Raw genomic sequence first — 42,921 nt, 5'->3', positions numbered from 1 at the left:
CCGCGAGCCGCGAGCCGCGAGCCGCGAGCCGCGAGCCGCGAGCCGCGAGCCGCGAGCCGCGAGCCGCGAGCCGCGAGCCGCGAGCCGCTGACGCCGGGAACGCGCGCTGCATGGGGTGCACGTGCGGTTCCTTCGGGTGGTTGCCGTGTTCCGTAGTGGCGACCGGCCGCTTCGTGTTCCGGTGGGCCCCGACGCCCACCGCTGGAGTACGTTCCAGGGCGAGCGGACTCTGGTCGTCGCCGCCCGTACGGTCACTTCGACCGTTCGCGCACTCGAAATCCTGCCCGCCCTCCTGCGGGACGACGACCGGGTCACCGTCGTCTTTGCCCACGACCCCACCTCTGCCTTCGGCGACGGTGTCCTGGACGTCCTACGCGAGGCCGGGTGCCGGGTCATGCCCTGGGAGCAGCTGGCGCACATCGAGCCCGATCTGATCCTCTCCGCCAGTGAGAACATCGATGTGCCGGAGGGCGACTGCCCGGTGCTAGTGCTGCCTCACGGCATAGGGTTCCAGAAGCTCGTGCCGGATTCGCGCAGTGCAGGCGTGCGGCTGTCCGGGGTCGTGTCGGACGCGCTGCTGGAGTCGGGACGTGCCTGGCTCGCCGTCTCCCATCCGGCTCAGGAGGAGCAGCTGCTCGCCACTCATCCGAAGACCTCCGGCCGCACCCTGCTGGTCGGTGACCCCTGCTTCGACGAGCTGATCGCCGCCCGGTCCTGGCAGAGGGAATACCGAGAAGCCCTCGGGGTCGCGGAGCACCAGAGGCTGGTCGTCGTCAGCTCCACCTGGGGCCCCACCTCACTTCTGGGCCGTCACCCGGATCTGCCTGCCCGGCTCCTGGCCCAATTGCCATGGGACGAGTACCGCATCGCCGCGATCGTCCATCCCAACGTCTGGTCGGCGCACGGTGCGTGGCAGCTTCGTACTGTGCTGGCCTCCGCCCTGGACGCGGGCCTCCTCCTGATGCCGTCCGTCCACGCCTGGCGAGCAGCCCTCGTCGCGGCCCAGGTCGTCATCGGCGACCACGGATCAGTCTCGCTGTACGGGGCGTCGGTCGGCACGCCTCTCCTGCTGGCCGCGTTCGGCACCGACGCGGTGCCGGGGACGGCGGTGCACGACCTGGAGGCCCTCGCACCCCGGCTCGATCTCCGGGGGGATCTGCTCCGGCAGGTCGAGGAGGTCGTACGGCACCACACACCCCAGCAGTACGCTCCGGTCACCGCGCGCGCCTTCGCCGACGCCGGGCACGCGCTCGCCCGCCTCCGCACCGCCCTTTACCGCCTGCTGGCGCTCCCGGAGCCGCCCTCGACTCCACCCGCCCCGTTGGCACTGCCGGTGCCGGACCGGCCGGTCGCGCCGGTCACCTCGTGGCAGGTGGTCACCCAGGTCGCCGACGTCGACGGACAGGTGACCGTCAGCGTGCGCCGCTTTCCCGCCGTGGCTCTCGCGCCGCGCGAGAGGGCGACCGCCTCGTCCAAGACCTACGCCCACCTCGCGTGCACGGACGACGAGCGGGACACCCGGCTGGCCGAGAGCGCCTCGGTACTCGTCCACCCCCATCCGGCATCCAATGCCACGACAGCGCTTGGCCGTGTCCGCGACGCCCTCGCCCGGCTCCCCGGCAGCCTCCTCGCGGCCTCCGGCGTCCGGGGCGGGGGCGTTCTGGTGGGGCTGCGGGACGGGCGGGTGGTGGAGGCGACCGTCACAGGAGACGCCGTCGACGCCGGTCTGCCCGCAGCGGTCGTGTACGGCTGTCTCAGAGCCGGACACCCACTGGACGACGCCTCCGTGACGTTGCAGGTCGGCCGCACTCGAGTGGAGGACGTCCTCCTGCGACTGCGCCCGGGACTGCGCTGAGGACGCCTCCTCACCCCATGCCGTCGAGCCGCCGCCGCAGTTCATCCGCCAGAGGGCTGCCCTCATGCTCGTAGATCGCGTGGGCACGCGTGAGACAGTCACGTACCAGGTCCGACCGGTCGCCGGCCGCTTCCGCGATGTCGGCCCTGTCCACCAGCGCCTGCGCCTCGTAGTGCAGCCCGTTGACCGCATGCAGGTCGTCCGCCGCCTTGCCCAGCACGCGCAGCGCCTCCTCCACCTCCCCCAGTTGGCCGTGGACGACGCCGATGGCGGCCATGGTCCTGGCCGCCATCCGCAGATCGGGTTTGCCGAGAGCGAGCAAGTCGCGGCGCGCCTCGCGCAGGGTCGTCAGGGCTACGGCGTGATCCTCCAGGGCATCCTGAGCGCAGCCGAGAAAGTAGGACGCGATGGCCGCGCCGCGCGCCTCCCCGGAACGCGTGTTGAGGTCCAAGGAACGCCTGTACGCATCCACGGCACTGCGCGGGTCGACGCGGTCCAGGTACCGTCCGAAGAACTCCTGGACCGACGCCTGAAGTCTGAGGTCACCGGTCGTGTCGGCACGAGCGACGGCTGTCTCCAGGTGCTGCAGCGCCAGATCGTTCTCGTCGAGGTCCAGCAGCGGACGGGACCGCAGGCTGAGCAGCCGCGCCTCGACCGCCGTGGCCTCGGCTACCGCACCGGCCGTTTCCGCCGATGCCGCCGCGGCGACGGCCGCATCGATGCCCAGTTGGAGGGACTCCTTCCACGCGGCCAGATAGCGGCGGTGCAGAAACAGAACGGTGAACGCCTCGGACAACTGGTACGTCCGGACGTGCAACCCGTGCCCGGCCGCCGCGCGCAGGACGGCCAGGATGGCAGGGTGTTCGGCGTCCAGCCAGGGAAGGGGGGCCGGACCGCCGACGGCGGAGAAGGGATCATCAGCGCCACTCAGCAAGGACGACAGATCGGCACAGCGCAGCCGATCCTCGCGGATCGCCCGGTCGGCGAGCGCGACGAGGGCGACATAGTGCGTGACCACCCGCTCGACGACGGCCTTCTCCTCACCCGCCGGCTCCTCCTGAGCCGCACACGCACGTGCGTGCAGACGGATCAGGTCGTGCATGCGATAACGGTCGTCCCCTGTCTTCTCCACCAGGCCCGCCCCGACCAGCGTACGCAGCAGCCGCTTGACGGTCCGGATGTCGAAGGACCCGGCTACCGCCGCCACCCCTGCGTCGAACAGGCCGTACGGTGCCCAGCCGAGCCGACGGTAGAGCCGGGCGGCATCCGGCGGCAGGAGCCGGTAGGAGGGTCCAAGGGCAGTCGACACGGAATACTCCTCACCCGGCACCAACGCCGGCAGGGACAGCTCCGCGAGCCGTCCTGCCTCGTCCTCCAGTTCCACGGCCAACGACGCCATGTCCAGCCCTTCGCCACCGAGCAGGCGCGCGACCACGATCTGCAGGGCCACCGGCAGACCACCACACAGCTGCACGAGCCGCTCAGCCGCCGCCCGCTCCCGCTCCACGGCCTGCGCGCCGCAGCGGTCCGCGAGCAGCTCCAGCCCACCGGCCATGTCCAGCGGCTTGACCGGGATCGGACGGGCCCCGTCCGCGACCAGTTCACCCAGATCGAGAGGGCTGATGACGAGCACCCCGGAGCCCGGCCCCTTGGGAAGGAACGGCCGAACCTGCGCGGCCTGCGTCACTCCATCGAGGACGACCAGCACCCGCCGCCCCGCGGACCGCGAGCGCAACAGAGCGCTCCGCTCCGCGACCGAGTCAGGAATGCACACGTCGGCGACGCCCAGCCCCCTCAGACAACTGGCCAGGCCCTCGGACACATCCGTGCCGGGCGAGATACCGATGACCGACCGGCCGCGCAATCCCCCGAGGTCCACGTACAGCTGTCCGCCCGGGAAGAGTGCCTTCGCCCCGGCCGCCCACTTACAGGCCAACGCCCTCTTGCCGACCCCTGAAACCCCCCACAACATCGCGACATCGGGTTCCTCCCCCTCACAGTGCCCCGCCGTCGACATGAACACCGAGTTCAGACGGGCGAGTTCGGCCACACGGTTACTGTAGCGGACAGGTGGTGCGGGAACCTGGTCCGGCTTGACCGTCGCGCCGGTCGGATACGCCGACGGGACAGTGAAGTTGACACCTCCATGGACATGCCCCACCTGGAACGACGGACCGTTGTTCACGCCGCCCGTTGTGATGTTGTACGTCGTCCCGGGTTCCAGGTCGGCGAGCAGCAGCCGCAGCTCCTCCGCCATGCCCGGATCCCTCATCAGGGCATCGAGCAGGCGCCCACGCGCCGCAGTCTCCGCTGCCGCCACACCGGCGTCGTTCCCGGCGGCCCGCGCCGCCAACAACCGCTCCCGGTCCGCCTCGAGCTCGTCCACGGCGTCCTCACCGGCGCCCCTTCGGTTGAAGAACCGTGCCAGCCGCTCCTTCGCCTGCACCCAGACATCCGAAACGAACAGCCCGACCACAGTCGTCGCAACGGACGCCGCGAGCGCGGTCAACTCGCCTTCCACCAAGCCCCCTTCCGTCTTCCCGCCATCTGCTTGGGCGGGCATGCCAACCGTAGATCGCTCCGCCGGGCATGGACAGCCGGACCCGCGATCCACCCTGCCCGAAGCCGCCACCAGCACCCCTGATGAGTACGGACACCGCCGGGGCCGACGGCAACAGCCGCGTGCCTGTTCACTGAGATACTCCCGCCGACGCACCCGCTTCCAGGTGATCTCGCGCGCACTGCGCGTTGAAGGAAGCTGCCCCGGGTGGGCATGTCGAAGAGATCAGCGACGACTGGACGAGGTCGGGCGGCAGCGGCGCCGGGTTCACCGGGGCGCCCGCGTTGAGCGGGCTGCTCGGCGCTCGCCGCGCCATACGCCACGGCGCTCCCCGTAGACGGCAGCGTGTCGCCTGACATCACTGCAACGACCGAACGCTTGGCCGGTGCGGCAGCCGAGGTCGAGCGGCTCTGAGATGTGGGGAGTCAGCTCGGTGAGGGCTCGGGTATGAGTTGTTCCCGGCCGATCCTGCTGCCATACCGGGTGATGATGACCTCGTCTCCGCTGATGGTGTAGCGGTAGGGGTCGTTCCGCGCGACGTAGCCGTCGTTCGTCTCCTCGGCCTTCATGGCGAGGCCTGTACTGGGGCGACCGATGAACTCTCCGTAGTAGTACAGCTGGCCGTCCTCCGTGCGGCACAGGGTGATCTGCTTGTTGCTCGTACGGTAGGCCTCGATCAGCGCCGCCTCACGGCCCGGCAGCTTCTTCGCGATGCGGGCGGGGCACGGCGACCCTGACGGGGTGCCCGTGGGCGTCGGGATGCCGTCGAGGGCGGAGTCGAGCGCGGACACGCAGCTGGTGACGAGCCTGGGCCCGAGGAACAGGACGACGGCCGCGATCAGACAGCCCCTGAGCCAGCCGCGCCCCTGTCGCCTGGCGGTAGGAGTGCGTGCCGGTGTCGTCCGGGGGCGGGGTACGGCGTACGGCGAAGGAGGGGTGGCTGTCTCCTTGGGTGTCGGCTCCGGGGCCGTCGGCGGAGGGAAGAACAGCGATGGCGGCTCAGCGGCCGTTTCCTTCCGTGCGGAGGAGGACGGGCCGGTCTTCGTGCGCGATGGCGTGCTCTCCGGGCGGGCAGTGCCGGAGCCCGGTCTCTTCCCGCCGACCGGGCGGGAAGACGAAGACGTAGTGGTGGAACGTGAGGGCCCGGCGTCGGTCGCGGACGCGGAGCGCTTCGGCCCCGTGGCGCCCCCTGCACTGGACGAACCGGACGACGAGCCCCCTGGCCGCCTCTCTCCACCCGCCTTGGACGAGCCGGATCGCGACTGCGACGGCGGCGGACCACTCGTCCGGCCCGCCCCGCGGCGTGTCGATGCTTTCCAGGACGCGTCGCAGACCACGCAGGTGAGGCTGTCCTGGGCGTTGTGAGTGCCGCACTTGTCGCAGTCCCATCCCCTGGTGGGTGCGGTGGTCTGCCGGGGTGCATTGCGACGGACGGGTTTGGCCTCGTCGCAGATCAGGCAGGTCCGCCTGGATCGCGAGTTGTGCGTTCCACAGGCCTCGCACTGCCATGTGGGATTCGCCGCCATGTTCTTCTCAGTCCTGCCCTGTCCGCGTCCGTTTCGGTTCTGGTCCGTGCGACTCAGCTGTGTCGGCTCCCGGCCGGCTGTCGCAGGACGGTGTCGTAGAGAGCCTGCGTCTCTTCAGCGGGGCGGGAGATGAGCCAGTCGGGGTCTGATCCGGGGATGAGCCGCAGCCGAGGGGGCGGTGGGGACGGCGGGGCGGGGTCTGCGGATCGGCCCTCCAGCTCGGGACGTTGCGGCTGTTTCGGTTCCCTGGGTAGCCCGAGCTCCCGGCGGAGGATCTCGGTGAACTCGTGGGCCTGGAAGGAGCCGTCGCGGTCCGTGTGCAGGCGGACGATGACCAGTGACGTGCCGTCGGCGAGGGCGGCCCTCGACTGCGGCGGAGTGAACCGTACGACGATCTGGGCGCCGTCGGGCGTGTGATCGGCCCTGATGTTCTGGCACGAGGAGACGGGCATGCTGAGGACTGAGCCATCGTTCCAGCCGATCGTCAGCTTGTCGCCCTGCCGGCAGAGGATGGCGTCGGAGCACAGAATCCGCGCTTCGCGGTGGGCGGCGGATCCCTCGACGGCCGGTGCACACACCGTGAGCGGAGCTGCGCCGGCCTCGCCCTCGCGGTGCGCTGATTCTCCCGGAGTCGGCATGGTCAGAGACTGTTCGCGATCGTGTCGATGATCTCGTCCATCTCGAACTCCTCCAGACCGTGGCCGGCCTTTGAGGGGAAGTGGAGTGTCATGTCCCAGTCCTCCTGCATCTCGTTCCAGGGCTCCTCGTCCGGGGCGAAGAGCACCAGCCGCTTGGCGGACTGCTCCATGACGGCCTCCTGGCTACCGGAGTAACCCCACCGCTCGTACAGTTCGTCAGCGCTGCGGGGGACGATGGCGGGGTACCGCTGGAGAGCGGAGTGCGGTCCGCCGAGCGGGTGGGCGGGGGCGTCGGTGAACACGACGATCACGTGGCGGCGTCGGTCGAGTCCGGTCTCCCAAGGGGAGTTGACAGCCAGGGCGAGAGCTTCGAGACCGGACTCGGGCCGGTCACCGCCGCCACGGGCCTGGATACCGTCGAGGAAGGCGCGGAACTCCTCGGCCTGATCCGGCAGGGTGAGGAATCCGGTCTGCTCGATAGCGTCGTCCTCGTTGTCTCCGAAGTCGCGGAAGGCGATGGTACGGACGCGGAGCTGGCTGATCGCCTTCCCCTTGTCGTGCATGACGGCTTCAAGCCGCTGCTGGAAGGTGAGGGCGCTTTCCTTGACCGAGCCCAGTACGGGGTTCATGCTGCCGGTCGCATCGACGCACAGCACGATGTCGACGGCGTACTGGAGGTTTCCCTGGTAGGGGGAGACGGACGAGCTCATGGGGTTTTCCTCTCCTCATCGGTTGCCGGGGGCGGGTTGTCCTTGGTCTCCGTGCGGGGAACGGCGTGCCGCCGGGTCCCGAGATTGATCCGGACGCGGGACACCCGCGGTCCGCTACTGGTAGCGGCACTCGTCTCGCCGGTGCCGGCGCCCTCCGGTTTGGCCGCCGACCGGCCTGAGGCCGCGCTGCCGGTCGTACGAGGACGGGAGGACGTTCCCGCGATGTTGGTGCGCAGGCGGCTGGTGCGACCTGAGCCGTCGGAGCCTTCCGTGCCACTGGCGGCGGGACGTTCCGCGGGGGTGGTTCCGGCTTTGGTACCGGGTCGGCGGTGCTGGAGTGCGCACACGCTCGGGTCCTTCAGGGCAGAGACGACGTGAGAGGCGCGGGGCCGGTTGGAGGGCACGCGGGAGAGCATCTTGCGCAGCAGGTTCCGCATCGGTTCCGTCAGCCGGGGATCCAACCGCAGTTCGGAACGTGCGTTGACGGCATCGGCGGGTGAGCCGAAGCGATCGTCGTGGTGCGGCAGGGAGCCGGCGACATAGTAGTGAGTCATCAGCCCGAGAGCGAAGATGTCGACGGCGGTAGTCAATTGCCGTGGCTGCACGGACTCGTCGCCCTGCACATACCTGCGCCACTCGGGAGCACCGTAGAGCGAGTCGCCGGCAATGTCCTCGCGGCCCGGCGGGCTGCCCGAGAGGTAGGAGTCGTCGAAGTCGATCAGTTTGGCGATGTGGAAGGCGTTGCCGCCGAACCGCTGAACCAGGACGTTGGCCGGCTTGAGGTCGCCGTGTACGACATCGATGCCGTGCAGCAGGTTCACGCTCACCGCAAGGGTCTTGAGCAGGACGGCCTTGTGCCGGGGTTCGAGGAGCTGAGGCTTCTCCAGGGTTGAGGTGTCGATGCGAGCCGTCACCTTGTAGTACGTGGTGCCGTGTGCGAAGAAGTCCGTGGCCAGCACCAGATGACCGCCACCGTGCATGTCCGGCCTGAGGCGGTCCATGATCGAACGGTGCCGGTCTTCGAACTCCTGGCACAGCCGCAGGCGCGCCTGTCGGCTGCGCTCGCTACCGCCCCCGTCGGGACGCGGGCGCTTGGGCGCGAGGAACTGCTTGATGAAGTACTCCTCGCCGTCCTTCTCGGCGAACGCCCACATACATTTCCCGCCACCCGCGTTGGTCGGCTGCGTGATGACGCGGTAGCCGCCCACGACCTCGCCCTGCTTCACTTGCCGCCTCCCTCCGCCTGCGGTGCCTCACTCGCCGTTCCACTCGCTCCTGGTGCCACGCCGGGAAGGGGCGGCATCCACGCCTCGTACTCCGGCCGGTAACGGTCCCAGCTCACCGCGCGCCAGCGACGCATGGCGTCGTCGTCCCGCGGATCCGGCATGCCCGACGCCCAGTGGTCGAGCTGGGCGAAGCGCGGTGCCATGTGCTGCCGTACCTGCTCGAAGCCCTGGTATCCGAGGGCCACCAGGGCCAGTGACGCGTCATCGCCCGTGTATGAGGCGACCGTCGCGGCCAGCGAACGGGCCCAGGCGGCCGCGGAATCGGCGCGGACCAGGGTGGACAGCAGGACGTGCTCGAAGTCACCCGGAGTCTGCACGTATCCGAAGAACCCGTCGGTCGCGCACAGCAGCACGCATGGCCCGCCGGTGAACGCCCGGACGTGGCTTTGCACATGGAAGGCCCGGTCCGCGCACACCGCGTTGGTCATCTGAGGGTCCTGGACGAGTTGAGCGAGAGCGTCCGTCTCGTCGGTGTGGTCGCGGGTGACGGCCCGCAGTCCCGCATCGGCGGTGAGGACGTACGCCCGTGAGTCACCCGCCCACAGTGCCTCGCAGTCCAGGCCGTCGTCCCGCACCGCGTAACGCAGCGCGGCCAGGGTCGTCGGCAGCTGTCTGCGCATCGATCCCACGACCTTGCTGCGCCGGGCCGATGGTTCGAAGGAGCCGAACAGCCACCGCAGGTGCCCGGTGAGCGTGGAGGTGCGCGGATCAGCTGCTTCGTGGGGCGTGTACAGGCCTGCGAACCATGATTCGGTGCCCAGCCGTGCCAGCCTTGAGGCGACCCAGGCACTGGACCGCGCACGGCCGAGGGGATCGTGCCAGGCCGTGGAGGAGCCGGAGCCCCCCAGCCCGTCGAAGACGCTGAGCAGTCCTGTTGCCGTGGGCCGGTGGTGGATGAGGAGTGGCTCGGCGTCTTCGCCCTGGCCGGGGCGGCGCTCGGTCCATACGCTCAGTGCCATCAGCCCCGGCTCGTCGTGCGCGTATGTGCCGTGGGCCAGGGCCCGTTCGGCGGGAAGTGTCACTGTGCGCCACCTCGTGGGCCGGCGGATCCCAGGCCCCGGACTCGGCTGGCCTTCGGGGGCGTGCCACCCGCATCATCGGCCGGAGCGGGGTGGGACTTCTCCGGGGCTCGGAGGGACCGGGGGCGCGGGTCGTAGCGGTGGGAGGAGGGCGTGCCTGCGGACACGTCCGATCCGATGGGTTCGTCTTCCGGCGGTCCGTCGGCGATGGGCGTGTGCGGTGACGGTGTTTCAGGCGACATGGACGCCATGCCGTAGTCATAACTCTCGGACGCGCGCTTCTCCTCCGCCGTGGAGTCCTCCGAGCCGAGGTACTCGTACGCGTGTGAAGGAACCTCTCGCGGTTCCTCGGGGGTCGGTGCCGGTGGCAGCGCGGAACCCCGTACCCGGCTGCCGCGCATCCCGCCGAAGGGGGCGGCCGAGCCGCCCAGAACCCGTCCCAGGACGGCCCGTTCCGCTTCGGCGATCTCGAAGGGCTCGCGGTCTTTGTCGCCCCGCTTGAGAATCATCTCCAGTGTGGCGCGCAGTTCGGCACGTTCGGCCTCCTCAGCCTTCTCTATGTAGGTCCAGGCGGCGGTCGGGCCCTCCTTTTCCAGGATCTCGGCGATCAGCCCCTCCACGCCGTCGGCACGGAGCATGTCCAGATGACGTTGGCGGCGCATGCCCTCGAGCCGGGTTTCCCGTACGACGTCACGGAAGTGCCGCCCACTTGAGGCGACTTCGTCTGCGTCGACGAGCAGTTCCACCTGCATGCCGGAGAGCCGGATCGCGTCGTCGCCCGGGAACTCGCGTACGGCGTCGTTGAGCGCCTCCTCGGCCTCGTGGAACTCGGCGATGTCGAAGTGGCGCGAGACCTGCCGCAGCATCTTGCGCAGCGGATCCGACAGCGCGGCGGACATGTCCCGGATACCCCGCCGGACCACGGCCTCCGGCCCGATGACCCGGCAGGTGAGCGCCAGCGAGCTCTGGAACGCGAACGTGGCATCCCGGCTGAGCAGTGGCAAGGTCAGGATCAGACGGTGATCCCCGGTATCGACCGTGAACGCCGTCTGCCATGCGCCGAAGCGTGCCGACGGGATCGTGTCACCGGGCCACACGGTGACGGCGGCCCCCTCGTACGGAACCAGCACCAGGGCGCGGCCCGGTACGGGCGGACGCAGCGGGTTGAGCAACCGGAGGGGCGAGAGGTCCTGCACCTCCAGAACGGGGTCGTACGTGGTCTGTTGCACGGTGTCGGTGTCCTCGTGGGCGTGCGGGCGGTCAGGGGAGTTCGCGTACGGTGTGCAGCAGCCGTGCCGCGGCAGGCGACGGTCTGGCCGGGTCGGCGGCCCACCGGGCCAGCCAGTACTCCAGCCGCTGACGGTGCTTGCCGGGCCGAAGGGCGATCCCGCGCACGAGCAGCCGAAGCGACTCGAACGCGGAGCGGTCCCGGCTCGCGTACTGGTCGATCCAGACCCGCAAGGCCTCCAGCGCACGGTCTTGCACCGGTTTGCGGGCCAGGGCGCGGGCCCACAACTCCTCCAGCTCCGGCTGGAGTTCGCGCGCACGGGACAACAGGCGCGGCTGCCGGCCCGCCGACGGACCAGGGGTGTCGTCACCGGCGTACGGCTGGAGGGCGGTAAACAGGAACGCCGACAGAGTCTTCGACACCATGGGGGACACATCCTGCGGGGCGGACCAGGTCAGGAAGGCGTCGAGCACCTCCCGTTCCTGCCCGTTGTCGATCAGATGGACAGCGCTCCAGGCGACCGGCGCCAGGTTGCCCCAGTCGTCCCGCCAGTCGAGCGCCGCGGCCAGCATGGCCAGTGCTCGGCGGGGATCCTGCCGGCCGAGCAGGCCGCGCACGGCAGTGGCGGCCGTCTTGGCCAGCCGCCGGTCCATCGCCGTGCCGCCTGTGCTCACCCACTGCTCCAGCATCTCCCACACCCACGCGGTGAGCTCGGCACGCTGCGCGACAACGGCGAGCGCGGTCGCCGCACCCTGCCGGATCGGCACCGATTTGCTGCCCGCCCACGCGCGCAGGAATCGATGCAACGCGTGCTCCGGGTCGTTCCAGGCGAGGATGCCCGCCGCCACGGCTGCCTTGGCGCGCACTTCTGGATCCGGGTCACGCCACAAGCTCACCCGCAGCCAGTCGATCAGCGGGGCACGGTAGCCGTCCAGCCGGGTCCAGGCATACGAGAGGACAGCCTGCTTCAGGAGCGGGCTGCGGAACCGGACCTGTGACGCGGCATCCGTGCTCCCCTTCGGCGGAGCGACGGTGAGCCACGGCTGCTCGTGTACCAGCCGCTCCGCGAACCGGATCGTGCCCGCCCCGGGCGCGGTACCCGCCACCGCCGTGTGCAACTTCAACGCGGCGTCCGCAACGGTGAGATAGCCCGTTTCCTCGTGCACGGCAGCGGCCAGTGCGAAGCAGGTGTCGACGGGATCCTCGTGCCGCAGAAACCACTGGTGCACCTGCTCGCTCGGGTCCCGCACGCGCCCCACCTCGGCCGCCAGATCCCGCCCGGCGCGCAGCGCCATGGCGATCCGCACGGCCACTTCCGGTCGCGGCTGCTCGTGCAACGCGTCCACGGCCCCGGAATCGGCCAGGGCGCGTCGCAGCCGGGTCTCGGCCGGGGCCTCCGGAGCGGGCCCGAGGACATGGCTCTCCACGACGGCAACCAGGTCGACATCGCCCAGCTCCACACACACATACGACGACTCGTCGGCGGCCCGGGCCAGGGCGCCTTGTGGCATCCCGGTGACGACGACCATGAAGGAACGGACTTCCTTGAGCGCGGACCCCGTGGCGGTCAGCCAGTTGAGATCCAGGGTCCGGGCCGCTTCCCCGGCCGTGTCCTCCAGGAGCAGGAGGTAGCCCGCGTTCTTGTGCGGCGGGCTCCAGCCGTGCCCGGTCACCGCCGCCGGGTCGGTGATCCGGTGGCAGCCGCCGGGCGGTGCGTCCGTCGCGTGGAGTGCCAGGGCCTCGGCGAGCAGGTTGACGGCCGTGGCCTCACGCCCCGATCCGGGGGCGACGGCCAGTACGACGAGATACCGCTCCCCCAGCGACTCCAGGATCTCCAGGTAGCGGGACGGTGGTACGAAGTTCTCGACGTGCGCGTCCTGAACGTCCTCGGCAATCGGCACCAGGCCTCCGCCGGCACCCTCGGCCCCCTTGCCACCGCCTCGGCTCCGTGCGCCGCCGACCGCGAGACCACCGCTGAACGACACCGAGTCGTTGAAGACAGTCAGGTTGCGGATGCTCAGCCCTGACGTCTGCTCACGCAGACGCGCTGCGATCAGATCCGCGATCGAGGCCGCGCGTTCCGCCTCGGCTCGTTCCTCTGCGTCCTGGCCGCCCGAGGCGAGCAGTAGCAGGGCATCGGACTCGTTGACCGGGCCATCTTCGTCGACCACGGCCTGCGCGTTGTCGGGCGCGGTTTCGCCGGCTTCAGGAGTGTCGGTCTCGGAGGGAGAGGTCGAATCCTCAGGACCACTGATGTCGGGCAAGGGAGTGGGGCCTTTCGGGAACCGCGGATGTCCGGGAGCGATTCAGCCGCACATGGCTGAAACGTGTCAGCGAGCAAATGGCGCGTACGCGTACACAACTACACGGGACATCAATTGATGTTCAGGTCGCCCTGGAACTCAACCTTCTCGTTGAACGTCGTCGCGTTCTTGATGACTGTTGCGTTCACCGTTCCACGGCTGCCCGCCCCACCCAACGCGTTCGCCTCCGTTACGAGGGCCTTGATGTCCGCCTCGAACTGCGGATCACGCAGCACGTAGGAGTGGATCAGCCGTCGCAGAGCCTCGACCGCGGCTTCGTCGTCCGGGGCCAGCTGCACCTGGTCGAGCACGGCCGTTGCTTCCGTATCATCGCCGAAGCGGGTCCGCACACGCTCCACAAGACGTGCAGCTCCCGCCCACGACGAGCGCCCCGCTTCGCTGCCCGCAGACTCCAGGGCCCCCTTGGCCACCAGAGCCGCGGCAGCCACGACAGTTGCAGTCACCGGATCCATGAACGTTTCATCCCCCGCCATCGCCAAACCGGCCTCTGATCCTACGTGAGGCCCCCCGACCGTGAGGGCACGGAACCGGAAAACTTGACTGGAAAACAACCGTTCATGAATGCGATGCCTGGTGCCGCCTTGCCAGGAGTACGAGGGGAGGAAGCCTCAGGCAACAACTCCTCCAGTAAGGTCGCAATCGCGAAGCCTTGGCCTGTTCCATACCCTGGTCCGGCAGATCCTCGGTCTGCCGGCCACCTCGACAACGCAAGTTCACCGCCTGATCCGGAGTCGGTCAGAGAGGTCACGAGGCATCGGCAGTGGGTGGCAGAGCGGTGTCCACCACAGCACGCTGGTGCGGCTGATCGTGTACGTGGAGCCGGAGCGGTTCCAGGGAAACGTCGGGGGCTCCGTCTGCGAGCCGGCGGCCGGTGGGCTCCCGTGCACGGTCGACGAGTTCGTCGGCGTGGGCGAAATCGGCAAGGGAAACCGCCAGCGCACACAGCGGCGGCACCACCAGTGGCCGGGCCGTACCGCGGTGGGCGATGAGGCCGGTGACCAGCAGCTGCCGCTGGATCAGCGCCAGGGCCTGCAGGGCTGGTGAAGCCGGCCCACGGGGCCGGTGTGGAGGTCCTCCCCGAGCCCGGCACCGTCCGGACCGGGTGGGACGGATCACTACGTATGCGGCGGGCTGCCCTGGCCTCGGTCCCGGAGCTCGAAGCCGTGTTGCGGCCGCTCGGCCGCCCCGGTGAGTACGTCGACCACCAGCCCGGGCCGTCGATCCCCCGCCGCCTGGCCACCGGACGGCCCGTGATCGCCAACCTGCCGGACGACGAGGAACTCGGCCGTGCCGTCCCCGACCCGCACCGGGTCACCCCGTTCCGGGCCGCGGGCATCCACTCGGCACTGGTCGTGTCGTTGACCGCCCGAGGGCACGGCGTGGGAACGGTCACCATGATCCGGGCCAGCGACTCCCCGGTCTTCAGCGAGGCAAAGATCGCATGTGATTGCCTCGGTGGAGCCCAGGGCTCCACCGAGCACTCGTCGAACCAACGCAACACCCCGAGCGCATCACGTCGTCGGTGACTCGGTCTTCTCGCCCACAACGGAGCCCGGCGAAAGCGGCACCAGCCACGCCCGCCCCTCAACCGCCACCGTGACACAAATGCGCAGGTCAACGCCCTGCGCACGACCAGCCATGTTTTGTGGCTCCTGCCGGGGGGCACGAACCTGCGGCCAAGCCCACTACGGCAAGTCATAAGTCGCCGCCACGGTGACCCGCCCCCCACAAAACCGCTGATCGCCCCCGTTCCCATCTGTTGGGTACCCCGCCGGGGGCACTTCAGAAAAGGCTCCTGACCTGCAGAAATACAAGTCGGAAGTTTTTGCGTACATGCCAAAACACACACGGTCTTTTGACCGTTGCTCTTTTCGAGCAGCGCATTGCTCCTTGCGTCGGGCCCTACCCCCTCCCCTTGACATATTTCTGCAGGTCAAAGCACGTTCACTCGGCGCCCATTGACCCTGATCGCCAGCAAAACAGGGGTCGCGCCGCGGACCGGGGACTACAGCCTCACCGCCTCACTAAAACTCCTTCTGACCTGCCTGAATGTGCCGATGCCACGCTGAAGCGCAAACGGTCTGGTGGGTCGTTGCCGATGCGGCCCGACTGTGAGCAGATCAAGTCGGGCCTGATGGCCGCATCACACTGCTGGGGTCGGGGAAGATCTGGTCGGTGATGGCGACCGAACCGTCCTGGGTGAAGACCTCGACCGAGGACCAGTCGACCAGCACCCGCAGGGTCACCTTGCCGTTGGCGCCGACCGATATCGGGGCCCGCTGCACCCCGGGGAAGTCGAGGCTGAAGCCGACATCGCCCGACTTGGTCCGGTCGACGAAGACCTCACCGGCTGACCAGTCGTAGCCGATCCGGATCTCCTGACCGTTGCCGGTGCGCACCTTCACACCGACGGTGCTGGCCGTGCCGGGGGGCGAACGTTGCCGTCGGCTCGTATGCCTCGCCCGTGGCCCGCAGCGGTGCGGAGCCGTTGGTCACCGGCAGGTTCTTGGCATTGAGCACGGTGTCCTCGCGCAGGCTCCGCAGCTCGGAGACGGGCTGCTGTACCAGGCGGACGCCTTCACCGGTGCTGCGCAGGCCCAGCTCGCGCGGCACGGTCATCGCGCTACGCCACGGATCGGTCGGGATGGAGCCGGAGTAGTCCCAGTTGTTCATCCAACCGATCATCACCCAGCGGCCCGCAGGAGCGTTGTTGAACGTGACACCCGCGTAGTTGTCCTTGCCGTAGTCGACCCAGTGCGCCCGCTGGAAGCCGGACGTCGCGGGCGTGCCCCACAGGCTGAACTGGTCGGCGAGCAGGTGGCCCCAGCCGCCGGTGTTGTTGTCTGCCAGCACGATCCGGGCTGTCTTGCCCTGAAGGCTGCGCACGTCCCAACTGGTCCAATCGAGCGCCTCGACGTCCGAGCCGGTGGCGGTCTGCGTGGCGCCGGGCACGTAGGGGTACTTCCCGCCGCCTACCTTGAAGTTCAGGACCCGGCATCGAGGGTGAACTCGGGCGAGGTCAGCGTGCCGGTGCCCGCGTCACGGCCGTTGAAGCTGTTGGCCAGCCCAGCGCCGACCCACTCGGAGACACCGCTCTGATCGGGCAGGTTACCGGTGGCGGGTGCCGTACCGAAGGCGGTGCCGTCGGGCGTCCATCCGTCGTACGTGCCGTCGTCGAAGCTGCCGAGGTCACGGCCGGGCGGTGCGACGTACGGCTTGTCGTCGGAGACGAAGCGCTTGCCGTCGTAGGTTCCGGTGAAGTACTGGTTGACCGACCCGCCGGTGATGCCGCCGGGGTTGAGGTTGACCAGCAGCACCCACTTGGTCTTCTTCTTGTTGCCGTCCACCGGGAGCGGGACCAGGTCCGGGCACTCCCAGACTCCGGTGGTGGCGCCGGCCGGACCGAAGTCGCTGAGGTGTTCCCACGTCTCAGGTCGCTGGACCGGTAGGGGAAACGTTTCGAGGTGGGGTCGGGCCGGCCGGGCAGGGAAGGCAGGCCGGTCGGCCGGGAGTTACGCCTGGGCGGACAGCGGGGCGCCGGCGCTGTCGCGCACGATCAGGGACGGCTCCAGCAGGAGCCGCTCGGGCGGGGAGTCAGGGGCCGCGATCCGGGCCAGCAGCAGTCGTACGCACTCTCGGCCGGCCTCCTCCAGCGGCTGGGCGACGGAGGACAGGCCGGGCGAGAGGAGTCCGGCGGTCGGCGAGTCGTCGAAGCCGACCACAGCCACGTCACGGCCGGGAGCGGCGCCCTGTTCGCGCAGCATCTGATAGCAGCCCAGTGCCAGCATGTCGCTGGCGGCGATCACCGCGGTCGCGCCGCCGTCCAGCAACGGTTTCGCTGCCGCACGGGCCGCCTCGATGTCGTTCACGATGCTCTGCCCGCGCCGGCCGCGGGTCGGGAGTCCGTGCCGCCGCATGGCCCGCAGCCAGCCCTCGGCGCGGTCGTCACCCGCGCCGGAGGCGCCGCGCTCCCAGCCGAGGAAGGCGATCTTGCGATGTCCGAGGGCTACCAGGTGCTCGACCGCTCCATCAGCGCCACAGGCGCCGTCGACGTCGACCCAGTCACCGAGGGGCCGTCCCGACCGCATCCGGCCGAACCCGATGAACGGCACGCCCCGCTTGGCCAGCCATGCCTGGCGGGGGTCGCCGCGCTCGGTGCCGCTGAGCACGAAGCCGTCGACCTCGTGCTGCGCCAGCAGTTCCTCGTAGCCCTCCAGGCTCGGGCCGTCGGGCGGGGAGGCGAACAGCAGGATCCGGTACCCGGCCTCGTCGGCGGCATCCGACAGGGCATGCAGGAAGCGGTCCATCACCGCGCCCGCGGTGACGGGCGGAGCGGGCTGGATGCCGTAGCCGATGAGCTTGCTCGAACCGCTGCGCAGCGTCTGCGCCGCCCGGCTGGGCCGGTAGCCCATCTCGTCGATCGCGCGGCGGACCGTTCCAGGGTCTCGGGCCGCAGCATGTCCGGCGAGTTGATCGCGTTGGACACGGTCTGCTTCGAGACCCCGGCTCGGGCGGCGACCATGGCGAGGGTCACCGGTCCGCCCTTGGGTGAGGGGTTCTTGCTGGAGCGGGGCATGCGGCTCTCCGACTTGCAGAGGAGTTGTGTGCGAGTACGTGCCGCCCCAGGCCGCGGACACCGACTCCATCGGCCTGTCCTGGAGCTGTGACGGCTTCACCGCCCAGTTGGGCGAAGGCCATGACGGTGCGCGGCATTTACATATTTCGCTGAACTGTCGATCCGGGGAGCGCCGGGACAGCTTGGCGCCGATCGTGAGTAGGCCGCCCGGCACTCCGGGTGCGTCAGGCGGGCACGGCGGCCGAAACAATCTGGGTGCTGCCATCGGCGAGCGCGGCGAGGTACCTCTCGGGGAGGAACCTTCTGTTGCTCAGCCTGAGTTGCTGAAATCCTCGCTGCTCAGGCTGAGCAAACTCGGCCGTTCATGCGGCGGTAGGACCGCCGTCGAGCCGCCGCCGGCCTTGTTGGACCGGTCGTGGCATCGGCTGCCCGGGGTGATCCTCAGGCCCGCAGCTCCGCGGATTCCTCGACGGTCAGTCCCGCGGGGGCTGTTACCGATTCGACGCGGCCGCCGGAGTTGATGGTGACGTCGAGCTGTTCTCCCGCGATGGTGAGCCCTGTGACGGTGACTGCGCCGACGGGGAGTGGGCCTGTCGGTCGGAGGTGGAGGCGGCCGGCGGGGACGTCGGGATCCAGTCCGGTCATCGCGGTCATGAGGGCGATGGCTGCTGCCGCGGACCAGGCTTGTGGCTGGCAGGCGGCCGGGTAGGGGACGGGTGCGGGGGTGTCCGTGCGGGCGTCGCCGCCCCACAGTTCGGGCAGCCGGTAGTCGAAGGCCGGTGCCGCGTCGAGGATGCCCTCGATGAGGCGGGCGGCGGCGTCGGTGTGGCCGGTGCGGGCGAGGCCGGTGACGGCGATGGCGGTGTCGTGGGGCCAGACGGTGCCGCAGTGGTAGCGCAGCGGGCCGTAGCCGCCTGACTGGGATGACATGGTGCGCAGTCCGTAGGCGTCGGACATGTCGGGGGCGGCGAGCCGTGCGGCGACGGTGGCGGTCTCGTCGGCGTTGAGTATGCCGGTGGCCAGGAGGTGACCCATGTTGCTGGTGACGGAGTCGACGGGGCGCCCCGAGCCGTCGAGTGCCATGGCCGGGTAGGGGCCGTGCTGGTCGGAGACCCAGAACCGGCCGCGGAACCGGTCGGCGAGGGAGGACGCGAAGGTCCGCCAGCGTTCGCCGTCGGGCAGTCCGAAGGCGTCGAGGAGTGCCGCCCCGGCGAGGGCGGCCTCGTAGGCGTAGCCCTGTACTTCGGCGAGAGCGAGGGGGGCTTCGGCGAGGCGGCCGTCGGCGAACCGGGCGGCGTCGCCGGAGTCCTTCCAGCCCTGGTTGGCCAGACCGGTGCCGCTGTGATCGATGTAGGAGAGGAACCCGCCACCGGCCTGGGCTGCGGTCTCGATCCAGCCGAGCGCGGCCTGGAGCGCGGGCAGCAGCGGTGCAATGTCGTCGGCGGGCAGGCCCCAGCGCCATGCGTCGTGGAGCAGGCAGATCCACAGGGGTGTCGCGTCGACCGTGCCGTAGTAGACCGGCGGCAGACGGAGACCCATGCCGTCGTCGAAGACCCCGCGCCGCACCTCGTGGAGGATCTTGCCCGGCTCTTCCTCCGTCGCGGGATCGGTGCGGGTGCCCTGCTGGGCGGCCAGGGTGCGCAGGGTGCCCAGGGCGAGGTCGGTGCCCAGCGGCAGGAGCATCCGTGCGGCCCACAGGCTGTCCCGGCCGAAGAGCGTGAAGAACCAGGGGACGCCCGCGGCGAGGAAGGTGTCACCGGGCGATGTGGCCATGGCCATACGCAGCGACTGGAGGTCGTCCAGGCTCTGCGCGACGAGGGCGGGCAGGCGCCGGTCGTCGGCGGTGACGTCCGGGCGCTGCCAGGTGGGCCGGGGGTCGGCGGCCGTGACGACGGCGTCGGGTTCCGTGATCTCGACGGCCAGGTGCAGGTCGACGTTCTCGCCGGGCTCGACCGTGAGGGTCCAGGTCAGCGCGGAGTGCTCGGCGTCGGGCGTCGCGCCCGGGGCGCTGACGGTGACGGCGACCGTGTCGTCGCCCCAGCGCAACTCGCCGGTGCCGGAAGAGAGTTCGCCCGCTGGCTGAAGAGGAGACCGGGGCGCGAGGCCGGCTTTCGCGTGCTCCAGTGGCATGAGGTCTCCAGCGACTTCGACCCGGACGGCGAGATGCACCGGCGTCGTCGCGGTGGAGCGGACGGTCAGCTGTTCGGTGAGCAGGCCGGGGTTGAGGATGCGCCTCCGGTCGACTCGGACGGTCGGGTCGGGAATGGCGTCGCCGAGCGCCTGGGCCAGGCCGACGAAACGGCTGCGACCGGGTCCGTCCGCAGCGTTCATGACCGCAACGACCGGCAGCCAGCCCTCGCCGCCGACTGCCGGAGGCGCCTTCCCGGCGTGCTCGCCGGACGGGGCCCCGAGGGGGCGCAGGGTCACGCGCAGCAGGCTCACCGCGCGTGCGTCGGCGTGGAAGAGCCCCTGCACGCCGGCCCCGGGAGCGGCGGCGTCGAGGTTGCCGTCCGGCTCGGACAGTACGACGGTCGGGGCGGCGAGGGTGACCGCGAGGTCGTGCAGGAGCGGCTGCCGCTGGGGTGAAGTCATGGAAGCTCCGTCCGGTGCCCTCGTGTCTCGTGGGCGGTTGTGAGGGCGATTTGTAACCGCGCCGACTCTTGACAGTGCGGGCGGCGATCGCCACAGTAACCGATCAGAACGCTAAATTTAACGCTCAAATCCAAGCGCGATGGCGTGACGATGCGGCACCGCGACGGCGATACGATGCGGCGCAGTGAACTTGTGGAGGTGGCTTCGCGATGGCGCGAGTAACACTCGAGAGCGTGGCGCGGCATGCCTCCGTGTCGATGCAGACCGTGTCCAACGTCATCAACGCGCCGCACCGGGTGCGCCCGGAGACCCTGGCCCGCGTGCAGGCCGCCATCAAGGAACTCAACTACCGCCCGAACCAGGCTTCACGGACGCTGCGGACCCGGCGTTCACGTCTGATCGGCGCCCGCATCGAGCCGCTACGCGACGGCGTCAACGGCGCCGTCCTCGCCCACTTCCTCCAGTCACTGACCGCCCGAACCCAGGAAGCCGGCTACCGGATCGTGGTGTTCACGGCCCACGACGACGACCACGAATGCTCCCTGTACGAGCAACTTCTCGACGACCACGACCTCGACGCCTTCGTCCTGCACGCCACACACGCCGGCGACAGCCGGACGGAATGGCTCACCAAGCGCCGGGTACCGTTCGTGACCTTCGGCCGACCCTGGGGAGCTGAACCCGAGGCCCCCGAGCCGCACGGCTGGGTCGACGTCGACGGCGCGCAAGGGACCCTTGCCGCGACCCGGCACCTCATCGAGTCCGGCCACCAAAGGATCGCCTTCATCGGCTGGCCGGAAGGTTCAGAGGTCGGTGAGGACCGGCGCAGCGGCTGGTCCGCCCTTATGGCCGTGTCCGGGCTCGACACCCCGGACGGCTACGACATGGGCGTCCCCGACGGGCTCGACACCGGCCGTAAGGCCGCCGCGGCGATGCTCGACCTGCCCACCCCGCCGACCGCGATCGTCTGCGCGAGCGACTCCCTGGCCCTCGGGGCCTGGACCGAGATCACCGCGCGTGGACTGCGCCCCGGGGTCGATGTCGCGGTGGTCGGCTTCGACGACTCCCCGACCGCAGGGGTCGTCGGCCTGAGCAGCGTGGCGCAGCCGTACGACGAGGCCGCCGCCGCCTGCCTGGGGATGCTCCAGGAACTGCTGGCGACTCCCAAGCCGCCGGCCGTCCCGCCCACCCCTGTCCTGCTGCCGCCCCGGCTCGTCATCCGCGCAAGCGGCTGAGTCCCTCAGCGGCACCCGCACCCACCCCGCAGCGGCACCGTAGTCCGTTCAGCGAACACCCGCGATCCCGCTCGTAGCTGCAGTGCAGCGGACGGGATGCGGTCCCCTCTACCACCGGCGCGTCAGGCCGGCCTGCGCAAGGAGATTTATCATGCGAAATCCGCGTATACACTGGGCTGTTGGTGGCATCGCGCTGCTGTCGCTCAGCCTGTCGGCCTGTGGCGGCAGCGGGTTCGACAGCGGCACCGACAGCAAGCAGTCGGCCGGCCCTGCCTCGATCAAGGTCCTCATCGCCTCCAGCGGCGACGCCGAGACGAAAGCCGTCACGGACGCCGCCAACGCATGGGGGGCGAAGTCAGGCAACAAGGCGACCGTCACCCAGGCCCAGAACATGGAGCAGCAGCTGGGCCAGGGCTTCGCCTCGAACAACCCGCCGGACGTCTTCTACGTCGACGCCGCCCGCTTCGCGACGTACGCGAGCGCGGGCAGTCTCGAACCGTACGGCGACAGCTTCCCGGGTAAGGACGACTTCTACCCCGCGCTGCGTCAGGCGTTCACCTACAAGAGCAAGCTCTACTGCATCCCCAAGGACTTCTCCACGCTCGGCCTGCAGATCAACACCACGGCGTGGGCGAAGGCGGGCCTCACCGCCGCCGATTACCCCACCACCTGGCAGCAGCTGGCGACCGTGGCCAAGAAGCTGACGACGAGCAAGCAGGTCGGTCTGGCCCTCGGCGACACGCGCGACCGGATCGGTGCCTTCATGGTCGAGGCCGGCGGATGGGTGACGAACAAGGACGCCACCAAGGTCACCGCGGACTCACCGCAGAACCTCGAGGCCCTGAAGTTCGTCCAGTCACTGCTCGCCAACGGCTCGGCCAAGTACCCCAAGCAGCTCGACGCCGGCTGGCCGGGCGAAGCCTTCGGCAAGCAGAAGGCCGCCATGACGATCGAGGGCAACTGGATCGCCGGCGCCATGAAGAGCGACTACCCGAACGTCAAGTACAAGACGGTCCCGCTGCCGGCCGGCCCTACGGGCAAGAAGGGCACGCTCGCCTTCACCCAGTGCTGGGGCATCGCGGCCAAGAGCAAGCACAAGGCCGCCGCCATCGACTTCGTCAAGGCGATGACCGCGAAGGACGCCGAGCTGACCTTCGCCAAGGCCATCGGCGTGATGCCGTCGCGACAGTCCGCCCAGGCCGAGTACGTCGCCCAGTTCCCGCAGGACAAGGCGTTCATCGACGGCGCCGCGTACGCCCAGGCGCCGGTGAACGTCGCGAAGATCGACCAGGTGCTCGCCGACTTCGACACCGGCCTTCAGGGGCTGCCCAACGCCGACCCGAAGCAGATCCTCGCGCGGCTTCAGAAGAACGCGCAGGCGGTCGTAGGCCAGTAACCCGGATATCGCGGATAGTGCCGACACGAACGGAACGAGAGTGAACCTGCGATGAGTGAACCGAACCCCGGGCCCGCACAGGGCCCGGGTAGCGGCCCGGCACCGGCCCGCCCGGCAGGCACCGCCAAGGCCGACGCCCCGTCATCCGCGCTGCGCGGACGCCGCAAGGACACCGGCCCGGACGGCACCAAGGCCGGTGGAGGCCGCCCCGCCCGAGGCCCCCGCGGCGGTATCCGGGGCCGGGAAGGTCTCGCCGGCTGGCTGTTCGTCTCACCCGTCCTCGTCGTGCTCGGACTCTTTCTGGTCGTGCCGATCGTCATGGCGCTCTGGGTGAGCCTGTCCGACTGGAACGGCCAGGGCAGCCCCTTCTCGGCCGGCGTGCACTTCGTCGGCGGAGAGAACTACGGGCAGCTCGTCACCAAGCCCGGCCTGGCGCAGAGCGACTTCATGACGAGCCTGCGCAACAACGCCTACTACGTGCTCTTCGTCGTCCCGCTGCAGACCGCGCTCGCCCTGGGCCTGGCGCTCCTGGTCAACGGGCGACGGCTGAAGGGCAAAGGGTTCTTCCGCACCGCGTACTACTTCCCGTCGGTGACGAGCTCGGTAGCGATCTCGGTCGTCTTCCTGTTCATCTTCTCCTCCAGCGGAGTGGTCAACGCCCTGCTGGCGAAGGTCGGAGTCGACGGACCGGCCTGGTTCGCCGATCCGCGCGGCATTGTCCATCTCGCCCTCGGCGCCTTCGGCGTGAACAACGACGCGCCACCGGCCGCACTCGCCGACACAACCATCGGCGGACTGTCCCTGTGGGACTGGATATCCGGCCCCAGCGTCGCCATGACCGCGATCATCGTGCTGGTCGTGTGGACGACGGCGGGCACGTTCATGCTCATGTTCCTCGCCGCACTGCAGGACATCCCCCTGGAAGTCGAGGAGGCCGCCGAGATCGACGGGACCGGGCGCTGGCAGCGGTTCCGTCACGTCACGCTGCCGATGCTCAAGCCGACCCTCTTCCTCGTCCTGACTCTCGGACTCATCGGCTCCTGGCAGGTCTTCGACCAGATCTACATCATGAGCCAGGGCAGTCCGGGGAAGACGACACTGACTCCCGCGTACCTCTCGTACCAGTCCTCGTTCATCAACAACGAGTGGGGGCAGGGCAGTGCCATCGCCTTCATCCTCTTCGCGCTCATCGTCGCGATGACGCTGGTGCAGCGGTTCGTGCTGCGGGACAAGGACGAGGCCCGTGCCAGGGCCGCCACCCGGCGCGCGGCGAAAGCGGCCCGCTCTGGGTCCGGCCCGACCACGGAGACCGCCTGATGCCCCGCACCCCCGCAACGGCCCCCTGGCCACCACCCCGAACCGACGCAGCCGCGCCCACCACCGCAGCTGCCCCGGCGGCCACCCCCGACGTCCACAGAGGCACGCGATGAGCACACATCCCCAGCTTGCCGACACAGACACCGCAGCCCCCGCGGACGGCCCGCACACGCCCCGTGGGAAAGGCAACCGCACCCGGCGCGGCGCCCTCACCCGCGCGCTCGGCTACACGGCCCTCGTCCTCGTCGCGATGGTCTACATCTACCCCTTCCTCATCCAGCTCGCGACCAGCTTCAAAACCGATGCGGACGCCACCAACAACCCGCTGTCACTGTGGCCGCACCACTTCACGACAGCCGCCTTCAGCCGGCTCGCCGAAGCGGACTACCCGCGCTGGTTCGCGAACTCCGTCGTCGTCTCGCTGCTCGTCACCGCGGGCCGCGTCTTCTTCGACTCCCTGGCCGGATACGCACTGGCCCGGCTGCGCTTCCCCGGCCGGGGCGCACTGTTCGCCGCCGTCATCGCCGTCATGGCCGTGCCCGGCGTCGTCCTGCTCATCCCGAAGTTCCTCGTCCTCAACCAGCTGGGGATGTACGACTCCTACTCGGGGATGATCGTCCCGCTCCTCGCCGACGCCGCGGGGGTGTTCATCATGAAGCAGTTCTTCGAGTCGATCCCCATCAGCGTCGAGGAAGCAGCCCGAATAGACGGCGCGAGCACCTTCCGAACCTTCTGGTCCATCGTGCTGCCGATGGCCCGGCCCGCACTGCTCACCCTCACCATCCTGTCGTTCCAGGGATCATGGAACGAACTGGGCCACTTCATCGTGTCCCGCCAGAGCCCGGAACTGAACACCCTCACCACCGGGGTCGCCTCACTCGTCTCCGGACAACTCGGCTCGGGCAACCAGTACCCGCTCAAACTCGCGGCGACCCTCATCATGACCATCCCCGTGGCCCTGGTGTTCTTCGCCTTCCAGCGGCACTTCGTCCGCGGCGGCACGGCAGGCGCGACCAAGGGGTAGCCGGGCGAGGCACCCGAAGTTCGTTGTGATCGATAAGCGGGCGGTGTGGACCACGCACCCCCTCCGACAGGACCGAGCCACATGAGCAACCCAACCCCCTCGAACGACGCCACGAACGAAGTCACGGACGACTCCTGGTGGCGCTCCGCGGCCATCTACCAGGTGTACATACGCAGCTTCGCCGACGGCGACGGTGACGGAACCGGCGACATCGCCGGCCTCCGCTCCCGCCTCCAGTACCTCGCCCACCTCGGCATCGACGCCATCTGGATCAACCCCTGGTACCCGTCCCCGCTGGCCGACGGCGGCTACGACGTCTCCGACTTCCGCAACATCCACCCCACATACGGCACCCTCGACGAGGCACGCAAGCTGATCACCGAGGCCCACGGACTGGGCCTGCGGGTGATCCTGGACATCGTCCCGAACCACGTCTCCGACCAACACACCTGGTTCCAGGAGGCGTTGGCGGCGGCGCCCGGCTCCCCGGAAAGGGAGCGGTTCATCTTCCGCGACGGGAGAGGACAGAACGGCAGCGAGCCCCCGAACGACTGGCACGCGGCCTTCGGCGGCCCCACCTGGACCCGCACTCCGGACGGCCAGTGGTACCTCCACCTCTTCGCCCCTGAACAACCCGACCTCAACTGGGACAACGACGAGGTCCGAGCCGAGTTCGAGTCGATCCTGCGCTTCTGGTTCGACCTCGGCGTGGACGGCTTCCGCATCGACGTCGCCCACGGCATGGTCAAGGACCCGGCCCTCCCGGACCTCGGCCTGACGGAGTTCTCCGTCATCGCCTACGAGGACGACCACCCACACTGGGACCGCGAGGGCGTCCACGACATCTTCCGCAGCTGGCGGGCCATCGCCGACAGCTACCCCGACCCCCGCGTCTTCGTCGCCGAGGCCCACGTCCGCCCCGGCCGCATGCCCGACTACCTCCGCCCCGATGAACTCCACACCGCCTTCAACTTCGACTTCCTCAAGTGCGCCTTGGAGGCAGACACGTTGCGTGAGGTGATCGACCGCACGATCACCGATCTGGCGAGCGTCGGCGCCCCGGCCACCTGGGTCCTCTCCAACCACGACGAGGCCCGTCACGTCACCCGCTACGGCCGCGCCCACACCGGCGTCACGACCCCGATGCGCGACCAGGGCCACCCAACCGACCTCGCCCTCGGCACCCGCCGAGCCCGAGCGGCGGCCCTGCTGATGCTGGCCCTGCCCGGAGGCGCGTACATCTACCAGGGCGAGGAACTCGGCCTGTACGAGGTCGAAGACCTCCCCGAGTCCGCGCTTCAGGACCCCACCTGGGAACGCTCCGGCCACACGGTCCGAGGCCGTGACGGCTGCCGCGTCCCCCTCCCCTGGACCGGCGACACCCCGCCCTTCGGCTTCAGTACGTCCGTGTCCGCCGCCCCCTGGCTCCCGCAGCCGGACGACTGGAAGTCCTACACCGCCGAAGCCAACCAGGCCGACCGCACCTCCACGCTCCAGCTCTACCGCTCCGCCCTGCGCCTGCGCCGCACCAACCCCCACCTGCGCACTGAGGAATTCCGCTGGCTGGACAGCCCGCCCGGCACGCTCCTCTTCGAACGCGGCAACGGCCTGCTGTGCGCGGTCAACCTCACCGACCAGCCGACCCCGCTCCCCGACGCAACGAGCCCCCTCATCACGTCAGCACCGCTGGGCAAGGACGGGCTGCTGCCCCCCGACACCACGGTCCTGCTGCACCGGGACTGACGGACGGCGACGGCAATCACCCGTCCGACGTCCCCCGCGCCCAGTCGCGCCCAAATCCGCCAGGGCCTGTCCGGTGTTCACTCCCCGCCGACCGGACAGGCCCTGGCCCATATCCAGGAACCAGATGGAGTCGCCGGAGACGGGGACAGCCCTCTCGCAGAATGATCGCCATCCGCTGAAGACAGGGGAAAACCACGATCACTGGTGATCGCGACGAACGACGTACTGCGGCAGATCTGGGCATGCCTGAGGCCACAGGTAGCCGAAAGATGACTTGGGCGACGATGCCTGTCGAGGTGACTGCTCGGATTGAGCAGTTGCTCGGCAGCCCGGTGGCCGACGCGATCAGTCAACCGGGTGGCTTCTCGGAAGGCGTAGCCGCACGAGTGCACCTGGCGAACGGCAGGCGGGTCTTCATCCTGTGGGCTACTACGGCAATTCGCCGGAGCCCCGCTTCTCGGTGGGGACCGGATACGCCCCCAACCAGGAAGAGTTCGACTTCTGCCGTCAGCATGCAGTCTGCCTCTCGGCGTAATCACCGATTCAAGAGTGCGGCGACCTTTTGCCGTCCACAGTTGTGATCGTGAGGAAGATGCGATGACTGCTGAGGGCCAACAACAACGCAAGCTGGTAGAGGTGCCCGATGCCCTTCGGGGCTTCGGGCGCTGGCAACATCAGGGCGAGGCGGGCAGCCGGTGGCTGGCGGCCCTGCCGGACACCGTCGTCGAATGGTGCGACCGGTGGAACCTGAAGGTCGACGGCCGCCCCATGCACGGCTACAACAGCCTCGTCGTGCCGGTCAGCCGGGGAAGCGAGCCCCTGGCGCTGAAGGTGACATGGCCCGACCGGCATATGGAGGAGCAGGTACTGGCGCTGCGCCTGTGGGACGGCCACGGCGCCGTCCGGCTCGTCGACGCCGACACCGCGGCGGGCGTCATGCTGATGCGACGGCTGGACCACACCCGTTCATTGCGGGACGTCCCGCTGGAGGAAGCGGTCCCCGTGATCGGCACGGTCCTGCGGCGCCTGGCAGTCGAACCACCCCACGGTCTGCGCACCACCGGCGCCATCGCCGCGCAGCACCGGCGGGAGCTCGCCGCGCAGTGGGAGGATCTCGGGCGCCCGATGCCGCGCCGCACACTCGACCGCGGACTGGAACTGGCCGGCGAACTCTCCCGCGACGACTACTCGGTCCTCGTCAACAACGACCTGCACTACGAGCAGGTGCTGCGCACCTGGGACGAGGACTGGGCAGTCGTCGACCCGCTGATCGTGAGCGGCGTCCTCGAATTCCAGGTGGCCCCCTTGCTGTGGAGCCGGTTCGACGAACTCGGCTCATCGCGCGTCGAGTGGTGCATCGACGCGCTGGCCGACGCCGCGGACCTCGACCGCGACCGGGCGCGCAGGTGGGCGCTGTTGCGAGCCGTCGAGTACTGGCTGTGGGGACTGAAGGCCAGCCTCACCGAGGACCCGGTGCGATGCCGACACATCACGGAGGCCCTCATGTGCCCCCGGGGTGTGCCGGTGGCAGTGAGCATAAGGTGGGCGCGTGGACCTCGACGAGCTGAAGAGGCAGGCGATACGGATCCATGACCTCTACGACGAGCTGAACCGCCGTGACCGCGGTCGGGTCTGGACGCGCGAAGAGTTCCTGCTCGGCTTCATGGGGGACGTCGGTGATCTGGCCAAGCTCATCATGGCCGAGGAAGGCGCACGCGAAGTCCCGGGAGGCCGGGCGGCGTTGGAGCATTAACTCGCCGACTGCCTGTGGTCGGTACTGATTCTCGCGCACCGCTACGAGGTGGATCTCGTGGACGCCTTCCGCCGCACCATGGCGGAACTCAATGAGTCCATCAGCGCCCAACTTGCCCGCGACGGGGAACTGCCGTAATTCCTTCGCTCTTTCAAGCGCTGGCGAGTCGAGTAGAGCAGGAGCAGCAACTCAGCGATCTTCGGGGACTTGCGGCACCAGAGCGGGAGGATCGCCGAAGAGAACCGCTTGCGCTTGCCGGTGGTTTCATCAACGCCCCACAGTTGCACTTCCCGCCGGAAAACCGATTGCCTGCGGCGCTCGCCGTGATCATCCTGGCCCGATGGACCTCAAAGTAGCGGCGCAGGCGTGGCGTGAAGACGGCTTCGTCATCCTCCCTGGTTTCATCCCGCCCGATGAGCTGGAGCCCGCAGTGGGCGAACTGGATCTGCTCTTCCCGTCCGCCGAGGGGTTCCACGACGCAACCGATGCACGACGCGAGCGATTCATCGGCGACCAGTTCGCCGGGATCGACTACTTCCCGTTCGCCAGCACGGAGATCAGCCTGCTGGCTGTGAACCACCGGATCCTGACACTCGCCGAGACGCTGCTGGAAGACGACGACATCCAGATCTCCGGGGCGGAAGCCTGGGCGAAGTACGCCGGTGCCAGCGACTACGACCAGGACCTGCACCGCGATTATCCGGGCCATACCCTTCTGGTGCCCAGCACCGCGCCCGGCTTCCGCCAGCTGGAGATGTTCGTGTACCTGGCGGACGTGCCCGAGGAGCTCGGCCCGGCGCACCTTGTCTCGCGGAGGCACACGGCCGACCTCCCCGCCGTGCCCGCCCGATATCTGCGGCCCGGCCTCGAAAGCAAGAGCCGCTTCCAGGACGGCAGCGGCAGCCCGCACCTGTACGAAGCGGAGGTGTCCGCAGCCGGTACTGCCGGCACAGTCGTCGCCTTCGAGATCGGCACCGTCCATCGCGGAACAGCCATGACCGCGCCGCGCGGTGCCCGGTTCACCATGCACTTGAACTTCCGTCCCTCCGGAGTCCAGTGGGGTCAGCGCCGGGGCTGGGCCTACTCCGCTGTCCAGGAGGACTGGTTCACGTTCGTCGAGCGGGCCACACCGCGCCAGCTCCAGGCATTCGGGTTTCCGCCGCCCGGACATCCCTACTGGACCCCGGAGACGATGGCCGGGATGGCGCTGCGGTATCCCGGGCTCGACCTCACGCCTTGGCGCCAGCCTGGCTGACACCCCGCCTCATCACGTGGCTTGATGATGGGGCCGGTGCGGAGGCGATCGCGGCCACCGTTGATCATCGGCGTGTGAAGACTGAAAACCATGCAGTGGCCGCAGGTCACAGCGTGGACCCCACTCGTTGGCAGGAGTCCTTCGAGGTCCTGATGGGCCGAATCGCGGGCCGCTTCGCCCGGGTGGAACCACGGCGCCGAGCCCGACGGCTGGTGCTCGGACTCCTGCCAGACCTGCCGCGAAAGAACTGCTGGACGATCGCCGAGTGGGCCGGGGAGTCCACCCCGGACGCCACGCAGCACCTGCTCAGCCGGGCCACGTGGGATGCCGACGCCGTCCGCGACGACCTATGGGGCTATGTGGTGGAGCACCTGCACGACGAGCAGGCGGTGCTGGTGGTCGACGAGACCGGCGACATCTACAGCTGGAGTACCGCCCAATCCCGATCAAGCCGGGCTTAGAAACAACTACTTACGCTGCTCGTCCCCGGCTTCAGCCGCTACGGTGCGGCGGGGCCCGTCCGCCGAAGGCACCCGCTTCGCCCGGCCGGCCGGAGCGGTCCCGGGGCCGCTGACCGACCGTGACCAGTACTCGACCCCAGACCAGTGATCGACCGTGACCGACACCTCCGCAGGAGATCCCGCCATGAGCGCCAGCCAGGACAGTTCCGTGCCCACCGCCGAGCGGCCGGTGCCCGACCTGGACCTCGCGCGCCGGCTCGTGCGCGAGCAGTTCCCCCAGTGGGCCGAGCTGGAGCTTCGCCCGGTCGAGCCGCAGGGCTGGGACAATCGCACGTTCCGCCTTGGCTCCGACCTCGCGGTGCGGATCCCCAGCGCGCGGGGTTACGACGCCCAGGTTGAGAAGGAGCACCGCTGGCTGCCGGTGCTCGCCGAGGTACTGCCTCTGCCGATCCCGAAGCCGGTCGCCAAGGGCGAGCCGGGCCCGCTGTTCGATGGTCCGTGGTCGGTGTATGCCTGGTACGCCGGGCAGACGCTGAACCGTGCCGGTGCCGGGGAAGCCGATCTGGCCGCTGTCGCGGTGGGCCTGGGCGAGTTCCTGACGGCCCTGCGCGCCGCGCCGACGCAGGACGCCCCGCCGCCGGGGACGCACAACTGCTTGCGTGGCGCCGAATTCACGGTCTACGCCGACGAGGCCATCCTGGCTCTCGCCGGGCTCGCGCCCGAGGTGCGGGAGGTGGGCGAGCGGTGCGTCCGCCGCGCCACGGAGTCTTCGTGGATCGAGGCACCGGTGTGGCTGCACGGCGACATCGCGCCCGGAAACCTGCTGCTGAGCGAGGGACGGCTCGCGGCGGTCATCGACTTCGGATGCTCCGCCGTCGGGGACCCCGCCTGCGACCTCGTGGCCGCGTGGACGATGTTCGACCGCGAGACGCGTCCGCTGTTCGTCCGCGCGGCCGGTCTGGACCAGGACACCTGGCACCGCGCCCAGGGTTGGGCGGCCTGGAAGGCGGCGATCACCCTCGCCGGGGTCGACAGCACGCCGGAGGTGCGGTCGCTGGCGGAGAGGACCCTCGCCGAGCTGGCCGAGGACGTCGCGCAGCAAGCCTGAATCGAGGGCGAGGGTAGTCGGTGCCGGACAGGTCGCGTTCCTGGAACACGGCGTGGTCGGCCTGCCACTGCGCGGTCAACCGGGTCACGGTGGCCGGCGAATCCGGCCGAGGAGCCGAGGAACTACTCCATCGCGGGCACGAAGTCCCCGGAGGACAGGCCATGCAGGTAGAGCAGGAGCAGCAACTCAGCCCTCGACAACTGCCGTATCTTGCCGGTCCTCGGGGAGTCCCAGGACGGAAAGCAGCAATAGCCAGCTCCCTCGTACGAGCCGCATGCTCACGTCGTGCAGGTTGAAGATCGAACCTAAGCCTGCAGGCGTAGGTCTCAAGCCTGTTACGTCCGGTCGTCGCGGTCGCTAGCGTCGGGGTCATGGACACCACCGGGACCCTCGACGAAGCCCTCCAGCGACTGCATGATTACGGCCCTGAACGCGACGGTTGGCTGTCCAACCACGGTCCGATGGCGGTGGAGGCGTTGGTCCGCAACGGTCACGCGGTCACTGTGCACCGCTGGCTCGATTACTACCGCGACAAGCTGGAGGACCTGCCCCGCGGCACCGATCCGATCACCGAGGACGGATGGCAGGACGCGTTGGGTGATCCCCGCAGGATCGGCGACTGGACGGTGTACTTCGTTCGCCAGATCGCCAGTCGGCCGTGGCGCGAGGTGCTGGTGCAGTGGTGGCCACGCCTGCTGCCGGGCATCGCCGCCGGTGCCACCCACCCGGTGATCCGTGTCGGCCATGCCGTCCGCACGCTCCTGGACGAGGACCACGGCAACGACGGGAGTGCCGGGTCGATCGCCGCCCCGCGTACCGCAGAACTGGCCCATGGCCTCGCCTACTGGGCGGCCCGCAGCCTGCCGACACCCGGCGTCGCTGCGCCGGGCGGCACCGCCGGCCCGAGTGAGGCGCTGGACGGCATCCCGTCGATCGCGGACCAGAATGGGGGCTTCCGTGAAAGCCTCGCGCGGCTGACCGGAACGCCCGGCTGGACGGCGGCGACCGCCGCACTCCGCCCGGCAGTGACACCTGAGGACTCCCGCGACGTGCTCGCCGAGCTCGTCCGGGCAGCCGCGAACCGCTACGCCACGCACGGCCACCTCAGCCCAATCATGCTGGTGCACGCCGCCACCGCGCCCAACGCCGTACTGCGCACCCTGCCCGCGCTGCCGCCCGCGCTGTGGGCACCGAGTCTGAACGCCGCCTGGACAGCGAGCGCCGCGGTGACCGCCCTGTACTCACCAGCCACCCCCGCGCCGGCGTCCGAACTACCGAAGGCCCCTACCGGATCGGTGGCGGACGCCGCACAGGAAGTCTTCGCACGCGCGGCCGAGCACGGCGACGAGCACGTGGTGAAGTTCGCCGATACCGCGCTGGACGTAGCCGCCACCACCGGTAGCACCGGCGCGCTGGTGGCCACAGCGCGGGCCTGCGAACTGATCGGCCCGGTTCTATAACGGAAGACGCCCCGTCGGCGAACACGCCTCGATCCTGCTCTCCAGCGGACCCGCGGAAGACGGCCTGCTGGCACCCGACCATGCGGCCTGGCTCGCGGTGTAGTACGCCGTTCAGGGGCGCGGCGACTTCTCGCCATGCACAGCTGTGTACTCGATGGCGAGCCAGAGGCCCAGGTCGTCGATGAGCGTGTTGAGTACTGCCGGATCAGCCGAGGGGATGCGGCCGATGGCCGCCGCGAAACGCATCTGCTCGGCGCGCTGAGGGTAGTAGTGGCCGAAGAGTTCGGCGGATTCGTCGAGGTCGCTGGTCCATCCGCCCCAGCGAGGCATGATCAAAGTGAATCCCGTGCGCACAATACGGCGGGCGACGACGCGGCTGAGGGCCCGGCGGTCGGCGTCCGTGCCGGCTTCGGCGGCTCGGGGACGCCATCGTTCCAGCACGTGCGCGAGATCTCCGTTCGTTTCGCGGGCGAGCAGCGGCGTGGGCCGGTAACGCGGCAGTTGTTCGGCGAGGTCGGGGCCGAGCAGCGGGGTGCACAAACAGGCGATGAAGAACCCGGCGTCGTGGCGTCCGAGTTCGCTCAGCAGTGCGCGCGTACTCGTCAGCAGGATGCCGACGCCATTGATCTGCGGGAACGCGTCGTCGAGCGCGGCCTCGACCGCTTCGGCGTCGGCACGGTCCGCTTCGATGGGCTCGTGGTGGAGAGCGAGTTGGATGTCGAGGTCGGAGACTCCGGGGGTCGCGGTGCCGCGCGGGATACTGCCGTAGAGGTAGGCGCTGTGAAGCCGCGTGCCGTCGAACATCTCAGTGATACGAGCGCGCCGAGGCCATGGACAAGGTCGGCAAGGAAGGCGTCATCACCGTCGAGGAGTCCCAGACCTTCCGCCCCGGCATTGAGGCATCCCTCGCGCCGTTCGTCATTCGCCCGCAGCAGGCTGACGACATCGACGCTGTCGTGGCCCCCTCACTCAGGGCCTGGCAGCCGGTTTTTGAGTCGATGGGCCACGTGCTCGGCCCCCGTCTCAACCGGATCGCCTATCCGGACTGGGCCGCGGGCCAGGCCCGTGCGGTCGAGGCAGTGTGCCGGGATGAGGGCATCAAGGTCTGGGTTGCCGAGATCGACACCCAGCCCGTCGGATTCGTCGCCGTGGCCTTCCACGACGATCCGCGCAGCGCCGAGATCGACATGATCGCCGTCGATCCGGACCAGCAGTGCCGGGGTATCGGCAGCGCACTGCTTGCCTCTGCGCTGAACCGCATCAGTGCCGCCGGCATCCACCTCGCCCACCTCGGTACGGGAGGCGATCCCGGCCACGCCGCGGCCCGGCACACCTACGAGAAGGCCGGATTCACGGCGCTGCCGCTCGTTCACTACTACAAGGAACTGCCTGCGGTCCGCGCCAACTGACCGACGCTGATCGGCGAGGGCGCCGCACCGTGGCAGCGTCCTCGCCGAACGCGACGATGCCTCAACCATCCGATCGTCGCATCAGGTCCACAGGATTTGACACTTACTCAAAGAACTGACCCTCGACGCCCCAGCCTCACCCTGACGAGCCGAAGTCAGTAACGCTCCGCCCGCAGCGGCCGGTCCCCCGACGGCCGTGACCACCACACGCCCTCGCCGCGCGTCAGCCCCGGCAGGCACAGCTCCATGTCCCGCACGTGGCGCGCCGGGAGTTCGCCGGTGACCAGCCACGCAGTACGGCCGCCCGTCGTCTCCCCGAACTCCGTTCCGTACGCGGCGAGCCGGGCCGTCACCGGCGCCAGCGCGTCCAGGGGGAGTTCGACCTCGAAGGCGTGGTACGGCTCGTACACCCGCGTGCCCGCCCTTTCCAGGGCCAGGAGCAGGACGTACGGGGTGAGCGCGCGGAAGTCGGCCGCCGTGCTGTGCTGCGAGGAAAAGCCGGACCGGACGAGCGTGACCCGGCAGTCGGTCACCGCCCAGCCGTGCGGGCCGGAGCGCAGCGTCGCGTGGACCGTGTCTTCGATGGCCTGGTGGAAGGCGCGGGGCAGGGCGCCGAGTTCGGTCTCGTACGCGAAGACTGTGCCTGAACCGCGGGCGCCCGGCTCGACGCGCAGGCCGATCGTGGCCATGTGGTGCGTCTGGTCGAGCCACGGCATCTCCTCGTACGCCTCTCCGGTGCCTGCGGGGCGCTCCAGGAACCGCACACGGCTCGGCTCGAAGTCCGCCTCGATCCCGTAGTCCTCGGCGAGCGTCGCCGCGATGACCTCCTTCTGCACCTCGCCGTACAGGAGCAGCGCGGTGGCGCCGGAGCCCGCGGGCCGGGCGTGCAGCAGCGGGTCCTGGTCGGCCAGGGAGAGCAGCGCCGACCGCAGGGGCGCCGCCTTCGCGGGGTGCCGTGCCCGCACCAGGGTCTCCAGGGTCGGCGCGGCGAACTGAGGCGCCCTGTCGGTGACCTCCCCGAGCCGGTCGCCGACGCGGATACCGGGGACACCGCGCAGCTCGGCGATGTTCCCCGCGGTGAGGGACGACGCCCCGGGCTGCCCGACCACGGTGAGCTCCAGCGCCCGGCCCGCCACCTCCGTCGTACGCCCGTCGGCCTCGCCCCGCAGGAAGGTCAGTCGCTGACGTTTCATCACCTCGCCTTCGTACAACCGGACATAGGCCCTCCGTTCGCCGCCGGGGCCGGGCCGTACGGCGAACACGGTGCCCCGGGGAGCCTCCGTGGTGCCGCGCCGCTCGGGCGTGGGCGCCGGCACGAATCGGACGATGCCCTCGACGAGTTCGGCGACGCACTGCCCGTCCAGCACGCAGCCGAAGAACAGCGGATGCGTGGAGCCGCCGGCGGTGTGCGCGGCGAGCGGGGCCCGCAGGTCGTCCTCGGTCGGGGCGGGGCCGTCCACGAGCGCGGCGAGGATCCCGGTGTCGACCTCGGCGAGCGTAGTGGCCACCCCCGGCGCGGTGAGCGGACGCGGTACGACGCGGGCGTGCGGCGTGCCGATGTCCTCGACTCCCGTGAGCGGTACGACGTACGGAGTGAGCAGGCGCCGGACGTCGTCGAGCAAACCCTCCTCGCGGGCACCCGCCCGGTCGATCTTGTTGACGAAGACGAGCGTGGGCAGGCCGAGCCGCCGCAGGGTCTTCAGCAGGACCCGCGTCCTGGCCTGGACGCCCTCCACGGCGGAGAGCAGCAGCACCGCACCGTCGAGGACCTCCAGGGCACGCTCGACCTCGGCGACGAAGTCGGAGTGACCTGATCTGGACGTCGCCGGAGGTGAAGGCGGCAACGGCCGAGCGGATCGTGATGCCGCGCCGACGCTCGATCTCCCCGTCGTCGGTGCGGGTGGGTGTCGCCAGCATCGACACTGCCGAGCCGGTCGATCGCGCCGCCGTCGAAGAGGAGCCGCTCGGTGAGGCTGGTCTTACCAGCGTCGACGTGCGCCAGAATGCCGATGTTCAGGCTGTGCATGCGTGGTCGAGTCCTCAAGAACCGTGAGCCAGTGGGGGCGCTGGATCGTTCCGAGGAGTCGGCGCATTCGGGGTCTCCCGAGGTTCGGCGGTGTGGTCACGCCCATCATGGCGTACCTTCGACGGGCCTCCACAATCGAATTACCGGAGCGGGTGGGGCGTCTGCGCGTGCAGTAGCGCGACACGCGAAGCCAGCGTCCGCACCGGCCCGTCCGTGCACAACAACGCGTCGCACAACTCGAACAGTGCGTCGCCCCGAGCGGTCAGGCACGAGTACAACTCCGTCCGGAAGCATGACACTTCTGTGAACGCATCCCGCAGGACACCCTGATACCCCAGACTCACGACCACGGCCTTCGTATCGGTTCCTCTGCCTCTGTGACGGAGCACAGGATCAGACGAAGGCCGTCTTCACGTCCGCTGAACTGCGGAAACGCTGGTCAAGTTCGAGCCGCGTTCCGTCGGACCTTAACGTCAAGCAAAGGAGTTGTGCATGCCGACAGAACGGCAGAGGCCGGACGTGGATGCGTACGAGGCCAGAGCACGTCGAGGGCCGTGCTTCGTATGCGCCTTTGTGTCGGGTCACCCTGACTATGCGCATCACACGGTCTTCGAGGACGACGATCACGTCGCGTTTCTCGACCGGTGGCCGACCCTGTCCGGCAAGGTCTTGGTCGCGCCCAGGAGGCATGTCGAGCACGTCGTTCGTGATCTCGATCAGGAGTCGTACGTCCGGCTCATACTGGTCGTTCGGGAGGTCGCCCTCGCGGTGGAAGACTGCGTGGGAGCCGAGCGGACGTATCTTTACTCACTGGGGAGCCAGCAGGGCAACGCGCATCTCCACTGGCACATCGCCGGTCTGCCGCCGGACGTGCCGTACGAGCAGCAGCAGTTCCACGCACTGATGACAGAGAACGGTGTGCTGGCCATGCGACCCGAGGAGTTCGTCGACATGGCCGCTCGTATCCGTGAGCGCATCGTGGCCCGAGGCGGGCTCCAGACGCTGTGACCAGATCCCAAGGCCCGGGCGCCCGTATGCCGAGTGATTTCACGAAAGCCGCTTTGGACTCGTTGCGGCTGGAGCGCCGTGCGTCCCCTTCACCACTCGAGTCCCGGTCCGGTGCCGGAATTCATGCCGTGCGCACGGTCGACGGCCAAGGCGCGTACCTCAAGGTCACTCCTGCCATGCTGGGCCCGGAGGCGATCGCGGCCGCTTGGCGAGAGCTGCGCTTCTATCAGGACCTCGCGCCACTCGCGCCGGTACGCACGCCAAGGCTCTTCGGCCACCTGGACACCGAGGACGGCGTGGCTGTGCTGCTTGAGGCGGCCGGCGAGGCTCAGGAGCCCGGCGCGTGGACGGCACGGATGTGGGCGGACTTGGGCCGGGAACTGGCCGGCCTGCACAACATGCCGTTGCCCACGGGGGTGGACTGGACCCGACCCGATGCGCTGCGTGAGGCTCTCGCCGATCCGGACATGGAGCAGATCCATGCCTTCTGGGCTCCCACGCTCCCGCGACTCCCCGAACTCCTGGCTCGCCGCGGCGAGCTGGAGGACCAGATGGACGCTCTCCCGCCGGTCTTCATCCACGGCGACTGCCACACGGACAACCTCGTGCACTCCGCCGGCACAGTGGTCTTCTGCGACTGGCAGGTCGCCGGCATCGGCCGCCCCGCCTCCGATCTGGCCTTCCTCAGCATCCGCTCCACACCTGTCGGCACGACGGTGCCGCAGGTGTTGATAGACGCCTACGTGGACAGCCGACCGTGTGAGCGCCGCACGCTGCAGCGCGCACTGCTGGCGGAGGAACTCGCGGTCTTCCTGTTGCTGTGGCCGTCCTTCGCCGCGTTCAACAGCCCACTGGGTATCGCCTGCGTACGTCGAAGGACTCTCGAACTCGCGAAGTGTTGGTTCGACGCATAAAGCAACCTCCTCCTTGAGGACGAGCGGGTCGGGAAATTCGTTTGCGGAGTGCCGGATGCTTTGAAACGGTGGGCCGGTCCTCTGCCCGGCATACAGCAGAAGCAGCGATCCCGTCTGTCCCCGCTACCAACGCGTCTCCCGTTTCGGACACGGAGCCTGCCAGGCTGGCTTCGTTCACTTCAAGCAGCAGCGTTTATCTGCCGGTTTGGGCAGCAGCTACCGATTTCGGGGCCCGTGGATGTTCACGAGAAATAGCAGCACGCCATGGGGACGGTCCGGAGGGCGGCGGGCCGTCGAGTAGGAACCCGCGGTCGTCAGCCGACTTTGGCGGGCCAACACGGGTCTGGTTCCGTGCAGCTCAGCTGTGGTTGACGCTGGATGCGACCTCGCGGGTCATACGTAGGTTGGGCAGCCTTCCTTGCCAAAGCTCTCGCTCGCCCGTGATCTCGAATCCGTGGCGTTGGTAGAAGCGGACCGCGCTGTCGTTGTAGTCAGTGACCCAAAGGCATATGGGTGCGGCTCCGGCCCAAGTGAGGAACTCGGTCATCATGCGGCCACCGAGTCCCTGGCCCTGAACGTGGTTCAGCAAATACATCGGTCCGAGGGTGACCACCTCGCCGCGGCGCCCGCAGAGAACGCCGACGATCTCGGCTTCGGAACGGACAACACGGCAGAACAGCAGGTCCGGTTGCTGGTTCGCTGCCTCGATGAACTCCCGCCACTGGGTGATGCCTTCCGCGGTGGCTGACGAGCCACGATGCTCACGGATCCAGTTCTCGTCCATCCCCATCTCCGGGTTGGGGTATGTCTGCAGCCAAGCTCTCAGCAGCAACGGCCCCAACCACGCGGAGTCGTCCCGACGGGCGGATTCGATCACGTAGGTCATGGCAACGATCCTCGTCGATCATCCACCGCCTCAGGTCGCTCGGACAGACATCAGCCGACTCTGGCGGGCTGCTCCGCTCGCGCCGTGGTGCTGGCGAGCCGGTAGGAGCCGGTGCCGGTCTCGATGATCGCGCCGTTGAAGGTAAGCCGGTCGACAAATCGCCGCGCAAAGACGGGGGGGGTCGGTGAACGTCTTCGTCCAGCCGCCGAACGACTCGTTGGAGGCGATGGCCACGCTGTTCTTCTCCTCACGCTCGGTCAGGGCCTGCAAGAGAAGTTCTGCGCCGTGCGAGTTCCATGTGTTGGGTCGGGACGGGACGCCGTGCGCCTTCCGGGCGTCGGTTTTCCCGTCCCCGCCCGCCGAACCGGACGTGCCCGTTGGCCGAGCATCCGGCTCTCCACGTGATCCTTGGATCAGGCGAGGTATTCGCTGACCCGGCCGACGAAGGCCACATCGTCGTGGTTCGTCCGGCGAAAGCGTGCTCCGTCGGGGGCTCTGGTCCACTTCTTGTGGTCGCCTACGCAGCGTAGCTGTCGGTCTTGGAGTAATGGGTTGAGGTCGCCCGAAAAATCGCCCGGCCGGAATGTGGTGTGGTCGACAGTGCTGCGCCGTGAACGAAGTACGGCCGCAAGTTCGTTGTGGTGTCGTGGAGTACGGCGGCTCGTCTGCGTCGACGGCGTCAGGCTCCCCACCTGACCAGCCACCCGCAACTACAACGAGAGGCTGACCGATGAATCAGCGCGTCCGCGCCGTCCTGATCACACCGAAGAACACCATGCTCGCAATTAAGCGGATCCGCCCCAGTATCCCGGAGTACTGGGTCCTGCCCGGCGGCGGAGTCGAGGCCGATGACGAGAGCCTGGAGTCTGCACTGCATCGCGAAGTGTGGGAAGAGATCGCAGGCCGCGCCGAGATCACCGGCCTCCTGCACACCCTGGAGTCCGACGACGCGCAGCAGTTCGTCTACCTCGCGCGCATCACGGAATGGAACTTCGATGAGCGCAGCGGGCCCGAGTTCAGCAGGAACGACCGCGGCGCATACCTGCTTGAGGAAGTGCCGCTCACCACCGATGGGCTCGATGCGATCGACCTCAAGCCTGAGGAAATCGCGGGAGAGATCCGCAAGGCCCTCGAAGACGGCCGCCTGACGGCCGCCGTACCTGCCCAGAGCTAGGGGCTGTTGCGAGAGTGGATCTTGGCCGTGGATGATCAGGCCCTGCGCGGCGCGGTGATCTGACGAACTGCCAGCGGGCTCGGCTGGAGCCGTCGTTACCGCAGGGCATCAAGCTGGCCGTCCGCCGGTGTGGACCCGGTCGTCCCTTGGTGAAACTGTTGCACGGTTGTGGGCCCAGCCCACGCAGAATCGTCGGATGGATGACTACCAGAATCCGCAGTCGTTGAGGTCGCCGCGTTTGCGGCCCGGAGATCGGGTGCGGATCGTTTCTCCTGCCTGTCCGCCGAGTCGGGAAGAAGTCTCCCGGGGCGTCGAACTGCTCACCTCCTGGGGCCTTCAGGTGGAGCTGGGTGAACACGTCTTCGACCAGTGGGGTTACATGGCCGGCCGCGATGAGGATCGCGTCTTCGACCTGAACGCGGCGTTCCGCGATCCGGGTGTCCGTGCCGTGATCGCCTCCCGGGGTGGCAAGGGCACCTACCGCATCGTCGACGACCTCGACACCGACGCCCTCAGACGTGACCCGAAGCCGGTCGTCGGCTTCAGCGACATCACCCACCTTCACCTCGCCCTGTGGTCACGATGCCGCCTGGCCACACTCCACGGCCCCTTCGCCAAGTGCAACGACACATACACCGGGCCCGCCTCCGCCGAGGCCCTGCGTCGCGCGCTGATGACCACGGACCCTGTCACCCTCCACCGCGACCCGTCCGAGGCCACTGCGGAACTCACCGTGGACGGCACAGCGACGGGCGTCCTGATGGGCGGCAACCTCGACGCGATCCGCACGGAGACCGGAGCCGGCCTGCCCAGCCTGCAGGGGGCAATCCTCTTCCTCGAACACCAGAGAGGAACCGGGCTGGGCGAGGTCGACCGCGCGCTGACCCAGCTCACCCGCTCCCGAGCGCTCGATGGTCTGCGCGGGGTCGCCCTCGGCCAGTTCCTCGGTTTCGACCGCGATGCCGGCGATCCAGAGCTGGGCGGATGGGGCATCCGCGACGTCCTGCGCGACCGACTGGCCGCCCTCGGTGTTCCAGTCCTGGGCGGAGTCCCCGCCGGGCACGGCAACCACCCCCCGACGATCCCCCTTGGCACCCAGGCGACGATCGACACAGCCACGGGAACGCTGACTGTCCTGCCAGCGGTCGTCTAAGATCTGTCGGTTGTGAGAGCGCTGGTCACAGCCACTCACTGAGGACTGCGACCAGCACGGTCGCCTCGTAGCGGACGGCGAGCATGTCATCTCGTGGCCACGGCCCGGTGGCGCCTGAGCCGGTTGATCCCGCATTCGACCGCGTGCCGCTGCTTGTAGTCGGTCTTGTCGAACGTCGGTGGCCGGCCGCCCCGGGAGCCGAGTTTCTGGTGGTTGCGGACGCGGTCCGCGGGGACCGGGATGGTTGCCTTGATGCCGCGTCTTCGCAGGTAGGCCCGGTTAGTGCGGGAGTCGTACGCCTTGTCGGCCCGCACCCGGTCCGGGCGCCTGCGGGGCAGGCCCCGACCGGGCCGGGGCACCCGGATCGCTTCCAGGACCGGTTCGAACTGTGGCGAGTCACCCCGCTGACCGGCTGTGATCACGACGGACAGTGGCTTCTGCCCCTGCTCGACAGCAAGATGGATCTTGGTGGTCAGCCCACCCCGGGAGCGTCCGAGACTGTGGTCGGCTGACTCGACGGCAATGCCGCCGGGCGGCTCCTTTTGAAGGTCCCCCTTTTCGCCGCCCCGGCGGCGTGCTGGTGGGCCCGGCAGACGGTGAAGTCGACGTTCACGTCCCAGGTGATCAGCCCCTTCGCGTCGGCCTCGGTCTGGAGCTGCGTGACGATCCTGGCCCAGGCGCCATCGCGCTTGATGCCCTGCGGCAACAACGGCTCCAGCCGGGCCCACTGGCCGTTCGTCAGATCACCACGTCCCACAGAGCGTGATCATCCACGGCCAAGATCCACTTTCGCAACAGGCCCTAAACCCGGCATGTCCGTTGGCATGGGGGCCGCGCCCGGCACTGCCCCCATGCGAGCGATCGGCCCCAGCCGGTGCGGGGCAGGCGAAAGTCCGGCAGCGCCACCGCGACCGCCTCCTCCGGACGCAGACCAGGGAGCAGGACACCGCCGTGGTTGGGGCTGTGGCCGCCGTCGCCCAGAACGAGGCTGCCTTGCGCTGGCTGTGGCGGTCGTACGCCGGCCGGGACTAGCCGGTCGGCTGGGGTGGGGCCACTGAGATGCGCGGGGCGTCGTAGCCGGCATCCAGCACCAGGACCCTCCCTGTCAGTCTGTGGTGAGACACCCGGTTTGCCGGGTTATCCTTCCTGGGCGAGACAGGAGCCCCACCCCAGATGACCAGCACGAACGTCCCGATAGCCGAGTCCGAGGACCCGGCACCGAGACCGACCCGCCGCCGCTTCTCCCCGGAGTACAAGCTGCGCATGGTCGCCGAGTACGACGCCG

The 42,921-nt window shown here is 69.2% G+C and carries 34 protein-coding genes and 7 pseudogenes; 20 read left to right on the top strand and 21 right to left on the bottom strand.

The features are described 5' to 3' along the window. Window positions 1-181 precede the first annotated feature (181 nt). Window positions 182-1,855, top strand: a complete 1,674-nt coding sequence (locus tag H8R17_RS32810) for a hypothetical protein (protein ID WP_187826855.1) — start codon at window positions 182-184, stop codon at window positions 1,853-1,855. Between the two features lie 10 nt (window positions 1,856-1,865). Here the strand turns inward: H8R17_RS32810 and H8R17_RS32805 are convergent, their stop codons facing one another. Next, on the bottom strand, window positions 1,866-4,376 hold the full coding sequence (locus tag H8R17_RS32805) for a hypothetical protein (RefSeq protein ID WP_316959598.1): 2,511 nt from the start codon (window positions 4,374-4,376) through the stop codon (window positions 1,866-1,868). Between the two features lie 464 nt (window positions 4,377-4,840). Further along, complete coding sequence (locus H8R17_RS45920) at window positions 4,841-5,206, bottom strand: hypothetical protein (protein ID WP_223125756.1); 366 nt, start codon at window positions 5,204-5,206, stop codon at window positions 4,841-4,843. A gap of 145 nt (window positions 5,207-5,351) precedes the next feature. On the opposite strand from H8R17_RS45920, the gene H8R17_RS45915 reads away from it, so the two are divergent. Next, window positions 5,352-5,780 (top strand): hypothetical protein, encoded by a 429-nt coding sequence (locus H8R17_RS45915; protein ID WP_223125755.1) that lies wholly within the window; start codon window positions 5,352-5,354, stop codon window positions 5,778-5,780. Window positions 5,781-5,994: 214 nt separating this feature from the next. Here H8R17_RS45915 and H8R17_RS32795 read toward each other — a convergent pair whose 3' ends face one another. The 7 genes from H8R17_RS32795 to H8R17_RS32765 form a co-directional block, all read right to left on the bottom strand. Next, on the bottom strand, window positions 5,995-6,579 hold the full coding sequence (locus H8R17_RS32795; protein ID WP_187826853.1) for a hypothetical protein: 585 nt from the start codon (window positions 6,577-6,579) through the stop codon (window positions 5,995-5,997). Window positions 6,580-6,581: 2 nt separating this feature from the next. Next, a complete protein-coding gene (locus H8R17_RS32790) occupies window positions 6,582-7,289 on the bottom strand; it encodes a vWA domain-containing protein (RefSeq protein ID WP_187826852.1) in 708 nt (235 codons plus the stop codon). Beyond that, on the bottom strand, window positions 7,286-8,515 hold the full coding sequence (locus H8R17_RS32785; protein ID WP_316959597.1) for a protein kinase domain-containing protein: 1,230 nt from the start codon (window positions 8,513-8,515) through the stop codon (window positions 7,286-7,288). The genes H8R17_RS32790 and H8R17_RS32785 overlap by 4 nt, the downstream gene beginning before the upstream one ends. Continuing rightward, entirely contained in the window at window positions 8,512-9,597 is a 1,086-nt protein-coding gene (locus tag H8R17_RS32780) for a serine/threonine protein phosphatase (RefSeq protein ID WP_187826851.1), read from the bottom strand. Before H8R17_RS32780 ends, H8R17_RS32785 begins: the two co-directional genes overlap by 4 nt. Beyond that, window positions 9,594-10,823: a hypothetical protein gene (locus tag H8R17_RS32775; protein ID WP_187826850.1), complete on the bottom strand. Its 1,230-nt coding sequence runs from the start codon at window positions 10,821-10,823 to the stop codon at window positions 9,594-9,596. The genes H8R17_RS32780 and H8R17_RS32775 overlap by 4 nt, the downstream gene beginning before the upstream one ends. Before the next feature lie 31 nt (window positions 10,824-10,854). Next, a complete protein-coding gene (locus H8R17_RS32770) occupies window positions 10,855-12,993 on the bottom strand; it encodes a hypothetical protein (protein ID WP_187826849.1) in 2,139 nt (712 codons plus the stop codon). Between the two features lie 203 nt (window positions 12,994-13,196). After that, complete coding sequence (locus H8R17_RS32765; protein ID WP_262505671.1) at window positions 13,197-13,619, bottom strand: hypothetical protein; 423 nt, start codon at window positions 13,617-13,619, stop codon at window positions 13,197-13,199. A 322-nt stretch (window positions 13,620-13,941) separates the two neighbouring features. Here H8R17_RS32765 and H8R17_RS32760 point away from each other — a divergent pair, with 322 nt between their 5' ends. Both H8R17_RS32760 and H8R17_RS32755 read left to right on the top strand, forming a co-directional pair. Next, a complete protein-coding gene (locus H8R17_RS32760) occupies window positions 13,942-14,190 on the top strand; it encodes a hypothetical protein (protein ID WP_187826848.1) in 249 nt (82 codons plus the stop codon). A gap of 77 nt (window positions 14,191-14,267) precedes the next feature. Continuing rightward, the gene (locus H8R17_RS32755; RefSeq protein WP_187826847.1) at window positions 14,268-14,672 is read left to right on the top strand and encodes a GAF domain-containing protein; all 405 of its coding nucleotides are present in this window, start codon (window positions 14,268-14,270) and stop codon (window positions 14,670-14,672) included. Window positions 14,673-15,266: 594 nt separating this feature from the next. Here the strand turns inward: H8R17_RS32755 and H8R17_RS32750 are convergent. The 6 genes and pseudogenes from H8R17_RS32750 to H8R17_RS32730 all read right to left on the bottom strand — a co-directional run bounded on the left by H8R17_RS32750 (window position 15,267) and on the right by H8R17_RS32730 (window position 20,314). Beyond that, window positions 15,267-15,545, bottom strand: coding sequence for a GH32 C-terminal domain-containing protein (locus tag H8R17_RS32750; protein WP_316959596.1), 279 nt, complete (start codon window positions 15,543-15,545; stop codon window positions 15,267-15,269). After that, complete coding sequence (locus tag H8R17_RS32745) at window positions 15,490-16,098, bottom strand: hypothetical protein (RefSeq protein WP_187826845.1); 609 nt, start codon at window positions 16,096-16,098, stop codon at window positions 15,490-15,492. Before H8R17_RS32745 ends, H8R17_RS32750 begins: the two co-directional genes overlap by 56 nt. Window positions 16,099-16,130: 32 nt before the next feature. Continuing rightward, window positions 16,131-16,514, bottom strand: a pseudogene (locus tag H8R17_RS32740) (glycoside hydrolase family 32 protein); the annotation flags it as partial. A gap of 144 nt (window positions 16,515-16,658) precedes the next feature. Further along, window positions 16,659-17,558, bottom strand: a complete 900-nt coding sequence (locus H8R17_RS32735) for a LacI family DNA-binding transcriptional regulator (RefSeq protein WP_262505670.1) — start codon at window positions 17,556-17,558, stop codon at window positions 16,659-16,661. Next, window positions 17,453-17,722: a LacI family DNA-binding transcriptional regulator gene (locus H8R17_RS48900; protein ID WP_316959595.1), complete on the bottom strand. Its 270-nt coding sequence runs from the start codon at window positions 17,720-17,722 to the stop codon at window positions 17,453-17,455. The genes H8R17_RS32735 and H8R17_RS48900 overlap by 106 nt, the downstream gene beginning before the upstream one ends. A 441-nt stretch (window positions 17,723-18,163) precedes the next feature. Then, window positions 18,164-20,314, bottom strand: a complete 2,151-nt coding sequence (locus H8R17_RS32730; RefSeq protein WP_187826844.1) for a glycogen debranching N-terminal domain-containing protein — start codon at window positions 20,312-20,314, stop codon at window positions 18,164-18,166. Between the two features lie 209 nt (window positions 20,315-20,523). Here H8R17_RS32730 and H8R17_RS32725 point away from each other — a divergent pair, with 209 nt between their 5' ends. From H8R17_RS32725 to H8R17_RS32680, 10 genes and pseudogenes are all read left to right on the top strand, one after another. After that, window positions 20,524-21,549, top strand: coding sequence for a LacI family DNA-binding transcriptional regulator (locus tag H8R17_RS32725; protein WP_187826843.1), 1,026 nt, complete (start codon window positions 20,524-20,526; stop codon window positions 21,547-21,549). A 151-nt stretch (window positions 21,550-21,700) separates the two neighbouring features. Further along, complete coding sequence (locus tag H8R17_RS32720) at window positions 21,701-22,945, top strand: extracellular solute-binding protein (protein ID WP_187826842.1); 1,245 nt, start codon at window positions 21,701-21,703, stop codon at window positions 22,943-22,945. A 51-nt stretch (window positions 22,946-22,996) separates the two neighbouring features. Then, window positions 22,997-24,262 carry a carbohydrate ABC transporter permease gene (locus H8R17_RS32715; RefSeq protein WP_187826841.1) on the top strand — a complete coding sequence of 422 codons (1,266 nt, stop codon included), beginning with the start codon at window positions 22,997-22,999 and terminating at the stop codon, window positions 24,260-24,262. 109 nt (window positions 24,263-24,371) lie between these two features. Continuing rightward, on the top strand, window positions 24,372-25,286 hold the full coding sequence (locus tag H8R17_RS32710) for a carbohydrate ABC transporter permease (RefSeq protein ID WP_187826840.1): 915 nt from the start codon (window positions 24,372-24,374) through the stop codon (window positions 25,284-25,286). 81 nt (window positions 25,287-25,367) lie between these two features. Then, window positions 25,368-27,029 carry an alpha-amylase family glycosyl hydrolase gene (locus tag H8R17_RS32705; RefSeq protein ID WP_187826839.1) on the top strand — a complete coding sequence of 554 codons (1,662 nt, stop codon included), beginning with the start codon at window positions 25,368-25,370 and terminating at the stop codon, window positions 27,027-27,029. A 597-nt stretch (window positions 27,030-27,626) separates the two neighbouring features. Then, window positions 27,627-28,622 carry an aminoglycoside phosphotransferase family protein gene (locus tag H8R17_RS32700; RefSeq protein ID WP_187826838.1) on the top strand — a complete coding sequence of 332 codons (996 nt, stop codon included), beginning with the start codon at window positions 27,627-27,629 and terminating at the stop codon, window positions 28,620-28,622. Beyond that, entirely contained in the window at window positions 28,579-28,782 is a 204-nt protein-coding gene (locus H8R17_RS47635) for a hypothetical protein (protein ID WP_262505669.1), read from the top strand. Before H8R17_RS32700 ends, H8R17_RS47635 begins: the two co-directional genes overlap by 44 nt. 340 nt (window positions 28,783-29,122) lie before the next feature. Next, complete coding sequence (locus H8R17_RS32690) at window positions 29,123-30,037, top strand: phytanoyl-CoA dioxygenase family protein (protein WP_187826837.1); 915 nt, start codon at window positions 29,123-29,125, stop codon at window positions 30,035-30,037. A 152-nt stretch (window positions 30,038-30,189) separates the two neighbouring features. Next, window positions 30,190-30,456 (top strand): annotated as a pseudogene (locus tag H8R17_RS32685) (transposase); the annotation flags it as partial. A gap of 226 nt (window positions 30,457-30,682) precedes the next feature. Next, entirely contained in the window at window positions 30,683-31,606 is a 924-nt protein-coding gene (locus H8R17_RS32680; protein WP_187826836.1) for an aminoglycoside phosphotransferase family protein, read from the top strand. 13 nt (window positions 31,607-31,619) lie between these two features. Here H8R17_RS32680 and H8R17_RS47630 read toward each other — a convergent pair. Further along, window positions 31,620-31,794, bottom strand: a pseudogene (locus H8R17_RS47630) (IS256 family transposase); the annotation flags it as partial. Between the two features lie 183 nt (window positions 31,795-31,977). Between H8R17_RS47630 and H8R17_RS32675 the strand changes: the two are divergent. Then, the gene (locus H8R17_RS32675) at window positions 31,978-33,066 is read left to right on the top strand and encodes a questin oxidase family protein (RefSeq protein ID WP_187826835.1); all 1,089 of its coding nucleotides are present in this window, start codon (window positions 31,978-31,980) and stop codon (window positions 33,064-33,066) included. A gap of 111 nt (window positions 33,067-33,177) precedes the next feature. Here the strand turns inward: H8R17_RS32675 and H8R17_RS32670 are convergent. Continuing rightward, a pseudogene (locus tag H8R17_RS32670) lies at window positions 33,178-33,888 on the bottom strand (nucleotidyltransferase); the annotation flags it as partial. 134 nt (window positions 33,889-34,022) lie between these two features. Between H8R17_RS32670 and H8R17_RS32665 the strand changes: the two are divergent. After that, entirely contained in the window at window positions 34,023-34,475 is a 453-nt protein-coding gene (locus H8R17_RS32665; RefSeq protein ID WP_316959599.1) for a GNAT family N-acetyltransferase, read from the top strand. A gap of 155 nt (window positions 34,476-34,630) precedes the next feature. On the opposite strand, the pseudogene otr(A) reads toward H8R17_RS32665, so the two are convergent. Beyond that, a pseudogene (otr(A), locus tag H8R17_RS32660) lies at window positions 34,631-36,501 on the bottom strand (tetracycline resistance ribosomal protection protein Otr(A)). Window positions 36,502-36,993: 492 nt separating this feature from the next. On the opposite strand from otr(A), the gene H8R17_RS32655 reads away from it, so the two are divergent. Beyond that, complete coding sequence (locus H8R17_RS32655) at window positions 36,994-37,509, top strand: HIT family protein (protein WP_187826833.1); 516 nt, start codon at window positions 36,994-36,996, stop codon at window positions 37,507-37,509. A gap of 128 nt (window positions 37,510-37,637) precedes the next feature. After that, a complete protein-coding gene (locus tag H8R17_RS32650) occupies window positions 37,638-38,423 on the top strand; it encodes a phosphotransferase family protein (protein ID WP_187826832.1) in 786 nt (261 codons plus the stop codon). A gap of 358 nt (window positions 38,424-38,781) precedes the next feature. On the opposite strand, the gene H8R17_RS32645 is transcribed toward H8R17_RS32650, so the two are convergent. Together H8R17_RS32645 and H8R17_RS45910 are read right to left on the bottom strand one after the other, a co-directional pair. Then, complete coding sequence (locus H8R17_RS32645) at window positions 38,782-39,309, bottom strand: N-acetyltransferase (RefSeq protein ID WP_187826831.1); 528 nt, start codon at window positions 39,307-39,309, stop codon at window positions 38,782-38,784. 50 nt (window positions 39,310-39,359) lie between these two features. Then, window positions 39,360-39,594: pseudogene (locus H8R17_RS45910) on the bottom strand (ATP-binding protein); the annotation flags it as partial. 445 nt (window positions 39,595-40,039) lie between these two features. Between H8R17_RS45910 and H8R17_RS32640 the strand changes: the two are divergent. Both H8R17_RS32640 and H8R17_RS32635 read left to right on the top strand, forming a co-directional pair. Then, on the top strand, window positions 40,040-40,483 hold the full coding sequence (locus H8R17_RS32640; protein WP_187826830.1) for an NUDIX domain-containing protein: 444 nt from the start codon (window positions 40,040-40,042) through the stop codon (window positions 40,481-40,483). A gap of 256 nt (window positions 40,484-40,739) precedes the next feature. Further along, window positions 40,740-41,636 carry an LD-carboxypeptidase gene (locus H8R17_RS32635; protein ID WP_223125754.1) on the top strand — a complete coding sequence of 299 codons (897 nt, stop codon included), beginning with the start codon at window positions 40,740-40,742 and terminating at the stop codon, window positions 41,634-41,636. A 25-nt stretch (window positions 41,637-41,661) separates the two neighbouring features. Here H8R17_RS32635 and H8R17_RS32630 read toward each other — a convergent pair. Further along, a pseudogene (locus H8R17_RS32630) lies at window positions 41,662-42,393 on the bottom strand (IS5 family transposase). Window positions 42,394-42,921 lie beyond the last annotated feature (528 nt).

Origin of the sequence: Streptomyces sp. TRM68367, assembly GCF_014495685.1 — a bacterium.
Lineage (GTDB): Bacteria > Actinomycetota > Actinomycetes > Streptomycetales > Streptomycetaceae > Streptomyces.
This window is presented reverse-complemented; position numbering and strand designations above follow the sequence as displayed.

What these genes read in the sequence shown, in the direction of transcription:
- H8R17_RS32765 (WP_262505671.1), bottom strand. Translation starts at nt 13,619, where the DNA reads ATGGCGGGGGATGAAACGTTCATGGATCCGGTGACTGCAACTGTCGTG.
- H8R17_RS32690 (WP_187826837.1), top strand. Translation starts at nt 29,123, where the DNA reads ATGGACCTCAAAGTAGCGGCGCAGGCGTGGCGTGAAGACGGCTTCGTC.
- H8R17_RS32725 (WP_187826843.1), top strand. Translation starts at nt 20,524, where the DNA reads ATGGCGCGAGTAACACTCGAGAGCGTGGCGCGGCATGCCTCCGTGTCG.
- H8R17_RS32795 (WP_187826853.1), bottom strand. Translation starts at nt 6,579, where the DNA reads ATGCCGACTCCGGGAGAATCAGCGCACCGCGAGGGCGAGGCCGGCGCA.
- H8R17_RS32705 (WP_187826839.1), top strand. Translation starts at nt 25,368, where the DNA reads ATGAGCAACCCAACCCCCTCGAACGACGCCACGAACGAAGTCACGGAC.
- H8R17_RS32720 (WP_187826842.1), top strand. Translation starts at nt 21,701, where the DNA reads ATGCGAAATCCGCGTATACACTGGGCTGTTGGTGGCATCGCGCTGCTG.
- H8R17_RS32790 (WP_187826852.1), bottom strand. Translation starts at nt 7,289, where the DNA reads ATGAGCTCGTCCGTCTCCCCCTACCAGGGAAACCTCCAGTACGCCGTC.
- H8R17_RS32735 (WP_262505670.1), bottom strand. Translation starts at nt 17,558, where the DNA reads ATGGGCTACCGGCCCAGCCGGGCGGCGCAGACGCTGCGCAGCGGTTCG.
- H8R17_RS32645 (WP_187826831.1), bottom strand. Translation starts at nt 39,309, where the DNA reads ATGACCTACGTGATCGAATCCGCCCGTCGGGACGACTCCGCGTGGTTG.
- H8R17_RS32675 (WP_187826835.1), top strand. Translation starts at nt 31,978, where the DNA reads ATGGACACCACCGGGACCCTCGACGAAGCCCTCCAGCGACTGCATGAT.
- H8R17_RS32700 (WP_187826838.1), top strand. Translation starts at nt 27,627, where the DNA reads ATGACTGCTGAGGGCCAACAACAACGCAAGCTGGTAGAGGTGCCCGAT.
- H8R17_RS32715 (WP_187826841.1), top strand. Translation starts at nt 22,997, where the DNA reads ATGAGTGAACCGAACCCCGGGCCCGCACAGGGCCCGGGTAGCGGCCCG.
- H8R17_RS48900 (WP_316959595.1), bottom strand. Translation starts at nt 17,722, where the DNA reads ATGCCCCGCTCCAGCAAGAACCCCTCACCCAAGGGCGGACCGGTGACC.
- H8R17_RS32710 (WP_187826840.1), top strand. Translation starts at nt 24,372, where the DNA reads ATGAGCACACATCCCCAGCTTGCCGACACAGACACCGCAGCCCCCGCG.
- H8R17_RS32730 (WP_187826844.1), bottom strand. Translation starts at nt 20,314, where the DNA reads ATGACTTCACCCCAGCGGCAGCCGCTCCTGCACGACCTCGCGGTCACC.
- H8R17_RS32680 (WP_187826836.1), top strand. Translation starts at nt 30,683, where the DNA reads ATGAGCGCCAGCCAGGACAGTTCCGTGCCCACCGCCGAGCGGCCGGTG.
- H8R17_RS32755 (WP_187826847.1), top strand. Translation starts at nt 14,268, where the DNA reads ATGCGGCGGGCTGCCCTGGCCTCGGTCCCGGAGCTCGAAGCCGTGTTG.
- H8R17_RS32640 (WP_187826830.1), top strand. Translation starts at nt 40,040, where the DNA reads ATGAATCAGCGCGTCCGCGCCGTCCTGATCACACCGAAGAACACCATG.
- H8R17_RS32655 (WP_187826833.1), top strand. Translation starts at nt 36,994, where the DNA reads ATGCCGACAGAACGGCAGAGGCCGGACGTGGATGCGTACGAGGCCAGA.